The following is a 57,132-nucleotide window of genomic DNA, read 5'->3' on the forward strand; positions in this document are numbered from 1 at the left end:
CTGTCCGCCCACAGTAACGAGGCAGTATCCGAAACGCCGACGTGGTGAACACGAATCCTCGAAGGGTTCGTCTCGTGCCTGTCGGCCTGAGTAAGCCCAAAGGTAACTCCAAATCCGCTAACGCACCAGCGACCTTCTGCTGGCAAAAACAACAGGAGAGGGTCAACGGCGCCGAGGATAGGAGTAACGGCCATTTGGCATGGCCAGACAGCCACCGACCACGACGACTGGGTTAAACGAGCTCCCGTAAAGTGGCGGCGTCCATGGTTGCGAACCTGAAACTCCCACCGCTCGGGATTCCTCCGCCTTCAGGCGGAGGAGGATGTCAAAAGCGGGGTGTCGGAGATTGAGCCGGAGTCACCGAATCAGCACCAGTCATTTATCAACGGCCGGCCGCCCGTCCGACGCCGCGTACCCTCGCTTAGCAACCGATCCGAACGGCACGATCGACGTCTTAGTCGTGCGGGTGGAAGCGGTCCATCGCGCGGCGGACCGCGTCGGTGTTGCCGATGAACGTCACGTGGTCGCCGATTTCGAGGACGCTGTCCGCCGATGGGACGTGGTTCTCGCCGTCGCGGCTGACGACGGCGACGAAGGTGCCGTCGGGGATCTGTGCGTTGAGGTCGCGGATCGTCTTGCCCGCGAGCTCCTGTGAGGTCACCTCGACCTCCTGGACGTCGTGGCTGTCGCCGAGCTCATTCATCCAGTGGGTGAGCGCGGGCCGCTCGATCTCGTCGTCGATGGCGACCGCGGTCGCCGTCGAGGCGTCGATCCCCTTCACGCCGATGCTGTCGAAGGCGTCGACGTTGTCCGGATCGTTCACCCGCGAGTACACCGACGCGACGTCGAACTTGGTGATCGCGAGCTGACACGCGAGGAGGTTGATGTCGTCGTCGCTCGTCGTCGTGATGAACCGCTTGGCGTCCTCGATGTGTGCGCCGCGCAGCGTCTCCGTGTCGCTGCCGTCGCCCTCGTAGACGGTGAACCCCTCCGAGCGCGCCCGCTCGACGACGTCCGGGTCGGACTCGACTATCACGACGTACTCGCCCCTGTTCTCCAGTCGCGTGGCGAGCGCCTGGCCGACCCGACCCCCGCCGATGATTATCGTGCGCATTGGTGACACTCCGAGGAACTCTCCGATCTGCCGCGCGAGCCCCGCCTCGACGAGGACCGTCGCGAAGATGACCGCGAACACCGTGCCGACGAGCAGTTCGCCGGCGGCGACGCTCCCCGCGAGCTCCAGCTCGATGGCGAACAGCGTCGCCACGCTCGCCGGGATGATCCCGCGGGGCCCGACGCTGGCGATGAACAGCCGCTCGGGGCGGGTGAACCGCTCGACGCCGAGGGTCGCGATGAACGCCCCCAGCGGCCGGAGGACGAGCATGATGACGGCGACGATGGCGATCACGCCGAGGCCGAGCCCCGCGATCGCCTCGACGTCGATCAGCGCGGCCAGCGAGATGAACACGAACGAGAGGACGATCAGCGTCGTGTTCTGTGCGAACCGCTCGATCTCCTCGCGGTTGTCCAAATCGAGGTTGCCGAGGAGGATCCCGCTCGTCGCGGCCGCCGCGATGCCCGCCTCCGCCGCGACGGCCTCCGCGGCCGCGAACGAGCCGATCGCGGCCGCCAGCACGAGGAACTGCGACGCCTGCACGTCGCGTTCGGGAACGAGGTCGCTGTCCAGGAGTACGTAGATGCTGACGGTGGCGAGCAGCCCCGCCGCGACCCCGACGCCGAACCGCTGGAGGAACGACAGCACCGTCGCGGGGACGCCGAGGTCGTCGAGCAGCAGCGTCTCGAATATCACGACCGCGACGATCGCGGCCGTCACGTCGTTGACGATCCCCTCGGTCTCCAGCGCGGTCGCGACGTGGTCCCGCACCCGGACCACGTTGAGGATCGGCGTGATGACGGTCGGCCCCGTCGCCACCAGCAGCGCGCCGATCAGCAGCGCGATCTCCCACGTGCCGTCGGTGAACGCCCGGACCGCGGCCGCCGTCCCGATGAACATCACGACCGCGCTGACGGTTACGAGCCGGAGCGACACCGTCGACGCGCGCCGGATCCGGTCGATCTGAAGCGCGAACGCCCCCTCGAAGACGATGATCGCGACGCTGAGTCCGACGATGATCTCCAGTCCGTCGCCGAACGTCTCCAGCGTGACCAGTCCCAGCAGTTCGGGCCCCAACACCACTCCGATCGCGAGGTAGAAGATGACACTCGGTATCCGGAACCGGTGAGCGAGCAGCTGGACCGCGAGCCCCGACACGAGTATCGTCGCGATCACCGGTAGTAGGCTACTGGACACGTCTACCGTCGGTACGCGCTCCGACGTCCTTAGTGTACTGGTAGTCACGCCGGTCGGCCCGACAGCCGCGCTGACCGAACCGAGCCATTGGTTCACACACACGAACAACGATTAACTCGGTTGCGGCACTAGGTGAAGACACGCCCGGCCGGTCTCCCACCGCCGGGTCGAAACCATGACCGTCCGTGACCCCATCCCGACGTTCACCCCCCGCCGGAGCGTCCGGAAACGGGTCCGCGGACCGGTCGCCGCTCTCCTCGGCACCGTCGCCGCGTGACCCCGACGCGGAGACAGCCGACCCGTCCATCGAGACGAGCGACGGCTTCTCCCGGACGCTCTCCGACCCCGCTTCGCCGTTCGGAGACCGCACCGCGCGGTCGCCGGCGGCCGAACCGACGCCGACTGCGGCGCGACCGACTCGCGCCACGACCCAGATCCGACGATGACACCAGACCGATCCCCCTCCAGACGCACCGTCCACTCCGACCTGTACGCGAACCCCCACCGGTCGGCGACCGTCCCGTCGCTCGGCGCCGCGATCGGCTTCGCGGCGCTGCCGGTAGTGACCGTCGCGGCCCTCTCGTTCCCGACCGCCGCCGCGGTCGCGCTGGCCGCCCTCTGCGGCGCCGTCGCCGGTGCGGCGCTTCACCGGCGATACCCGACTGCGGTCGACCGAACGTTTCGCCTCCCGGGCGACGACGGCGCCGCCCGGGAGGCCTGATCCGCCCGCCGCGGGCGCTCCCGCTGCTAACGCTTCGGCCGCCTGCTCTCCGCTGACGCTTCGGCCGCCTGTTCTCCGCTGACGCTGCGACCTCCGTTTTCACGGTCGCGGAACTCGGCATTTATGAATCGTCGCCGCTGACCGCGAGGCATGACCGACCGCGACGCCGAGCAGAACCGAGACGCGCGCGACGCGCCGTCCGCCTCGGTCGCGATCACTGCCGGCGCCGCGCTGTTCAACGAGCGGCAGTTCCTCGCGGCCCGCGACGTCTGGAGAGGTGAACGGCGACCTCCGGGCGGCGCCGAGAGCGACGGCGACGGCAAGAGCAACCGCGACGAGAGCGATAGCACCGAGAGCGACGGCGACGGCGAGCGACTTCGCCGAGGGCTGGCCGCGACCGCGGCGGCGACGCACCGCGCGATCGACGGCGACCGATCCGGGGCGGCGGCGCGCGCGGACGACGCCGTCGCGGCGCTGGCGAGCGTCTCCGATCCGCGGGGGGTCGCGCTGGGTCCCGTCCGAGAGTGGGCGGACCGGCTCGCTACGCCCCCGGAAAACGCGGATTCAGCGTCTGTGCCGCGAGTCCGCATCGACGGCGAGACGCCGGCGTTCGGCGGGTTATCGCTCGCCGCGGCCGGTGTCGCGGCGCGGGCGCTCGCGGGAGCGGGGGAACCGGGCGACCCAGAGGTGCTCGCGACCGCGGCCGACCTCGCCAGCGAGGAGCGCGGAACGGGCCGGACCGAGTTCGCCGAACTGCTGTTCGCGTACCTCCGGACCCCGGACGCGCGGCCGCAGGTGGCGGCGCGGCTGGGCGATCACGTCGAGCGCGAGGAGCGGAAGCGGCGCGACGTCGACGGGCTGTTCTGAGCGCCCGCGCCGGGTGGCGGTGCCGCGCGGCGCTCAGGCGTCGTCGGGGTCGGCCGGGAAGTTGGGTTCGGCGGGCGACTCGTCGGCGGGTCGATCGGCGTCGGACGCGAACGAGTCGGCGGCGTAGCGGCCCCCGTTCGTCTCGGTGTCGCGGTCCGGCTTGGGTTTCCCTTCGAAGGTGTAATCGGCGGAGTTGTCGGCGGGGTCGTAGCCGAGCGCCTCGCGGGCGCGCTCGATGGAGTAGTAGCGGCGGTCGTTGTTCGAGATGCCGTACACGACCTCGTAGCCGTAGTCGGCTCGGAGACACCGGTCGAACAGGTGCGCGCAGTCGCGGTGGGAGAGCCACATCGCCTGCCCGCGCTCGTACTCGCGGGGCGGGTGGTCCTTCGTGAGGTTTCCGATGCGGACGCAGACGACGCTCATGCCGAACTCGTCGTGGTAGAAGCGTCCGAGCGACTCGCCCGCCGCCTTTGAAACGCCGTAGAGATTTCCGGGGCGGGGGAGTTCGCTGCCGTCGAGCCGGTAGTCGTTCTCGGGGCGGTACAGGTCCGGGGTCCGGTCTTCGGTCTCGTAGCCGCCGACGGCGTGGTTCGAGGAGGCGAACGCGAACTTCTCGACGCCGGCCTCGGCGGCGGCGCGCATCACGACCTGCGTGCCGTCGATGTTGTTCCGGAGGACGGAGTCCCACGGCGCCGTCTTCCGCGGGTCGCCGGCGAGGTGGATCACCGCGCCGACGTCGGCGACCGCCTCGCGGAGGGCGCGCTCGTCGGTGATGTCGGCGACGTACCGGTCGGCGTCGGTGACCCCGTCGGGCACCTTCGCGGCCGGGAGCGGCTCGCGGTCGAGGAGCCGCCAGTCGTAGTCGTCGCCGAGACCGCGGAGGATGGCCTGTCCCACCCGTCCGCCGGCGCCCGTCAGGAGGACCGGCTCGTCCATTCGACTCTACGTGGGCGGGAGAACGGCATATATGACACGGTTCGGCCGGTACGGCCGAATCCCGGTCGCGAAGCGGGGCTCACGGACGGAAACCGGGGCGAAAACCTCGGGACGCGGGGGTTACAGCTTCTGCCGCGAGACCTTCACACCGGTCGGGGTGACGATGATCTGGTCGTCGCCCTTCTGGACGATGTCGCCGTCGACCTCCTGGACCACCTGACGGAGTTCGTCGTAGACGTGTTCTATCGTCCGGTCCGACGTGGAGTGGCGGGTGATGTCGGCGATGACGAAGTCGCCGTCGTACACCGCGTCCTTGATCGGGATGACGTCGCTCTGGTCGCCGATCTCGGCGAAGTGTACCTGCGTGTCCGTCTCCGCGTGCGCGTCGGCGAAGTCGTCCGAATCGAGTTCGACGTAATCGTCGACGGAGCGGCTCCCACTTCCGCCGAGGATCTTGCTCATGATGCCCATACACACCACACGACGAGGTCGGACATTAGTTCTTACGTCAGACGTACCCTCGCATCCGTCCCGCAGCGCGGTCAGTCCAGCCGCTCTTGCCACTCTTGGACCCGCGAGAGCAGCTCCACCGGGGGGGTCGCCGCGACGTCGACGTCGGCCAACTCGTCGATCACGGCGCGGGTCTCGGAGTCGAGCCGGTCGGCGGGCGCGGTTTCCGGGGCCTCCGCGGCTTCGCCGGAGGGTACCGGTTTCGACTCGGTGCCCGCTCCGTTGCGACCCGCCTCTGAATCGGGGGCGTCCGCCGACGCCCCGTCGCCGCCCTCCGAGAACGACCCCGACGAGAGGTCGAAGACGACCTGCTGTGTGCGTCCTGCGCCGTCACCGCCGGGAGCCTCCCCGTCGCCGCCCCCTCCGCTCCGCGAGCCGCGGGCCTCGATGGCCTTCTCCTCGCGGAGGCGGTCGAGGACCTCGTCCGCGCGGGAGACGACGGGGTCGGGGATGCCCGCGAGGTCTGCGACGTGGACCCCGTACGAGCGGTTCGTCGGACCGTCGCGGACGGTACGGAGGAAGGTCACCTCGCCGTCGCGCTCGTCGACGGCGACGTGGACGTTCGCGACGCGCGGGAGGTGGTCCGCGAGCGTCGTCAGCTCGTGGTAGTGGGTGGCAAAGAGGGTGCGCGCGCGCACCTCGTTGTGGAGGTACTCGGTCGCGGCCCACGCGATGGAGATGCCGTCGTAGGTGGCGGTGCCGCGGCCGACCTCGTCTAAGATGACGAGCGAGTCCGCGGTCGCCGAGTGGAGGATGTTCGACAGCTCCTGCATCTCGACCATGAACGTCGACCGGCCCTGCGCCAGCTCGTCGAGCGCGCCGACGCGGGTGTAGATGCCGTCGACGAGGCCCACCTCGGCCACGCGGGCGGGGACGAACGAGCCGGCCTGCGCGAGCAGCTGGATCAGCGCGGCCTGCCGCATGTACGTCGACTTCCCGCTCATGTTCGGGCCGGTGACGATGAGGAAGCCGCGCTCCGCGTCGAGCCGGAGGTCGTTCGGGACGAAGTCGGTCGTCCCCTCGACGACGGGGTGCCGACCGGCCTCGACGTCGAGCCGACGCTCCGCGGTCAGCTCCGGGCGCGTCCAGTCGTTGCGGGCCGCGTGGGTCGCGAGCGAGGCGAGCACGTCGAGCTCGGCGACCGCCCGCCCGGCGTCCTGGAGCAGCTCGGCGCGCTCGGCGACCCGTTCGCGCAGCTCCTCGAACAGCTCGTACTCCAGCTCGCCACGGGCCTCCTCTAAGCGGAGGACCTCCCGCTCCTTCTCCGCGAGCTCGTCGGTGACGAACCGCTTCGAGTTCTTCAGCGTCTTGATCTCGCGGTAACCCTCCGGTACCTGGTCGGCGACCGACTTCCCCACCTGGATGTAGTAGCCGTCAGTCTTGTTGCGGTCGACAGTGACGTGGCTGAGCCCGTGCTTCTGTTTCTCGCGCTCGGCGAGCCCGTCGAGCCACGATTTTACCGCCTCGTGCCGCTCGATCAGCTCGTCGAGCTCGTCGTCGTACCCCTCCTTCAGCAGCCCGCCGCCCGTCTTCGCCTTCGGCGGGTCCTCGGCGAGTGCCTCGGCGAGCTCCTCGCGGAGGGCGGCCGCACCCTCGCGGTCGACTTGGTCGAGGACGGCGGCCGCGGGCGAGTCGGCGAGGGCGGTCCCCCCTATTGCGTCCGCGAGATCCGGGAGCAGCGCGAGCGTGTCGCGGACCGAGAGCAGTTCGCGCGCGCCGGCGCTCCCGCTGGTCGTGCGCGCCGCGAGCCGTTCGAGGTCGTACGCGTCGCCGAGGACCCCGCGGATCCGGTCGCGCGCGAGCGCCGCGGACGCCAGCGACTCGACCGCGTCGAGCCGGGCCGCGAGCGTCTCGCGGTCGCGACGGGGTCGGGTGAGCCACTCGCGGAGCAGCCGGCCGCCGGCGGCCGTGACGGTGTGGTCGACCGTGTCGAACAGCGAGCCGTCGGCGTCACCCCGCATCGTCTCCGTTATCTCGAGGTTGCGCTGGGTGGTCGCGTCGACGTCGACCCGGTCGTCGGCGCCGTACGCCGTCAGGCGGGTCATCGAGGCGAGCACGCCCGCGCCCGTCTCCTCGACGTACGAGAGGACCGCGCCCGCGGCGCGGACCGCGAGCTCGGAGTCGAGTCCGACGCTGTCGGTCGTCTCGCGGCCGAACTGCTCGCGCACCGCGTGTCTCGCGCGCCCGCTCGCGAAGGCCTCCGCGTCGAACGCGGTCACGCGCCCCGAGAGGTCCTCGCGGACCGCGCCGAGCAGGCCGTCGTCGTTGCGGACGTGCGGGCCGGGCAACACCTCCGCGGGGTCGAAGCGGTAGAGCTCGGCGCGCAGGTCGCCCCCGTCGTCGACCGTCGTGGCGAGGAACCGCCCCGTGGTCACGTCAGCGAAGGCGAGCCCGTAGGGGCCGTCGGCGTCGGCGTCTCCGGTTCCGCCGGTCGCCCCGGCCCCGCCGGACCCGTCCTCCTCGCGGACCACCGCGGCGAGGTACCGCGCGTCGTCGTCGCTCGTCTCCAAGACCGTGCCCGGCGTGACGACGCGGACGATCTCGCGGGCGTGGTCGCCGCCCTCCGTCTCGTACTGGTCGGCGACCGCGACGCGGTAGCCGCGCTCGACCAAGGCGTTCACGTACGGCGTCAGCTCCGAGAGCGGCACGCCCGCCATCGGGTACGACGAACCGTGGGAGGACTTCTGTGACACCGTGAGGTCGAGCTCGTCGGCGACCAGCTCGGCGTCGTCCGCGAAGAACTCGTAGAAGTCGCCGCACTGCATCGCGAGGACGTCCGCGTCCGTCTCCGCCTTGAGATCGAGGAACTCCCCGACGATCCCCGTTGCCATATGTCCGTACTCCCGCCGTGCGCGGCTAAAACCCTGCGGGTGTCCCGCGGGGGCCCCTATCCGATCCTGTTCCGACGCGTCACCGTCCGGTGTATCAGGCCGGAGACGCCGAAGAGGGCCGCGAAGAGGACCGAGTACGCGTACCCGGAGACGCTCGCGAACGGGACGGTTCCGATCGCCGCGGCCCCGCCGAGCAGCCCGCAGACGACCGCGAGCCCCACGTAGTACTCGCTCCAGAGGATCTCGTTTTCGGAAACCACTTCGAGGTACACGTCGAGTCGACGGCTCTCCTCGGTCAGCGAGACGATCCCACGGTCGGACTCGTAGTCGATGAACCCGCTCGCGGCCAGCTTCGGCAAGTGCGACTGGTGGAGGGCTGTGTAGACGCGCTTCCGCTGTTTGTATGTCACCTCGTTGACGTCGAGGTCGTTCTCCCACGCGGCCAGCTGCTCCGCGATGTCTCTCACGCGGGCGTCGTCGCCGTGCTCTTTCAGATACGTGATCACGTTCCGTCGACGTCGGTTGCTCAGCGCGGTGAACACCTCGTCGCGCGAGGGGCCGTTCTCCTCGCTCGACACCGTTTCTTCTTGAAAGTGTAGTTGGGGTGACATGGCGCGGGTGTGAAAATCTCTTCATACAGATTGGTACCAAACAACATATCACTTTCTATTATCTTACCTATCGTTCCGAATACTGATTTGTATGCCAGTAATACCTGATCCTCTGTCGTATGCCTCAAGGTTATGTAATATCGTCAAAAATAAAGCGAGGCGGTTCGTGGCCCCGTCTGGCGGCGTCGGGTGCTCCACCCCTCACGGATCTCCGGGCTCCTCCGCGCCGCGATCGCCGTCACGAGAGGCGGTATGGCGCCCATACATACGACCGATCGGCACCTCTCTGAAGGTATGACGACCTCACACGACGCCCGTCTCGGTCTGCTTTCTCGGCTTCGTCGCCCGGAGTACACCGGTGAGAACCGCTGTATCCCCTGTACCGTGGTCAACGTCGCGCTCGCGCTGGCCGGCGCCGGCACGCTCGCGGCGTTCGGTCGGCCCGGACTCGGCGCGGGGGGCCTCGCCGGCGCGCTCGGGGTGATCTGGCTGCGCGGCTACCTCGTTCCCGGCACGCCCCACCTCACGAAGCGGTACCTCCCGGAGCGCGTGCTGCGGCTGTTCGGGAAGGGCCGCGCCGCCGCGCCGCCCGCCGACATCGACGCGGAGTCGTACCTGCTGTCGGCGGACGTCCTCGTCGAGACGCCCGACGAGGCCGATCTCGCGTTCGCCCCGTGGTTCGCGTCCGCGTGGAGCGACGCCCTCGACGGGATTCGCCTCGACGCGAGCGTCGCCGACGCCGACGACGCCGACGCCCCAATAACTGAAGCCGCGGACGCCCCGACGACCCACGACGCCGACGACGCCGGTACCGCCGCCGACGTGGCGGCGCTCGCGGCGCTTACCGGGATCGACGCCGACTCGCTCTCGCTCGACTGGCGCGGCGAGACCGCCTTTGCGTTCGCCGACGGCGAGCGCATCGGCCACTGGGAGTCCCGCGCGGCGTTCCTCGCGGACGTCGCCGCCGACCGCGTGTTGACCGACCGGGTCGACGACTGGACGACGCTCTCGCTCCCGGCGCGAAGCGGCGTGCTCGGTGCGCTCCGCCTGTTCGTCGAGGACTGCCCCGCCTGCGAGGGCTCGGTAATCCTCGAGGAGCGCGTCGTCGAGTCCTGCTGTTCGAGCTACGACGTGGTCGCGGGACGCTGTACCGCCTGCAACGCGCGGCTGTTCGAGCTGGACCTGCCGCCGTCGCTCGCAACCGAATAACACGGAGTGATCGGTTGTTTCGTGGTGAATTCTGCTGAAGCTCCAGCCGCTCGTTTATAAGTGGTTGCTGATGGAGCATCGATGTATTCCTCCAAAGTCACAGCCGCTCGGCGCTAATTCGCTGCTGTGGTGAACGCCTCCAAAGCCCCAGCCGCTCATTTATAAGTGGTTGCTGATGGATCGGCGGCGAACACAGCCAAAGCCCCAGCCGCTCATTTATAAACGGTTGCTGACGGATCACCGGTGAACATCTTCAAAGCCCCAGCCGTGAGGGGCGCGCACGCTCGCTGCGCTCCTCAGTCGGTCGCTTCGCTCCCTCCTTGCGGTGCTTGCTTCGCCTCCGCGCCCCTCACGGCTGCCCCTTTGAGTCCCGCCCCGCACAGCAACCGCAGCCTCACGCCTCCCCAGCCTCGTCACCGGACTACGTCCGGTTTCAAGCGAGAGCTTCGCTCTCGCCCTGTCGGTGGTCCTCCGCGTCGCTCCGGACCACCGACTCCCTCGCACGCGCCGGCCGCAGCGTCATGTCGTCATGTTGTTTATAAATAGGGCCGGAAGGTCGCAGCACTCGGCGTTCGTCTCAGCTTCGGCGCCGCGAGCGCAGGCCGTTGCGTCCGGCCGGGAACTGCCGGAGCACGGAGAAGCGGTTGACCCACAGCTGGTACGCGCCGGTGAGGGCGAACGCGCCGAGCGAGAGGCTCGTCCAGAGGACCGGGTCGATCGCGGCGGCGATCGGGGCTTCGAGCAGGATCGCGAGCAGGATCGTCAGCGACGCGACGCCGAGCGCGCGGTACAGCTCCGACCACGTCACCCCGCCTTTCGCGACGATCTCGGTGTAGAGGGCGACGTCCCGCGCGTGTCGCGACAGCTCGATCGTCTGCGTCTCTCGGTCGTACTCGATCACGCCGACCTCCTCCAGTTTCGGTAGGTGCGTCTGGACGAGCGAGGAGTACACGCTCTCCCGGCACCGCTTCGGCGGCGGGCTCTCGCCCGTCTCGCGATCCGCCACCAGTTCGGACAACTCGTGGACCGTCACCACGCCGCCGACGCTCCCGAGCTGTTCGAGTGCGCGCCGACGGCGCTCGTTCGCGAGGATGGCGTACACCTGCTCTGCCGGAAGGATGTCGGGTCGGTATTTCATGGATGCGGGTCCGACGCTCCGCGCGATACGGAGATCGGTCGTTGACGCCACGTCTTCTTTTGAGGGTATATGTATGGGCCAGATACCCCCACCTAACCCGTGTTTCGTGGTATCTTGACCCGAGATCCGGCTCCTCGAAACCGATAGCCCGCGCCGCCGTGGGCGCCGCCGTTCGGTTCGGATCCCCCTCGATATCGCATTCGACGCGGCACGGACCCCGTACCGCCCGCCGCGTTCGAAGTACGGGGTTCATGCCGTCGTTTCGACCTCGAGTAGGGGCCCCGAACCGCCGATCGAATCCGGCGTTTGACCGCGGGAATCGTTCGTTCCACGGAATCGAACCACTCGTTCGACGGTGACGTGGCTGCGCGTAACTAGGTCGGTATCCCTCGGAGGGGAGAGTAACCGACTTCGGCTACCCGGCGCGGACGGAGGGCGAGTCGGCAACGAATCATGAACCCGGACACAAACGACACCATCGGACTCTCGCGGCGCAAGCTGCTCGCCGGCCTCGGGGCCGTCGGCGTGGCCTCCGCGGGCGCGGGACTCGGGACGACAGCGTACTTCAACGACACGGAGACGTTCGAGGGCAACACGCTCACCGCGGGCGAGCTCGATCTCAAGCTTGACTACCGCGCCACGTATGCGGGCGGGACCGGACGCATCGACGAGGTCAACGGCTGGTATCCGGACTTTGACGTCGTCGAGGAGGAAGAGGGGATCTACCTCATCGGCGAGGCCCCGAGCATCGACGAGCCTGACGCGTGGGAGGACGAAGTCCAGACGCGCGACTTCTGCCTGCCCGACGTGGGACTGGTCAACGGCGACGAGATTCCGGTCTTCGTCCTCGAAGACGTGAAGTCCGGCGACTGCGGCGAGGTGACGATCAGCCTCCACATCTGTGACAACCCCTCGTGGGTGTGGATGAACGGCGAGCTGACCGAGAACGCACAGAACGGCTACTCGGAGCCCGAGCTGGAGGCGCTCGAGGACCTGGAACTCTCCACCGATGACCCCGAGGGCGACGGGCAGCTCGCCGACGCCATCGACGTGACGATGTGGTACGACGAGAACTGCAACAACGTCCTGGACGTCGACGCCGAGGAAGCGGGAGATTCGGTGTGCGTTCAGCTCGTGATCGACACGTCCGGATCGATGGGCGGAAGCCGCATCGCAAACACGAAAAGCGGCGCGAAACAGCTTGCGGCAACCATTCTCGATGCGAACCCCGACAACCAGGTCGGCGTTACGGAGTTCAGCAGCACAGCCGACACGCCGCAACCGCTGACTGACACCTTTAGTGCCGTCGAGACCGCGATCGATGGGCTCAACGCGAGCGGTGGTACCAACGCTCAGGCCGGCGTGGACGCCGGACAGGCCGAACTCGAGAACTGCCCCCACGACAACCGCGTGATGGTCGTCTTCGGCGACGGCGACATCAACACCGACGGCAGCGAGGCGAAAGACGCCGGGACCGAGATCTTCGCGATCGGCGTCGGCGGCGCGAGCTTCGACGACCTCAGCGACCTCGCCAGCGATCCCGCCGACGAGCACGTGTTCTTCGCGAACGACGACGACGCCATCGAGCAGCTCTTCGGACAGGTCGCCGAGACGATCACCGCCGGCGAGGAAATCATCTTCGAGGGATCGCTCGCCGGGGCGATGGCGGTACTCTCGGAGGGGATCGCGCTCGACGGAAACCGGTCTGTCGACGGTCGACAGCCCTACGAGGGCGGACTCACCCAGTGTATCGGCTTCGAGTGGTGCCTGCCGGCCGAGGTCGGCAACGAGGTCCAGACCGACTCCGTGGCCTTCGATCTCGGCTTCTACGCCGAGCAGTTCCGGCACAACGACAGCCCGGACGTGTCGTTCAACGGAACGGACGTCGACAGCAACAGCACCGGAAACGTGTCCCAGTAGACACGCGACTCCGAGCGGGACACCCGCTCGCCCCCCGGGCGATACTCGCTCGGTTCCCGGTTCGGCGCCTTCGGGCGGCCGACACGGCGGTTCGCGACCGCCGACGGGAGTTCCCTTCGGGGATGATACACAATGAACGACGACACTATCGGACTATCGCGGCGCAAGATGCTGGTCGGACTCGGTGCGGTCGGCGTGGCCTCCGCGGGCGCGGGCCTCGGCACCACGGCGTACTTCAACGACACCGAGACGTTCACGAACAACGAACTGACCGCCGGCGAGCTGGACCTGTTCGTCCACGTCGACTACTCCGAGGACCAGGGTAGCTACGCGCAGTACTCCACCCCCGACGGGACCTTCATCGACGGCAACGTCGTGGGCGGCGGGGAGGGAGAACCCCTCAGTATCCAAGTCTCCGACCTGAAGCCCGGCGACTCCGGCGAGGGCGAGTTCTGCTTCTCGATCGTCGACAACCCGGCGTATATGTGGATGTGCGGCGAGCTGACCGCGAACGAGGAGAACGGACAGACCGAACCCGAGACGGACGTCGACACGACCGGCGGCGACCCCGGCGAGGGCATGGGCGAGCTCGCCGACGCGATGGAGGTTACCATCTCGTACTGCACTGAGGTGGAAGGCGAGACCGTCATCGGCGAGGAGATCATCTCCGACTCGCTGGCGAACGTGATGCTCGCGCTCCAAGCCGGCGTCCCGCTCTCCGGCGACGGTGACTCGAGCGCTCCCCTCGACGGCCGCGCGCCCTTCGAGGGCGTCGATTCGCCGTTCGTCGACGAGGTACCGAACATCGCCGAGCAGTGCGTCTGCGTCGAGTGGGAGGTCCCGGTCGAGGTCGGCAACGAGATCCAGACGGACTCGGTCGCGTTCGACTTCGAGTTCTACGCGGAGCAGTCGCGGCACAACGACGGGACGAACAACCCCTGCGTCGACGAGACCGTCGTCACCGCGTACGACAACGACCACAAGGGCCGGCCCCTGGCCAACCCGACCGACGGTAACGTCTACACCAGCGTCTCCTACGGCGAGGACCAGGTCGTCCTGAGCTTCACCTTCGTGGACGACGACGACGGCGTGGACTTCCTCGACACCGCGGACTACTCCAGCACGAATCTCCCGGTCGCCGTCGACGCGGACGCCGACGGCACCCACGACTGGCAGCTCATCTGGAACCCGAGCGCGGCGCTCCCCGACGACCCGTTCGGCTACCAGGAGAACAACGGCGGGACCTACAGCTCGTCGATGTCGCTTCCGGCCGGATTCGCGGCGGAGAAGTTCGGGAACACGATCGTGTTCGGCGTCCCGCGCAGCGAGATCGCCTCGACCTTCCGCCTGCTCGCGTTCGGCAGCACCGGCGGTGAGGGGCCGATCGCGAAGGTCAACGACGACCCCGCGTCCCTGGACTTCTACAACAGCGCCAACGCGGTGGAGTTCAGCGAGTAACGCCCGGCGACCACCTCCCACACCGGACCCGCGCGGGCGGCCGGGACGACGGTTCAACTCCGTCGGTGGGACTCCCTTAGGGGAATTACAATCATGGCAGACAACAAGAAATTCGACACGATCGGACTGTCGCGGCGTAAGATGCTGGCCGGCCTCGGCGCGGTCGGTATCGCCTCGGCGGGCGCGGGCCTCGGCACCACGGCGTACTTCAACGACACCGAGTCGTTCGAGGGCAACCAGCTAACCGCCGGCCAGCTCGACCTGCTGGTCGACTGGCAACAGACGTACGACTTCGGCGAGGGCGACACGTTCGTCAGCGCGCACCCCGACCACGACGGCGACGGCGAGCAGTCGGTCGATATCGACGGCGAGGTGTTCACCTACAGCGACTTCCCGGACGAGAGCGACGAGGACAGCAACGGGGCGAACCTCCCCGTGCTCGACTGCGACAACATCCCGCCCCTCTCGGAGGCGTACTTCAACGTCGACCCCGTCACGGGCGAGGAGATGGAGACGCTCGTCCAGTTCTCCGACGTGAAGCCCGGCGACTCCGGCGAGATCACCTTCTCGCTGCACCTCTGTGACAACCCCGGCTACATCTGGATGCAGGCGGGCAACGTCAGCGAGTCCGGCGGCGCGTTCACCGAACCCGAGTCGCTCGTGGATCCCGAAAACCTCGGCGACCTCGGCGACGCCATCGAAGCGCGGCTCTGGTACGACGAGGACTGCGACAACGTGTACGACGGCGCGGAGCCGGTCGACATCATGCTGACGCTCGACTTCTCGGGCTCGATGCTGTACGACCAGTACGGCGGCGTCGTTAACACCGACGAGATTGCGATCAACGGGGGCACCTACCCCGAGACGACGAAGATCGACCTCGTCGAGCTCGGCACCCGGCAGTTCATCGACTTCCTCCAGAACGCGAACGCGGACGTTCAGGTCGGCGTCGCGTACTTCGACGGCGACAGCGACGGGACCCCCCGGATCGGGCTACTTCAGGGTCTGACGACCGATCTGAATACTGTCGACAGTGCTCTCTCCGGCCTCCGTCAAAAGCTCGCGAACGTCGTGAGTGGTTCGACGAACGACCCAAATCCCACGGGTAGTCCGGCCGTTAACGAGGGAGATCCTGATCCGTACTCAAACGCAGATGACATCGCGACCGGCACGTACATCGGCGAGGGTGTCGACGTCGCGCAGGAAGAGCTCACCGACAACGGCCGAAGCGGCGCCGCAAAACGTAACATCGTCCTCTCGGACGGCGAATCGTTCAACGGTTCCGGCGGCTCATCGTTCGCCTCGCCGGTGGATGCTGCGGACAGCGCGCGAGCCCCACCAAGCGGAGCCATCGCCCCGTCCCCGGGCTCAGTTGAGACCGACGTCTACACGATCAACGTGAACGGCAGCGCCAGCACGCTCCTCGCGATGGCCGGCCCCGCCGGTGGGGCGGGCGGCGACCTGCTGTTCTTCAACGACCTCGACGACCCGCTGAACATCCCGACGGTGTTCGGCAATCTCGCGGCGCAGGCGACCCAGGAGAAGGTCATCATGGAGGACACGCTCGCGAACGTCCTCGCCGAGCTCGCCGACGGGAACGGGATCCCGCTCGACGGCAACCGCGCGACGCTGTACGACGAGCTCAACGACCCGGCCGACGACCCGGACCGCGACGCGTTCCGCGGCGACGGCGTGATGCACTGCATCGCGCTCTCGTGGGAGCTCCCCTCCGAAGTGGGCAACGAGGTCCAGGGCGACACGCTCGGCTTCGACCTCGGCTTCTACACCGAGCAGGAGCGTCACAACGACGGCGCCGGACCGGGACAGGCTCCCGCCTGATTCGACCGAAGCCGGGACGGGATCGGCCCGGTCGGACACTCGTTATCGACCCCGGTAGGGAACGGTGACCGCCTCTCTCGCCGGTAGACCGCGGGGACGGCCCTCGCGGACCGATCGGGTATGCGGCCCGGACCAGGGGGCGCGTCGCACGAGCGGCGCCGGTAGCTCGCGCATACATACGAGCGCGGGCAGCGTGGAGACGCACAGTTGACGAACGGCCGTTCGGAGCCGAGGACACACCATGACACAGAAAGACACACATCTCACGCGGCGGGAGGCACTCGCGGGCGTCGGAGCCGTCGGCTTCGTGACCCTCGGCGCCGCAAGCGGTCGGTCGACGGGCAGCTGGAACGAATACTCCGACTACACGTACGCGCAGTCCGACTCCACCCCCCCGTGGGACCTGCTGGTCGGCTGGCGGCGCACCGAAAACGGAACGCAAGTCGATTCGAGCCCCACCGACGCCGAAGACGACGTCGAAAGCGACGGAATCCGTCTCGTCGACCTCGAGAACGCGCTTCCCGGCGACTACGGTACCGCGAGCGTCGGGCTCCAGCTCGACGACCCCGCGGGCGCGGCCCCGGACGGTGTCCGGGTGTGGTTCCGGCTCAAGCTCCCGGACCCGCTCGACGATCCCGCGAGCGTCGCGCTCGCCGAGCGCATCCATCTCGATATCCGGTACGACACCGGCTTACTCGGGATCGGCGCCTGCGCGGGCGCCGAGAGCGATTTCGCCGGCTACGGTCGGGAGATTGCCAAGGGAACGCTCGCCGACTTAGTCGCCGGCCCGCTGGCGGACGGGATCGAACTCGACCCGACCCGGCTCGGTGACGGCTGTCTCACGACCGACGAGCGGCGCTGTCTGATCTTCACCTGGGAGTTCGACTCTACCGGCGGCAACGCCGGAAAGGGTGGGATCGTCGACTTCGACGTCGACTTCGTCGCGGATGAATGCGGGACCGAGGGGAACCCCTTCGAGGGGAACGCCGTGACGGGCGGCGACGCCACCGGAGGGAGCGCATGACCCCCGGAGACGACGGAGCGGGACGCCCGAGCGGCCTGAGCCGTCGCCAGCTGCTCGCCGGGATCGGCGGCGTCGGCGCCGTCGGGATGGCGAGCGGCCTCGGTACCGGGGCGTACCTCGCGGACCGCGAGACGTTCTCGAAAAACACGTTCGGCTCCGGCACGGTCGAGCTCCTCGTGAACGGTGCGACCACCGACGGCACCATCAACGTCAACGTATCGGGCATCAACCGCGGCGATTCGGACCGCGAACGGTTCGAAATCGGCGCCCAGACGAACCCGGTTCGGGTCTGGCTCGCGACCGAGTGCGTGCCGAGCGACGCGCTCTCCCGCGCGCTCGAAGTCGATCTCAGGGCCGATGGCGCGTCGCTGACCGGGGGGTACCGCCCCCTCGCGGACGTCCGGGCCGACCTGCTCACCGGCGAGCGGATCGACGACGGGTGCCTCGACCCCGAGGACGAGGACACGATCATGGTCGACGTGTACTGGCGGCTCCCGGCCGACGCGCCCGACGCGGCGGCAAACAGTTCGACGTCGCTCACGTTCCTGCTGTACGCCGAGCAGTGCCGTCACGTCGACGAGCCGAACGCGGTGGGACCAGCTTCCCTCGACGAGGCGAGCGCAGCGGCGTCGAACCCCTTCGCCGACCGCGTCTGCGACGAGAACCAGTGTGTCCCGTGTGCGGGCGAAAACGGCGTCAAAATCGGTGGGCTCACGCTTCGGTGCCTCAGTGCCGACCCCATCGATCTGACCGTCAGAGCCACCGGCGGCGGCGCCGGCGGGCGCGGCAACGGCGGAACCGAGATATTCGCGGCCACGGTCCAGCCGGACGAGGAGTTCGTCCTCGACGGCGCGGACTCGGGGACGAACGACGGCTCGGGCTGGATCGGTCCAGAACTCTCCCTCGACGACGGGGCCGGCCCGTCAAGCAAGGGCGACGGCGGTGTCAACATCCACACGAGCTGTTCGGATCCCCTCGGCCCCGGCGACGTCTACGGCGACTTCGAAATCGTCGCGGTGACGACGACCGACGGGAAGCTGGTCTGTGAGAGCGGCACCGGCGGTGACCGCGACGACGACACCCTCGACGACCCCGAAACCGACCCCGAGTGCGTCGTCTGTGACAGGGGGAATGACGTCTCGCTTGCGACCCTTGACGTCCGCTACCGCGGCGCCGTCGACGCGACCGTCTCGGTCGTCTCAACGAAGGGCGGCACGGGCGGCGAACTGTTCGCCGGAACCGTCTCACGGGGTGACGTCTTCACCCTCAACGGAAAAGACGTCGACCGACCCGGCAAGGGGACGGACAAGCTCGGCCCGGAGGTCGAGATCAGTATCGAGGGCGAGCAGAGACCTGTCGCGATCCACGTGAGCTGCTCGCAGCTGCTCGCGGTGGGCGACGTCTACGGCGACTTCGAGATCGACGGCGGAACGACAACGGGCGGTGAGCCGCTGTGCGGCTCGGAGGCGAACTGATGAAAAACAGACTCACATCACCACGGACGAAACGGGCGGCGAACGTACTCGGGATCGTCCTGTTGATCGCGCTCGTCGCGCCGTTCGCGGCGTTCGCGGTCCCCGAGATCGTCGGCGCCGACGAGAGCTTTGTCGTGCTCACGGCGAGCATGACGCCAGCGATCGCTCCGGGCGACGTCGTGATCGTCGCGGACCGCGACCCGGCCGCAGTCGCCGTCGGCGACGTGATCACCTTCTCCCGCGGAATGGGCGACGTGCCCGTGACGCATCGGGTGATCGACGTCGTCGACGAGGGGGGAACCCTCGCGTTCGAGACGATGGGCGACGCGAACGAGGGGCCCGACCCCGCGCTCGTGCCCGCGGCGAACCTCGTCGGCGTGGTGACGCTGACGATCCCGTACATCGGGTACGTGATCCAGTTCGCCGGCACGCGGGCCGGGTTCGTCGCGCTCGTGGTCCTCCCCTTCGGCCTGCTCGCGGCCAACGAGCTGTGGTCGTTCCTCCGCGACGCCAGCGAGAAGGAGGCGACCGAGCCGGAACCGGTGGCTGTCGCGGCGGCCGACGCCGCGGCCGACGCCGCAGCCGACGCCGAGGACGCGTCGAGGGTCGCGAACGAGCCCTCGTCAGACGAGGCTTCCGCCGTGGCCGACTCCGGCGGCGTGTCGGTCGCGACCGTCGGCGGGGCGACCGCCGTGCTGGCCGGGTTCGCGCCGTACGCCGCGTACGTCGCGTTCGAGCTCCGCACCGCTGCGGCGATCGCGATGGCGGTCGCGGTGACGACGCTGCTGCTCGGCGGACTCGCGGTCTGGGTGCCGGCGAGCGGCGTGCTCGATCGGGGCGCACCGGCCGACGACTCCCGGGCGGACGCCTCCCGTGCGCCGTCTGCCCTCCCGGAGGAGGCCGCCGCGCCGGCCGACGGCGCGGGGGAGGGAGACTGATGAGCACCGAGCGTCCGGTCGTCGCGTTGCTCGTCGCCGTGATGGTGGTGTGGGCCGTCGCCTTCGGCGGCGGTTACACCCTCGCGGTGTTCACCTCCACCGCCGAGGTGACCGTGAGCTTCGAGACGAACGAGAGCTTCGAGACGAACCTGTCGACGACCGTCACCGCCCCTGACGTACCGAGCGCGGCGGGCGACGACATCAACGGTTCGGACGGAGACCTTGAGAGTCCCGACGACATCAACGGCTCTGACGGAGACCTCGATACCCCCGAAGAGCTCAACGGTTCGGACGGGGACCTCGATAGTTCCGACGACATCAACGGTTCGGACGGAGACCTCGAGAGTCCCGACGACATCAACGGCTCTGACGGGGACCTCGATACCCCCGAAGAGCTCAACGGCTCGGACGGAGACATCGATAGTTCCGACGACATCAACGGTTCGGACGGAGACCTCGAGAGTCCCGAAGAGCTCAACGGTTCGGACGGAGACCTCGAGAGTCCCGACGACATCAACGGCTCGGACGGAGACTTCAACGACAACAAGCCGGGACTACCGGACGGCGCCGGTTCTGACTCCGGCGACGCTGAGCCCGTGGACGCCGACACCGGCGAAGCGGACGAATCGCCTGACGAGGAGGAGGGCGAAACGCCCGCCGGTGAGGGCGAAAGCGAAGGCGACGGATCGGGCGGCGAAGCGAATGGCGAGTCCGGCGAAGCGGACGAATCGCCTGACGAGGAGGAGGGCGAGACGCCCGCCGGTGAGGGCGAGAGCGAAGGCGACGGATCGGGCGGCGAATCGAATGGCGAGTCCGGCGAAGACGCAGAGGCGGACAGCGGCTCCGACGAGGGAGAGGAAGCCGAAAGGGATCCCGTCGAGGACGGCGGGGACGACGCTGATGCGACGACCGGAGGCCTCGACGACGACGCTGACGCGACGACCGGAGGCCTCGACGCCGACGCCGACGCGACGACCGGAGGCCTCGACGACGACGCCGGGGACGGTTCCGACGCCGACGACCCCGAGTCGTCGGTCGACGAGGCGTGACCCCGGCCGTGATCTCGCGTCTGCGAGGTCGTATCCGCCGCTCCGGGTCCCCTGCTCGCGACGGCAGGCACCGTCTCGGAACGAAGCTCATGGTACTGCTGTTTTCGGCCGCGCTGTTTCTGATCCTCCTCGCGGTCGGGATCGTGCGGGGAATCGGCTGAGGGGAGGCGTCGGGGGTGAGCGTCGCGCTCGACCGGGAGCCTCGCGCCCGACTGAGCGCCTCGCGCCGCGACCCGGACTCGTCGGCGCGTTCCCACGTTTCGGTCTCGCCCGTGGCAGTTATATCCGAGGTCAGCGAACGGTGTGATAAGTGATGGTCGCGTTCGACGCGTTCGCCTTCGTCTTCGTCGCCGGCCTGATCACGGCGCTGGCGACCGGGGTCGGCGCGCTGCCGTTCTTCTTTTTCGACTCGATCAGCGATCGCGGGAACGTAGCGCTGTGGGGCTTCTCGTCCGGGATCATGCTCTCGGCGTCGCTGTTCGGGCTCGTCCGAGAGGGGCTCGCCGAGGGGACGCCGGTCGAGATCGGGATCGGTCTGGCGGCGGGGGTCGTCCTCGTCGTCGTCGCGCACGAGGTGCTTCTCGACGCCGACATCGACCCGCGGGAGTACGAGGAGGCCGACTTCAAGAAGCTCGTGTTGATCCTCGGCGTGTTGACCGTCCACAGCTTCCCCGAGGGCGTCGCCGTCGGCGTCTCCTTCGCGGACCTCGGACTGGCGGGCGGCACCGCGCTGTTCGGCTTCACGGTCCCGCTCTTGGCCGTGTTCATGACCGTCGCCATCTCGATCCACAACGTCCCCGAGGGGACGGCCATCTCGATCCCGCTCCGGGCGATGGGCGTCTCGAAGTGGAAGATGGTGTGGTGGTCAGTCTTCTCCAGCCTCCCGCAGCCGATCGGGGCCGTGATCGCGTTCGCGTTCGTGCGGTACGCCCGAGAGTTCCTCCCGTACGGCTTCGGCTTCGCGGCGGGCGCGATGATCTACCTCGTCCTCACGGAGTTCATCCCCGAGGCGCTCGAAACGGGCGCCGAGCTCCCCCACGGCGGCAAACGGGTCCTCGTCGGCGGGGTCGCGCTCGGCGTCGCGCTGATGATCCCGCTCGCGTATTTATAAGCGCACGACGGCAGCGACGAGGTATTTAAATAAGCATGACCGGCTGCGACAATCATTTATAAATGAACGGTGCGGTGGCGCGTGCCTGCGAGGCCGCCTCGCGGCCGAGCAGTACGCGCGAGGGAGTCGGTGGTCCGGAGCAACGCGGAGGACCACCGACGAGGCTGGGGAGGTGTGAGGTGCGGTCGCGGTGCTGTGCGGGGCGGGACTCAAAGGGGCCGCCGCGAGGCCGCAGTAGGCGACGTAAGCACCGCAGCGAGCAACGCGAGCGAGGAGCGCAACGAGCGTACTGCGGCCTCGCGGCTGGGGCTTTGGAGCTGTCCGACGCCGATCCGCCGACAATCATTTATAAACGAGCGGCTGGGGCTTTGGAGCTGTCCGACGCCGATCCGCCGACAATCATTTATAAACGAGCGGCTGGGGCTTTGGAGCTGTCCGACGCCGATCCGCCGACAATCATTTATAAACGAGCGGCTGGGGCTTTGGAGCTGTCCGACGCCGATCCGCCGACAATCATTTATAAACGAGCGGCTGGGGCTTTGGAGCTGTCCGACGCCGATCCGTTGACGACTATTTATAAACATCCACCCAGTTTGACGGCTCACTCCTCGTCCAGCGCCGTCGGGTTGACCGCGCCCGGTCCCTCCCCCACGTCGTAGCCGCGCCGGACCGCCTCGGTCATCTCCGCGACTGCGGCGCCGACCGCATCACGAACCGACTCCCCCCGCGCGAGCCGCGCCGCGATGGCGCTCGATAACGCACAGCCGGAGCCGTGGGTCGCGTCGGTGTCGATCCGCGGCGTCTCGAAGCGGTCGACGGTCGGCTCGCCGCGCTCCGCGGTCTCTCCCCCGTCCGCGTCGCCGGCCCGGACGAGCGTGTCGACGACGACGTCCCCGTCGACCGACTCGCCGTCGAGGTGCCCCCCTTTCACCAGTGCCGCGTCCGCGCCGAGCGCGACGAGCTGCCGGCCGGCCGCCTCGGCGTCGGCCGAGGTCGCGACCGTTTCGTCGGTCAGCACCGCAGCCTCGTCGGCGTTCGGCGTGACGAGCGTCGCCTCAGCAATCAGGTCGTCGTAGGCGTCCTCCGCGGCGGGCGAGAGCAGCCGGTCGCCGGTCGCTGCGACCATCACGGGGTCGACGACGAGCGGAGCGTCCGCGTCGGCGACCAGTTCGGTCACCGTCTCGACGATCTCCGCGGTCGCCAGCATTCCCGTCTTGACCGCGCCGACGTCGAAGTCGTCGGCGACCGCCGCGTACTGGCTCGCGACGTGGTCGGCGGGGAGCGGGTGGACGTCCTCGACGCCCCGCGTGTTCTGGGCGGTCGTCGCCGTCACGACCGCGGTCCCGAAGACGCCGTGCGCGGTCATCGCCGTCAGGTCCGCCTGGATCCCCGCCCCGCCGCCGCTGTCGCTGCCGGCGATCGTCAGCGCGACGGAGGGATCGACCGGGTCGTACTCGGGCATGCGCGGTTGTACAACCAGATTGTATTAATTAGTGGTGGTTCACGGGCCGGCGACCGCGACCGCTGCGGTCGCGCTCGGCCCGACGACCGCCACGCGCTCGACCGACGACGACCCGCGGTCGATCCGGCCGAACGCCGCCTGCCGTCGCCGAACGACCTTTTCGGCTCCGCGGCGTAGTGGGGACATGACAACCGACTCCGACGCCGCGTCCGGCGCCGACGAGCCCGAGGCGATCACCGTCTACTCCGACTACGTCTGTCCGTTCTGCTTCCTCGGACGGCGGTCGCTCGCGAACTATCAGGAGACGCGCGAGGCGCCGCTCGACATCGACTGGCACCCGTTTGACCTCCGCGCGGGCCAGCGCGGGCCGGACGGCGAGATCGACGGCGACGCCGACACCGGGAAAGACGAGGAGTACTACAAGCAGGCGCGCGAGAACGTCCGCCGGCTTCAAGAGGAGTACGGCGCCGACGAGATGGAGCTCGAACTCGCGACCGACGTGGACTCGCTGCCCGCGCAGATCGCCTCGGTCCGCGTGCGCGAAACCGCGCCGGACGCGTGGCTCGCGTTCGACGAGGCCGTCTTCGACGCGCTGTGGCTGGAGGGCCGCGACATCGGCGACCGCGACGTGCTCGTTGACATCGCTGCGGAGATAGACGGGCTCGACCCCGGCGTCATCGACGAGGCGCTCGGCGACGACGACCTCCGCGAGCGCGTCACCGACATGTTCGACGCCGCGCGGCGGCAGGGCGTCACCGGCGTCCCGACGTTCGCGTACGAGGGCCACGCCGCCCGTGGCGCGGTCCCGCCGGAGCACCTCGAACGGCTCGTCGAGGGCGTCTGATCGCGGAGCGCCGAACGACGAGACAGCGGACCCCGCGAGTCAGCCGTCCGCACCGGTCCCGGGGTCGGAACGACCTTGCTCCCCGCCGTCGTCCGAACCGACCGCGTTCTCACGGGGGTCCACGAACCGGTACGCGAGGAAGACCGAGCCGAACGCGAGCGCGAACCCGGCGACGACGTCGGTGAGCCAGTGGATCCCGAGGTACATCGTCGCGACGACGACCGACAGCGAGAGCCACACCGCGACCGGCGTCCACCGCGGGTACTCCTCGCGGGTCAGCACCGCGAACGTCGCCACGGTGACCGCGAGCGAGGTGTGAAGCGACGGGAAGACGTTCGAGTTCACGTTCACCTCGCTCGTCAGCGCCATCACGTCGGGCTGGGTCGCGAAGAGCAGCGGCGTCACCATGTCGGGCATCACGTTGCGCGGGCCGTGGGCGAACACCAGCGTGTACAGCGCCAGGCCGATCGCGTAGTTGAGCGCGTAGGCGACGAGGACGCGCCTGAGCGTCACGGTGCGAGGTAAGGCGAGGTACGCGATCGCGGGGAACGAAAGCAGGAACGCGTAGCCGTACACGTACACCCACGAGAAGTAGGCGGTCAGCTCGGACGTGGCGAACGTCGCCTGAACCCACGCGACGAACCCGCCCTCCAGCCCGTAGATGAGCGCCGTCGCCTGGAACCCGAACAGCCTGGAGACGTCGAGCAACGACGGCCGGCCGACCGCGCTGGCGATCAACACGACACAGAGGACCGCGACGACCCGACGCGTGTCCCAGAGCCGGTCGCGGAGTTCGCTCCACGTCTCCCGGAGCCGGGCGGGACCGATAACCCCGAGACTCGCGGCGACCAGCATCGCTGCGACCCACGCGAGGACCGACGTGAGGACCGACAGGAACGGCGTCATTGCCCCCGCGAGAGCAGCCGCCCCTCGTCGTCGAAGCGGTACCCGACGTCTCGAAGCGCCGCTCGCGCGGCCTCGACGTCGAGCGACCCCCCGTCGTCGAAGAACGGGTGAACTGGATCGGTCCCGTCGATCCACGCCAGCGAGTCGGGGACCGCGTCGGGCGACGCCGCGAGCGGGGAGGCGGCCGCCTGCGCGTATCCCTCGAAGGCGTCGTCGACGATCGCGGGCTTGTCGATCAGCCGGGCGACGACCGCCCGAAACCGGGGGTTCGACAGCGGGCCCCGCCGCGCGTTGTACCCGACGTGATAGAACGCCGCCGACCGACCGCTCACGAGGCGGGTGTCGGCCGAGCGGCCGATCCGCGGGACCGACTCCGGGCCGAGGTTTGAGACGGTCGCGTCCGCGAGCCCCTCGGCGACCGACTCCACGGCCGAGATGTCCGACGGCAGCACCTCGATCCGGAGCCGGTCGAAGGCCGGCTTGCCGTGGTACCGGTCCGGGATCCCCGCACGCGGGCCCGTCGTCTCGTCGGACGCGTCCGCGTCGTCTTCGGACGCCGAGCGGGCGAGGAAGTGGTCGGGGTTCCGCTCGAAGACGACCGACTCCCCGGCGGTCGCCTCGACGAAGCGCAGCGGTCCGCTCCCGACCGGGTCGGCGTTGTTCGAGACGATCGCCTCCGTCGTCTCGAAGTCGAACTCGAAGCCGGCGATCGTCGCCGCGCCGGTCCGCTCCGACCAGACGTGTTCCGGCAGGATCGGCACCTGAAGCGCCCGCGCCGCGACCGTCTCGTTGACGTCGGGCACGGAGAGCCGGACCGTCGCGTCGTCGATGACCCGCTCGCCCTCGACGATGGAGCTCCGGCCGCGGAACCGCGGGGTCGGCACCGCCGTCTCGACGCTCCCCATCGAGGTGTCCCGGAGGAACTCGTAGGTGAACGCGACGTCGCCCGCCGTCACGGGTTCGCCGTCGTGCCACTGCGCGTCGCGGAGCGTGACGTCGACAGTGGTCTCGTCGACCCGCTCCCAGTCGGCAGCCAGCCACGGGACGGTCGACTCGCCGTCCGCGCGGACCAACGGGTCGTACAGCAGCCCGGTGAACGTGCCGTGTTTCCGGTACTCCGCGGCGATCGGGTTCCAGTTCTCTGTGATTCGGTCGTCGGTCGTCACGAGCCGGAGGACGGCCCCGGCCCCGCCGTCGGCGTCCGCGCCGGCCGCCGTCTCGTCGCCGTCGGTCGTGTCGCCGTCGGTCGTGTCGCCGTCGGTAGTGCCGCCGTCGGTCGTGTCACCGCCGGTCGCGTTGTCTCCGTCGGTCGATCCGTCGTCTCCCGAGCCAGCGTCTGAGGTGGCGTCGAGTTCGAGGAGCCCGGAGACCGACACCGGCTGGCGGTCCTCCGTCCACCCCGCGAACCGGTTCTCCTGAACGGCGGTGAGCGCGTCGGGGAACGCGACGACGGAGAACGGCTGGAGGTCGCACACCGTCTCCTGAAGCGCGTCGACGGCGTCGGTCCGCGCGCTCCCGGTCACCCGGCGCTGTCGCTCCAGCAGGTCGTCGACCGCGATCTCGGTGAGCCCGAAGGGGTTCTGCCACCCCGGCTCCGCGACGAACCGCGAGTGCGCCAGCCCGTACAGCGCGTCCGGGTCGAACGGCTCCGTCTCCACGAACTGCCCGACGTAGAGGTCGAAGTTCTGGTTGATCAGCACTTTTCGCCAGAGGTCGGTCTGCCCGACGGTGTTGAGCCGTACGTCGATGCCGACCGCCGTCAGGTGTTCTTCGAGCTGTCTCGCGATACGGATGCCGTTGGGGTCGCTGTCGGCTGGCGTAGCGTTGATCTCCAGCGTGAGCTGCGAGTGCGGGTCCCGTCCGGCGATGTTCTCCGCGCGACCGAGACAGCCGGCGCTGGCGGCCGCGGTACCGAGCCCGGCGAGCGCCGCTCGTCGACTGATCGGTCGCGTCATCTGTTCGTTTGCCTCTGTTTTCCGTCACCAAATATATCTCTTCTGTGCTGTCGGCGGGGTCGGAAACCGCGTCGGCGTGGCCTGCCCCCGGAGCGCTCGCGCCGGACCACTCAGATCAGGTCCGCCAGCGGCAGCGCCAGTCCGACCGCCCACGCCGCCAGTCCGACGGCGGTGACCGGTCGGTCCGCGACCGCCCGTCCGATGGCGACGACGCCGAGCGCGGCGAGGAGCGCCACCCGGTGGACGATGAGGTCGGGCGGGACCGCCACCCCGAGCGCCGCGAAGTCGGCGACGAAGCCGCCGCCGAGCCCGACGACGACGGCGACCGAGGCCGCCGCCGGGTCCGACCGCGGCGCGCGCCAGACGACTAGGGCGGGCAGCCCGAGCGCGAGGACGAGGTACAGCGGCGCCGCGATGGCCTTCGGCGACACGCCCGGCAGCGCCGTCTCCAGGGTCACGCCCGCGACGCGGACGCCGACGAGGACGACGCCGAGCGCGAGTCCGAGCGTCGCGGCCGCGGCGTGCCGTCTCGCGTCGGTACGGAGCCGGCGGACGAGGTCGACGGCCGCCTCGCGGGTGCGCCGGCGGAGCAGCGCCCCGGCGAGCGCCGCGGTCGCGGCCAGTTCGACCACGGAGAGCCAGCCGTCGCTGCGGCCCCCGTCGATGCCGCGGTACTCGCGGCGCACGTCGGTCGCGCGGTCCGACTCGATGAACTCGTCCTCCAGCCGCGTCGCGGGCGCGTCGATCTCGGGGACCGTGTGGCGGAGCCGGAACCAGTCGTAGTACTCCTCGTGGGCCTGTATCGCGGTGTAGGCGCCGTCGGGCGACTCGTACGCGCGGAGGTGGTCGCGAACGCCGAGGTACGCCCCGTCGTGGAGCTCGAACGTCTCTGTCAGCCACACGCCGCCGCTCGGCCCCTCGACGTACGAGTAGCGGAGCGAGCTGTGCGCGTCCCGCCAGTCTCGGCCGACGAACTCGCGGACCTGGTCGTCGCCGGCGGTCGCCGCCGCCTCGTCCGGGTCCGTCTCCTGCCAGTCCGCGGCCGCGTCGCCCTCGATGGCGGCCCGAGTCGCCGCCGCGTCGGCGTGAAACACCACGTTGATCGCGAGCGTTCGCCCCTCGACGGTCGTGGTCCGGCTCGTGTACGGCCAGAGCCGGTAGTCGCCGTCGACCGCGATCAGACGGTCGTCCGCGACGTCGTCGACCGTCGGCTCCTCGGCGGCCCCGGCGAAGAACCCGGAGAGCGCGAGGCCGACCGCGACGACGACGAGGAGCGCGAAAACGACGCCGACCCGTTTCATGCGCCCCACCAGAGCCTCGGGAAACAAACCTGTTCGGATGGGGGGTGGCGCTACCGCGGGCGCGCCTCGCCGCGCCGCGCGGCCGTCACCACGTCTCGACGACGCCGTCGCGGACGTCCTCGGCGCAGCCCTCGCAGTCGGGGTGACCGCCCTCGAAGCAGGCGGGACGCCCCTCGGCGTCGACCGACACGGTCCGGCGCTCCGCGTGGCGGCGACAGACGATGCGAGCGCGCCCGGACTCGTCGGTCGGGAGGTCGAACCGCGCCGCCGCGGCCGCGTTTCCCTCGGGGTCGTCGCGCCCCTCTGCGTAGGCGCGTCTGGCCTCCTCGAACTGCTTGCCCGCCTGCCGGAGCTTCTGGCGGATGACGCGTTCGAGCCGGTCGTCCATACCGCCCGTTTCGGCGCGGGAGATATAGGTCCGTTGGCGGAGCGGAGCGGGGTCGTCTCCGCCGCGGCGCCGGTCGGCGAGAACCCCCGCATCGCGGCTCGGGAAACCTTGATGAGACGCCCGAGCGATCGCTCGCGTATGTCCGACGACTGCATCTTCTGTTCGATCGTCGCCGGCGACATCCCGGCGCGCACCGTCTACGAGACCGACGCCGTGCTGGCGTTCCTCGACGCGAACCCCCTCGCGCGCGGACACACGCTCGTGATCCCCAAATCGCACGCGCAGCACGTCGGCGACCTCGACGCCGCCCTCGCGAGCGACCTGTTCGACGCGGTCGCGTCGCTCACGCCCCGGATTCAGGAGGCGGTCGACGCCGACGGCGCCAACGTCGGCGTCAACGACGGCGAGGCGGCCGGCCAAGAGATTCCGCACGTCCACGCCCACGTCGTCCCGCGGTTCGAGGGTGACGGCGGCGCGCCCATCCACGCGGTGGCGGGCGAGCGACCGGAGCTCTCGGACGACGAGCTCGACGCCGTCGCCGACGAGGTCGCGGCCGCGATAGACGCGTAGGACGCGAGCGAGCGGCGCGCTGCGCCGCCGAACCGCCGCACTGCGGCAGCGGGGCACCGCATCACCGCACCACCGCCGCACCACAACTCTGCTTCGCGGTTTTTAAGGACGACCTCCGGCGAGAGCGGCACATGCAGGCGACGACGCTCGCGCTCGTCGGGGCGACCGGCGGCGCGGGGACGACGCGGACCGCAGTCGAGCTGGCGACGATGGGCGCGCGAGACGGGAACGACGTCGCGGTCGTCGACGCCGCGTTCACGACGCAAGGGCTCTCCGAGTACGTGGCCGGACGAATCGACCCCGACCTCACCGCGCTCCTCACCGACGACGCGGACGCCGCGCTGTCAGCGGCGGCGTACCCCGTCGCCGGGACCGGGGCGAGCGCCGGGCGGTCGGGGTTCGGCGGCGGTCGCGGGAGCGGAACCGACGGCGGGAACGACGCGCCGGACCTCCCGGGACGCGTCGACGCGATACCCGCGAGAGCGCCATTCGAGCGCGTCGCGCGGGCGAAGACGGCGGAGGCCGCCCGGAAGCTGGAGCGGCGGATCGACGAGGCGGCGACGACGTACGACGCGGTGGTCGTCGACGCCGCGCCGGCCGGGTCGAACGAGGCGGTCGCGGCCGCGACGACCGCGGACCGCGCGGTCGCGGTCAGGCCGGCGACGGCCCACGGGCGCGACGCGACCCAGCGGCTCCGCGGGCGGATCGCCGACGTCGGCGGAAGCCTCGACGCGACGCTCGCGGTCGAACGGCCCGGGTCCGGAAGCAGTGACGGAGAAGGAGATCACGACGACAACACCGGCGTCGTCCGCGTGCCGGCGACGGAGCCGGCGGTGGCGGCCGCGCCGGTCGCGGCGACGGGAGACGACGCGTACGCGCGGGCGATCGCGGCCGCCTACGAGACCGCGTTCGACGCGTCGCTCGGCGTGGAGTTCCCGGAGCCGGGGCTCGTCGATCGATTCACGCCCTGAGACGAGGAGAAGGAGAGTCGCAGTTCAACGGAGGCCGTCGGTAGAGCCGAGCGCGTCGCCGAGGGGGTCGTCGGCGCCGAGTCCGTCCCCGAGCGGCGCCGAGCCCGCAACCTGCGCGTCGACCGCCTCCGCGACTGGCTCGACCGGGTCGTGCGTCTCGACGTACGTCGCCAGCGCGAAGTCCGCCTCGTCTCCGCCGGTGAGCTCGACGGCCTCGCTGCGAGCGATCCGGCCCGCGAGCCAGTCGCGGACGACGTTACGGCCGGTCGGCGAGAGGGGGCAGACGCCCGCGACGCCGCACCGGTGGAGCGTCTTCGCGGCGGTCATCGGGGAGACCCCCGCCTCGCGGGCCGCGTCGCCGACGCTCCGCCCGGCGGTGTAGGCGTCGACGAGCGTGGCGGTCGCCTCGGGCGTACACGGGAGCGACTCGGCGTGGGGCGACAGGCGGTCGACGAGCGGCGTCTCCGTGTCGTCCGCGAGCGCGACCCCGCGGTCGCGCTGGCGCGAGGTGACTTCGACCCCGGCCGCGATCTCCGACAGCGTCATGCGTGGCGATGGCTCGGGCTGAGAGTTAAAACCACCGTACTGCGGCGCCGTCGACCGCCCGATCACCGACCGATAACCGGTCGGTTCGAGCGCCGCGATCGGGGCGATCGACCGCCGATCCGCCCGGGTTTAAGTAAGGCTTCGGGCCGGAGTTCGACGTGTGATGAGTGACGCACGCTCGACCCGCGTTCGTTCGCCCCGGACCGAAACCGACGACGTCGCGACGACGGACCGCGCGGCGACCGCCCGCGACGCCGCAGCCGCGGAGCGCGACGCCGCGGCCGGGGCGTCCGAGACGACCGGCGCCGCGGAGAGCGGCGACCGCGAGACCTGTCCCGAGTGCGGCGGCCGCACGCGCGTCGAGGGCGCGGAGCGCGTCTGCGCCGACTGCGGACTCGTCGTCGAGGCCGACCGGATCGACCACGGCCCCGAGTGGCGGTCGTTCGACGACGACGACACGGACCCGAAACGCACCGGCGCGCCGCTGACGCGCTCCCGCCACGACCGCGGCCTCTCGACGGAGATCGGGCGCTCGACGAAGGTGAAGGGACGCAAGCGCCGGCGGCTCGCACGGATGCGGACCCAGCACAACCGCGCGCAGATCTCGACGAAGCGCGACCGCAACAAGGTGTACGCCTACACCGAGATCCGGCGGCTCACCGGCGTCATGGGGTTGCCCGACAGCGTCCGCGACGCCGCCTGTGCGCTGTTCGACTCCGCGCAAGACGAGAGCCTGCTCCGCGGGCGCTCGCTGGAGGGCTTTTCCGCCGCCTGCGTCTACGTCGCCTGCCGCACCGCCGACGTAGCTCGCACCGTCGGCGAGATCTGCGCCGAAGCGAAGGCGACGGAGGCCGAACACCGGGCCGCCTTCGACGCGATGAACCGCGAGCTCGGCCTCCCGATCGCGCCGAGCGGTCCCGCGGAGTACCTCCCGCGGTTCGCCAGCGACCTCGGCTGCGACCCCGCCGTCGAGCGCCGCGCCGGCGAGCTGGCCGAGCGCGCCGTCGAGGAGGGGATCGCGAACGGCCGCAACCCGGTCGGCGTCGCGGCCGCCTGCCTCTACACCGCGGCCCGCGAGCTCGACGCGGAGTGTACCCAACAGGAGGCGGCGGACGTCGCCGACGTGACGCCGGTGACCGTCCGCCGGACGTACGTGGACCTGACCGAGGAGTAAGTCGGAGAGACACCGACGGACGGTCCGTCGGCCGTGACGGTCCGGCGGGCGGCCGCAGCGGCGTCAGCGGGGGTCGCCGCCGGACGGACGCCGGCGGCGATGCCCGGTCGCCGCGGAGGGATCGGCGGCGACCGGAAGCTGATAGCGGACAGGCGGGGTGGAGGGCGGGGAGGACGCCCCGACCGCCCGGCGGGCGTCACGCATCTGAATCGAGATGCGGGGGATAATTCTACGTTAGCTATTGATAGTACGGATAGACCGAACAATATGGTTGAAGCGGAGGGATCGCGTCTTACGTATCGACAGGTCTGTTGAACTTCCCACTGGTAGACGCGTTCTGACCTGCTGTGGTCAGTATGAGGACAGCGGTGAGCGATAGCGGGAGTTGGTGAATCGACACATTTGGGTTGCTGTTTATAAGTGCGGATGCGATGTCGCGGTCGTCAATTTATGAGTAATCTCGCTCAGGTCGACGGTAATGGCCGCCAAATCCCCAGCCACTCGTTTATAAACAGTTGACAACGAATCGGGGGAGAACACCGCCAAAGCCCCAGCCGCGAGGCGGGCGCACGCTCGCTGCGCGCTTCAGTCGCTCGCGTTGCTCGCTCCTTCCAGTGCTTACGTCGCCTGCGCCCGCCTCGCGGCTGCCCCTTTGAGTCCCACCCCACACAGCACCGCAGCCTCACACCTCCCCAGCCTCGCGGTTCGCGCTCTTCGAGCGCTCACCGCGTCCCTCGCGCGTGCGGCTCGCGGCCGCCGGGGGCGGCCGCTCGTCGGCACGCGCCACCGCATCGTCCGGTTATAAGTTATCGTCGATTTATAAGCCGTCGTCGCTACCGCTCGCGGGTGTTTAAATATCGTATCAACGGCACCGAGAGGGGGTGTTGACTGGCTCCCACTCGTCGATCCCCCTACCGCTCGTCGATCTTGTGCTTAAACGCGAAGAAGACGCGGCGGCCGGTCTCGGTGAGCCGGACGGTGTCGGAGCGGCCGACGTCCTCCAGTTCGACGTAGCCGCGCTCGCGCAGCGGCGAGAGGACGTGCGTCTCTAAGGCGCGGTACTTCGCGGTCCGGCTCTCGCCCGCCTCGCGGAGGAACGTGAGATCGCGCTCGCGCGCCCACTCGATCAGATTCCACTTATCTGTGGTGTGGCTCTCGTCGGTCCGCTCGCGGAGGCGGCCGAGGACCGCGACCTGGTCGGCCGTCGGCGCGTCCATCGGGTACAGCGGGAGGTCGACGGTGCGCGCGACGCCCTCCGTGAGCGGGTCCTCGCTGCGGTCGTGGCGGTGGCGCTCGGGCTCGACGCTGTACGGGCGCGCGCCGACGATCATACAGGCCAGCGCGACGCCGACCGCGGCGATCCGCGGGCCGGTCGAGACGTTCCCGAAGAGGCGGTCGCCGTCCGCCGCGCTCGCCCGGTGGCGGGCGGCGACCGTCGTCGTCACGCCGAGCACGTCGTACACGTCCGCGAGCGCGACGGGGATCGGTCGGACCTCGGCGAACTCGGCGACCGCCGTCCAGGCGTCTCGCTGGTAGTCGGTGAGTTCGTCGGGGGCGACGCGGGTGGCTTCGGGATCGGCGGCGCCGGCCGCCTCGAAGTCCACGTCGCCGCGGGCCCCGTCGCGGTCGGGGGCGTCGACGAGGAGGTAGGTGAGGTCGGCGCGGTGGCGGCGGAGGGGCTCGACGATCCGGTCGCGCTCGTAGCCCAGCGGGACCACGTGGACGCGCCGTTCGGCGACGCTGGGGACCGAAGTGTCCATACTGGGATTCTCCGCGGCGGTCGCTTAAATAGTCCGCCGGAGCGCCCCCGAGAAGCGACGGGCGATTGCGTTACGTGGGGACGCATCGCACGAAAACCGTTAAGCCCGGCTGTCGCCTACGAGCGGCCATGAGCGCTGACCGGTCCGTCCTCCGGCGGGCCATCGAGCGCGGCGAGCGGGACGGTGGCGCCATCGAGTTCAAGGAGCGGCTGACCCGGGAGGTCCACCTGGCCGACGGGCGCATGGAGTCGCTCGTGGCCCAGCTCCGCCACCGCGTCCTCTCGGGCGACGGCGAGGCGACCTACGTCCTCGGCGTCACCGACGACGGGGGGCTCGCCGGCGTCTCCCCCGAGGCCTTCTCGGAGACGATGGACGTGCTCTCGCTTTTGGCCGACGAGGCGGACGCACACATCGCCGACGTCGAGACGTGGAGCGCCGGCTCCGGCGGCGACGGCGACGAGGCGGGGCTGGTGGGCCTCGCCACGCTCCGCGACGGCGGCGTGTTCGAGGCCGACGAGGACCACCTCGTCGTCGGCACGGCGGGCCACGTCGACCACGGGAAGTCGACGCTCGTCGGGACGCTCGTCACCGGGCGCGCCGACGACGGGCAGGGCGGCACGCGGAGGTTCCTCGACGTCCAGCCCCACGAGGTCGAGCGGGGCCTGTCGGCCGACCTCTCGTACGCGGTGTACGGCTTCGACGACGACGCCGACGAGCCGGTGCGGATGGACAATCCCCACCGCAAGGCCGACCGCGCCGGCGTCGTCGAGGCGGCCGACCGGCTCGTCTCCTTCGTCGACACCGTCGGCCACGAGCCGTGGCTCCGGACGACGATCCGCGGGCTCGTCGGCCAGAAGCTCGACTACGGGCTCTTAGTCGTCGCAGCCGACGACGGCCCGACGAAGACGACCCGCGAACACCTCGGGATCCTCCTCGCGACCGAACTGCCGACGATCGTCGCGGTCACGAAGGCGGACGCCGTGACCGACGAGCGGCTCGCGGAGGTGGAACGCGAGGTCGAGTCGATGCTCCGGGATGCGGGACAGACCCCGCTTTTAGTCGACCGCCACGGCGTCGACACCGCGGTCGCGGAGGTCGGCGACGGCGTCGTCCCCCTGCTGCGGACCAGCGCGGTGACGAAAGACGGGGTCGAGACGCTCGATCGCCTGTTCGAGCGCCTGCCGAAGCGCGCGACGCCCGACCGCGAGACGTTCCGGATGTACGTCGACCGCAGCTACAAGGTGACGGGCGTGGGCGCGGTCGCGTCCGGGACGGTGAACTCGGGGACCGTCGAGACCGGCGACGAACTCCTGCTCGGCCCCATGCCCGACGGCTCGTTCCGCGAGGTGGAGGTGCGGTCGATCGAGATGCACTACCACCGGGTCGACAAGGCGACCGCCGGTCGGATCGTGGGCATCGCGCTGAAGGGCGTCGACGAGGCGGAGATCGAGCGCGGGATGGCCCTGATTCCCCGCGAGAGCGAGCCGGAGCCCGTCCGCGAGTTCGACGCCGAGGTGATGGTGTTGAACCATCCGACCCGGATCCAGGAGGGGTACGAACCGGTTGTTCACCTCGAAACCCTCTCCGAGGCGGCCGCGTTCTTCCCGGCGGACGGGCGGCTGCTCCCGGGCGACACGGGCGAGGCGCGCGTCCGGTTCAAGTTCCGACCGTACCTAATCGAGGAGGGACAGCGGTTCGTCTTCCGCGAGGGGTCGAGCAAGGGGGTTGGAACGGTGACCGACATCGCGGAGAGGGAACCCGAGGCGGCGGACGACGAGCGCTGACCGTCGTCTCGGTCGACTGTCGCCGCCCTCGGACCCGGAGCACTCCCGCAGCCCGCTTTCGGCGCGCGCGAGCAATAGTTTAACACATCTGATTGATTTCTTTTGATAATCAGTCGAAGAATTTCGGATCGGTGTGGGATTTTTATCGATTCGGACGGCGTTTGTCGAGTAGAGATGTACAAAAAGACAGTGAGGCGAACAGAGGTGACCATACGGACAGGGCTACCCAAATACTTATAAGATAGAAACAAGAGTTCGCCTATATGCGTCGACAACACACACAACGCATTTCGCGACGGAAGATCCTCGCCAGCGGTGCGGCCGGCACTTCCCTCCTGCTCGCCGGGTGTGCCGGCGGGGGAGACGGAAGCGACGGCGGCGACGGCTCCAACGGCTCCAACGGCTCCGACGGCTCCGACGGCTCCGACGGCGGGAGCGCCCCGACCCTGTACTTCTCGCAGGTGAAGGGCCCGCTCGACCTCGACCCGGTGGTCCTGAACGACGTGCCGTCCGCCCAGATCGCGGGGCGGATATTCGACGGCATTTACGAGTACGACGACGCCCTCGGTATCCAGCCGAAGATCGCCGCCGAACAGCCCACGGTCGAACGCGAAGGCGAGCGGTACATCGTCCCGATCCGCGAGGACGCCGAGTTCCAGAACGGCGATCCCGTCACCGCGGAAGACGTCATCCACACGATGCTCGCTCCCGTCGAGGAGGAGACGGGGAACGCCTCCGAGGTCGACATGGTCGACACGGCAGAGGCGATCGACGAACACACGGTACAGTTCGATCTCTCGTACCCCTACGGGGCGTTCACCATCGCGATGATCCGCAGCGTGGTCAACGCCTCGGTGCGGCAGGAAGACACGGAGGCGTACAACCAGGAGCCGGTCACCTCCGGGCCGTTCCAGCTCGTCGAGTGGGAGCCGGAAGACTACGCGACCGTCGAGCGCTGGGACGACTACTGGGACGGCGACAACCTCCCGGAGATCGGGGGAATCGAGTTCGAGCCGATCGAGGAGCAGACCACCCGCGTGACCGAGCTCGAGACGGGGAACGTCGACATCATCGAGACGATCCCGCCGCAGCTGTACGAGACGGTCGAGGGGAACCAGAACGCCAGCGTCACCGAAGTCCCGGGGATCGGATACTTCTACCTGGCGTTTAACTGCGGCGAGGGACCGACGAGCGACCCGCTCGTCCGAGAGGCGGTCGACTACTGCGTCTCGATGGACCAGGCGGTCGAGAACTTCGTCGAACCGGCCGGCGTGCGGCAGTACAGTCCGTACCCGGCCTCGATCTCCGAGGAGTGGGACTTCCCCGTCGACGAGTGGTCCGACATCCAGCACGGCCAGGACCTCGAAGAGGCGCAGGCGCTGTTCGACGAGGCCGGCGTGCCGATGGACTACAACTGGCGGATCATCGTCCCGCCGGACGACAAGCGGGAACAGATCGGCATCTCGATCGGCGACGGCCTCCAGAACGCCGGCTTCGAGAACGTGGAGGTCCAGCGACTCGACTGGGGGACGTTCCTCGACGCGTACGTCACCGGCAGCGAGGACGACTTCAACATGTACACGCTCGGCTGGTCCGGCTCTCCGGACCCGGACACGTTCGCGTACAACCTGTTGAGCCAGGAGACGGAGGGCGTCACCAACGGGACGTTCCACGGGTACGACGAGGCCTCCGAGATGCTGACGCAGGCCCGCGAGTCCGCCGACCGAGAGGAGCGCCGCCAGCTGTACATCGACGCGACGACGACGCTGCTCGAGGGGCGCGTCCACCTTCCCGCGTACAACCTGAACAACTCCTACGGCGTCCGCAACGCCGTCGAGGGCTTCAGCGCGCACCCGATCTCCTCGGAGATCCAGATGGACGACGTCACGGTTAGCCGGTAATCCGGGTGAGAGGCGAGACGCAGCCGCCGCGTCTCGTTCGGAGCCGACAAACGAACGCAGGGAGTTCTCGGCGCGGCGGCGAACGCGGATCCTCCCGGGCGGTCGCGGCCGCGTTCGACCGTCCGTCTGCGGCCGTCGTATCCGCGCGTCGGCGGGAGCGAAACGGATAAGCGACAGCAAAAACCGAATCGAAGCAACGAGGAATCCACGACAGTGAGTCTACTTCGGTACACACTCCGGCGAATCGCACAGGCGATACCTGTGCTGATAGGTATCGTGACGATAACGTTCTTCCTGGCAAACCAGATCCCCGGCGATCCGGTCGACATTATGTTGGGACCGACCCCGGCACAGGAGCAAGTCGAGGCGATTCGCGCCCAGTACGGGCTCGACCGCCCGATACACGAGCGGTACCTCACGTATCTCGCGGGCGTCGCGACGGGCGATCTCGGACTCAGCATCTACTACGACCGCCCCGTTCTCGAAATGATCCTGCTCCGGCTCCCGGTGACGCTGCTGCTTATGCTGTCGGCGTTCGCGTTCGCGATCGTTACCGCGATTCCGCTCGGCGTTATCTCGGCGAAGCGGCGGAACGAGCCGGCCGACCACGTCTCCCGGATCGTCTCGCTCATCGGCGTCTCGACGCCGTCGTTCTGGATCGGGCTGGTGTTGATCATCGTCTTCGCGTTCCACCTCGGGTGGTTCCCCGCGCGGGGGCTCGTCCTCCCGTGGGAGAACCCGGCGGACGTTCGCGGCGCGGCGACGCAGTTCGAGGTGATACGCCAGTCGGTACACCACCTCTTCCTCCCGATGATCGGGCTCGGAACGCTCCAGATGGCGCAGATCACGCGGATAGAGCGCTCGTCGATGGTCGACTCGCTCCAGGGCGAGTACGTGAAGCTCGCCCGGGCGTACGGCGTGCCCGAGTCGACGATCGTCCGCAAACACGCGTTCCAGGTCGCACAGCTCCCGGTGATCACCATCATCGGCCTCGGGCTGTCGACCGCGCTCGGCGGCGCCGTCCTCACGGAGACCGTCTTCGAGATCCAGGGGATGGGCCGGCTGATCATCACGGCGATCAACAACCAGGACTACCAGCTGATTATGGGGACGACGCTCGTGTTCGGGTTCGTCTACGTGATCGGCGTGATCATCACGGACATCACGTACAGCTACCTCGACCCGCGGGTCACCTACGGTGACGACTGATGTCGATTAACAGCGCAACTTCGGACGACGACACGCCGGACGGCGACGACGAGAGCGGCGGCGGGCCGGGGGAGGTCGAGGCCCGCGTCGGCCTGCGGTACACGTTAAAGCAGGTCAGACAGGACACGACGGCGCGGATCGGGACCTACATCGTCGGCTTCATCACCTTCGTCGCGGCGTTCGCCGCGTTCGACTACTACGTCCTCGATTACGCGATCGCGGAGGCGCTGCTGTACAACCCCGAGGCCGACCCGCAGAACGTGCGGCGCCTCCTCCCGCCGGTCGGCTTGGAGAACCAGTTCGGCCAGGGCGTGATCGAACACCCGCTCGGCACCGACCACCGCGGGCGAGACATCCTCTCGCGGACGATCTACGGGACGCGGATCGCGATGACGGTCGGGTTCCTCGCGACCGCCATCGGCCTCGGCGGCGGCACGGTCATCGGCGCGGTCTCCGGCTACTACGGCGGCTGGATCGACGACGTGCTCCAGCGCGTCACCGAGACGATCTACGCGATCCCGTTCCTCGTCTTAGTCATCGCGTTCATGACCGCGTTCGGCCGCGACCTCACCTTCGCGATGATCGGCGTCGGGATCACGGCGGTCCCCGTGTTCAACCGGCTTATCCGGTCGCGCGTCGTCTCCATCCGCGAGGAGGACTACGTCGAGGCCGCCCGGGCCGCCGGGGTGAAAGACCGGAACATCATCTTCCGGCACATCATCCCGAACAGCTTCGCCCCGGTGTTGGTCCAGGCGACGCTCCAGGTCGGCGTGAGCATCCTCATCGTCGCCGGCCTCTCGTTCCTCGGCTTCGGCGCGCAGCCGCCGACGCCGTCGTGGGGACAGATGCTGTCCGCCTCGCGGGGGTACATGCTCCCCGCGCCGACGTTCAGCATCTTCCCCGGGATCGCCATTCTGATCACCGTCATCGGCTTCAACATCCTCGGCGACGGTCTGCAGGACGCCCTCGATCCGCGGATTAACAACTGATATGAGCGAACCACTACTCAGCGTACGCGATCTCAAGACACAGTTCTTCACGGAGGACGGCACGGTCCGCGCCGTCGACGGCATCTCCTTCGACGTTCACGAGGGAGAGATCGTCGGACTCGTCGGGGAGTCGGGCGCCGGGAAGTCCGTCGCGACCTCCAGTATCCTTCGGCTCGTCGACAGCCCCGGCGAGATCGTCGGCGGCGAGATCGAGTTCAAAGGCGAGACGATCTTCGGCCTCGAAGAGGGCGACGACGGCGAGTTGCGCCCGCGCGACCAGATGCTCACGGAGACGGAGATGCGAAAGCGGATCCGCGGCCGTGAGATCGCGATCATCTTCCAGGACCCGATGGAGTCGTTGAACCCCGTGTTCACTATCGGGGGACAGCTCCGGGAGTTCATCGAGATCAACCGCGACCTCGACGCGGGCGAGGCGAAACAAGAGGCGATAGACATGCTCAGAGAGGTCGGGATCCCCGCCCCGGAGTCGCGGTACGACGAGTACCCGCACCAGTTCTCCGGCGGGATGCGACAGCGCGTGCTCATCGCGATGGCGCTCGCCTGCCAGCCCGATCTGATTATCGCCGACGAGCCGACGACCGCGCTCGACGTCACCGTCGAGGGCGAAATCTTAGAGATGGTGAAAGATCTTCAAGAGAAGTACGACACGTCGTTCATCTGGGTCACCCACGACATGAGCGTCGTCGCGGAGATCTGCGACCGGGTGAACGTGATGTACCTCGGCGAGATCATCGAGCAGGCCGAGGTGGACGACCTGTTTTACGACACGAAACACCCGTACACGTCGGCGCTGCTCGACTCGATGCCGCGGCCGGACGAGACGCTCGACGAGCTCAGGCCGATACAGGGAGTGATGCCGGAGGCGATCGACCCGCCCGCCGGCTGTCGGTTCCACTCGCGGTGTCCCGAGGCTCGGGAGGTGTGCCGCGAGGTCCACCCCGAGCCGCGGGACCTGAGCGAGGCGGGGGAGGCGCCGCACACGGCCGCCTGCGTGAAACACGACGCGTTCGACGTCGGGTACGACGAGAGCCCGCCGATCGAGACGCGGGCCACCGGCGGGTTCTCCGCCGGGTTCACCGAGACCGGGGGTGAGGCGGAATGACCGAGGTCGGCCCGCCGGAGTCGGACCCCGAAGCGCTGTTACAGGTCCGGGACCTGTGCAAGTACTTCGACAACGAGAGCGGGCTGCTGGCCGGCGTCCAGTTCGACGACGAGTTCCCGTACGTCTCGCGGTCGACGTCGGACGTCCGCGCCGTCGACGGCGTGAGCTTCGACATCAAGGAGGGCGAGACGCTCGGGCTCGTCGGCGAGTCCGGCTGCGGGAAGTCGACGCTCGCGCGCACCGTCCTCCGGCTGCTCGAACCGACCAGCGGGAGCGTCTACTTCCAGGGGGAGGACCTCGCGTCGCTGTCCGGCGAGCCGCTGCGGCGGATGCGGAAGGACATGCAGATGATCTTCCAGGACCCGCAGTCGTCGCTCGACCCCCGGATGAAGGTCGGTCCCATCGTCGAGGAGCCGATGAAGGCCCACGACATGCTCGACGAGGAGGGGCGGGAGGCCCGCGCCAAGGAGCTGTTAGAGAAGGTCGGGCTCGACCCGCAACACTACAACCGCTACCCGCACGCGTTCTCCGGCGGGCAGCGCCAGCGCGTGAACCTCGCGCGGGCGCTGTCGGTGAACCCCGACTTCATCGTCTGCGACGAGCCCGTGTCGGCGCTCGACGTGTCGATCCAGGCGCAGGTCCTCAACACGATGGAGGAGCTACAGGAGGAGTTCGACCTCACGTACCTGTTCATCGCACACGACCTGAGCGTCATCCGCCACATCTCGGACCGCGTGGCGGTGATGTACCTCGGGAACATCGTCGAGTTAGCCGACAAGGAGGAGCTGTTCGAGAACCCGAAACACCCGTACACCCGGGCGCTGCTCGACGCCATCCCCGTTCCGGACCCGAGAAGCGGCGGGCGGACGGCGCTTCTGTCCGGCGACGTCCCGTCGCCGATCGACCCGCCCTCCGGCTGCCGGTTCCGGACGCGGTGTCCGAAGGTGATCCAGCCGGACGAGTACGACATGACGGAGGAGGCCTGGCGGAACGTCGTGACGTTCCAGCGGGCGGTCGAGCGTCGGTCGTTCGAGGAGACCGACCCGGACGCCCTCCGGAGCCGGTTCTTCGACGACGCGCTGCCGAGCGGCGACGCCGGCACCCTGCTCGACGAGGCGCTCGGCCACGTCGAGCGCGACGAGTTTGAGGACGCGGAGCGGATTCTCGTCGAGCGGTTCGCGGACCAGAGCGTCTGCGCGACGGCGACGCCCGCCTACGAGGTGCCGTCTGACCGCACCGACGGCCGTCACTACGCGGCGTGTCACCTGCGGCGCGACGAGGCGGTCGCGAGCGCCGTCGACGAGGCCGCGGTGGGCGGCGCGGTCCGCCCCGGCGCGGAAGCGCCCGAAGCCGACGACTGACCGTTCTCGCCTTGCGCGACTGACCGTTCCCGCGTTTCGCGACTGACGGCCTCGCTTTTCGCTGGAGGGTTCGGCGGAGAAATCGACCGCGGGCCGGCGACGACTATCGAACCCGGATCTGCGTGGCGTCCTCGTGGCGCTCGTCGGCGCCGGGGACCGGGACGAAGACGGAGACAGTGTGCTCCCCGCGCTCGGCCCGGACCGATCGGTCAAGCCCGTCGTCGCCGGTGCGGCGGAATCGGCCGTTCCACGTGGCCGTCGCGCGCTTCGTCTCGCCGGCCCGGAGCGACAGCGCGGACTCCTCGGCGCGCACGTAGCGCCGCTCGTCGGTGGCCTCGACGACGCCGTCGACCGCCCACCCCCACAGGCGGCGGGTCGTCGTGGGGACCTCGATCGGGACCGGCAGCCGGTTGCGGATTGAGACGGTGATCGCGACCGGCTCGTCGGCCGCGTACTCGGCGGCGTCCGTGCTGACGGTCACGTCGATCGCTCGCCGCGCGATCGCCCGCGGCACCACGCGGCCGAGGGCGTCGGAGAGGTAGTTCTTCGTCTCGTCGAAGCCGGTTCGGTCCGGCTGCCTGTCGTGACGTCTGTCGACCATGTGCGTTCTGAAAGCGGGGAATCGGGCGCTTCGGCCGCCGTTCGGGTCGCGGTAGGCGGTTCGCGGTACTAAGCGTTCGGGTCGGCACCGGGCGAGGAGTCGGCGTCGCCGGAGCCCGATCGGTCGCCGTCGACCACCTCGACGAGCTCCATCAGGGGGTACCCGTCTTTCATCGCCATCCGCGTGCGAACCGTGACGCCCTCGTAGGCGATCCGCATCCGGACGTCCATCAGCGAGCCGGTGAGCTCGGTGTAGCCGTTCTCGTGGTCGATCGCGTCGGCGACGCGGTCGTCGCGGATCGACACGTCGACCGCCTCGCAGTGCGGCTGGTTCTCGATCGACTCCGCCATCGCGGCCTCCAGGCTCCGCGTGCTGGACGGGCTGACGGGCGTGCCGGCGAACTGGTGGTACAGCGAGCCGAACTTGATCCCCGCCTCGAAACACGCCTGCTGGGCGTCGGTTGCCATGGGGATACTCCGGCGGCGGCGGGCAAAGAACGTTCGGCGGTGAGCGGCGGCGTCGTCAGAGATGGGGGCGCCGTCAGGGATAGGGAACGTCGTCATGGATAGTGGGCGTCGTCATCGAGCGGAAGGGGTTAGGTCCGCCGGCGGAAACCGGGTGGTATGAACGCACTTCGCGTGACGGGTGGGCGGGTGCTCCGGCCCGACGGCAGCGTGACCGAGTCGGACGTGACGGTGGACCGCGACACCGGGACGATCGCTTCGGTGGACGACGGGGACGGGACGCCCCCGAGCGCCGCCGAGACGCTCGACGCGTCGGGGTCGCTCGTGATCCCGGGGCTCGTCAACGCGCACACGCACGTCGCGATGACGCTGCTCCGCGGGTACGCCGACGACAAGCCGCTCGACCCCTGGCTGCGCGAGGACATCTGGCCGGCGGAGGCCGAACTGACGCCTGACGACATCGAGGCGGGCGCCGAGCTCGGCGCGCTGGAGATGATCCGGTCGGGGACGACCGCGTTCGCGGACATGTACTTCTCGATGGACCGGGTGGCGGACGTCGTCGACCGCGCGGGACTGCGCGCGCGGCTCGGCCACGGCGTCGTCACGGTCGGGAAGGACGACGCGGCCGCCCGTGCGGACGTCGAGGAGAGCCTCGCGGTCGCCCGCGAACTCGACGGCGCCGCAGACGGCCGGATCCGCACCGCGTTCATGCCGCACTCGCTGACGACGGTCGGCGAGGAGTTCCTCCGCGAGGGCGTCGCGGAGGCGCGCGAGGCCGGAATCCCGGTCCACCTCCACGCGAACGAGACGGTTGAGGAGGTCGACCCCATCGTCGACGAGCGCGGCGAGCGGCCGATCGCGTACGCCGCCGATATCGACGCGCTCGGCCCGGACGACTTCTTCGCGCACGGCGTCCACGTCGACGACACCGAGATCGAGCGCCTCGCGGCCGCCGGGACCGCGGTCGTCCACTGCCCTGCCTCGAACATGAAGCTCGCCAGCGGGATGGCGCCGGTCCAGCGGCTTCGCGAGGCGGGCGTAACGGTCGGGCTCGGCACCGACGGCGCGGCCTCGAACAACGACCTCGACGTCTTCGACGAAATGCGCGACGCCGCGATGCTGGGGAAGCTGGCCGCGGACGACGCGAGCGCGGTCCCCGCGGCGGCCGTCGTGGAGATGGCGACCGACGGCGGCGCCGACGCTCTGAACCTCCCCGGCGGCCGGATCGAGGCGGGCGCGGCCGCCGACCTCGCCGTCGTCGACCTCGACGCGCCGCACCTGACACCGGTCCACGACCCCGTCTCGCACCTCGCGTACGCGGCCCGCGGGAGCGACGTGCGCCACACCGTCTGCGACGGCGACGTCCTCATGCGCGACCGCGAGGTCCTGACGCTCGACGCCGAGGCCGTCCAACAGCGCGCCGCGGACGCCGCGCGCGACCTCGTCGACCGCGTCGAATCGGCGTAGCGGGCAGCACGAGAGCAAAGCCGACCCACGTCGGCAGTATATAAATATCGTACTCGGAGCGCACGTCCCATTTATAAATAAACGTGCGGTGGCGCGTGCCTGCGAGCGGCCGCCTTCAGCGGCCGCGAGCAGCACGCGCGAGGGACGCCGTGAGCGACGGGCGACCGAAGGGAGCCCGGAGCGAACGGCGAGGCTGGGGAGGTGTGAGGCGCTGTGCTGTGCGGGGCGGGACTCAAAGGGGCAGCCGCGAGGGCGACGTAGGCGACGCAAGCACTGGAACGAGGGAGCGAACGCAGTGAGCGACTGAGTGAAGCGCGCAGCGAGCGTACGTCGCCCTCGCGGCTGGGGCTTTGGAGGTGTTCACCGTGGGTTCTCAATCGGTTATTTATAAGCGAGCGGCTGGGGCTTCGGTAGTGGGTGCTTCGGCAGCGACCCGAACGTACACGACGTATCGCGCGCGAGCGATGTTCGACCCGAAACCGGGGGCGAACCCGGCACCGATCACGGCCGAAACCGCCGCCGAACCCGCGATCCACCAGAACAGACGCCTCAGCGCCGTTAACCCGAATACAAACCGAATTAAACCGCCTTAAGCGACTCCGCTTTTTATACGGTAACGGGGAGTGGACCCGAGTGGACATGAGCGAACGCACGACAGCCATCCTACTGGTCGCGGTCGTCGCGCTCGGCGCGATGACCGGCGTTGCGGCCGCCGACGGCCATCTCGAAGTGGCCGTCGACGACGCGGACGGCGAACCGACGGTCACGGTGACCGAGAACGACACCGCCGTCGAGAACGCCACGGTCGTCGTGAGCGTCGTCGACGCGGAGAACGAGTCGTACGCGGGGGCGGGCGAGTACGAGACGGACGCGAACGGTACAGTCGACCTCGAGGCCCCCGAAGAGGACGTGACCGTCGACGTCACGGCCGCCTCTGGTAACGACACCGCCTCGACGACGGTCGATCTCGAAGCGCCCGACGGCCTCGAACTGGCCGTCGACGACACCGACGGTGAGCCGGTCGTCACGGTGACGAACGACGACGAGCCGGTCGAGAACGCCTCGGTCAACGTCGCGATCGCGGACGAGAACGCCTCCTACGCCGGCGAGGGCGACTACGAGACCGACGAGAACGGTACCGTCGGCCTCCCCGCCGCCGAGGAGGACGTGACGGTCGACGTCACCGCCGAGTACGAGAACGAGAGCGTCTCCGAGACGGTCGGGATCGAGGCGCCCGACGGCCTCGAACTCGACGTGGAGAACACCGACGGCGAGCCGGTCGTCACGGTGACCAACGACGACAAGCCGGTGGAGAACGCCTCCGTCGTCGTCGCGCTCGCGGACGACGCGGACGAGAACGCCTCCTACGCGGGGACGGGCGAGTACGACACCGACGAGAACGGCACCGTCGAGCTCCCCGCGGCCGAGGAGAACGTCAGCGTCGAGATCACCGCGGAATACGACGGCGAGAGCGTCTCCGAGACGGTCGACCTGACCGTCGAGGGTGACGACGAGGCCGACGAGCAGGCGTTCGGCCAGTTCGTCCAGGAGTTCATCGAGAGCCTCGAGGACCGCGACGGCGGCATCGGCGCCGCGGTCTCGGACTTCGTGACGGAGAACAACCCCGGTAACGCCCCGGACCACGCGGGCGGCCCCGGCGGCGCCGACGACGGCAACGACAGCGCGCCGGGCAACGCGCCGGACCACGCCGGCGGCCCCGACGGCGAGAACGACAGCGACGAGCGCGGCCCGCCGGCCCACGCGGGCGGCCCGGGCGGCGACGACGCGGAGGATGACGCGGACGATGAGGAGACCGAGGAAAACGACGCGGAAGACGAGGCCGACGAAGACGACGACGCGGAAGACGAGGCCGACGAAGACGACGACGCGGAAGACGAGGCCGACGAAGACGACGATGCGGAAGAAGATGAGGCGGACGAAGACGACGACGCGGAGGAAGACGAGGCCGAAGAGGACGAGGCCGAGGACGAATCTGCGGAAGAAGACGACGAGGATGACGGAGAGGATGAGGACGACGAAGACGACGACGATGGCGAGAGCGGCCCGCCGGACCACGCGGGCGGCCCCGGCGGTAACTGACGACGCGGTCCGCAGTTCGGTTCAGTGACGCGAGCGACAGTCGCTGACGACCGGATCCTCGTTTTCCGTGCGCACTCCGGTGTCGGCAGGGTTTAGTGCGCCGTAAGCGAACCGGGAGGTATGAGCGAAACCGCGTATCCGCCGGTGTCGAAGCACCTCTCGGACGTCGACACGGCCCGGGAGGAGGGGCGCCGGAAGATGGACTGGGCGCTCCAGCACATGCCGATCCTGAACGCGCTCCGCGAGGAGTTCGTCGACGAGCAGCCGCTCGAAGGCGAGACGATCGCGATGGCGATGCACGTCGAGGCGAAGACGGCGAACCTCGTCGAGCTGCTCGCGGAGGGCGGCGCCGAGGTCGCGATCACCGGGTGTAACCCCCTCTCGACGCACGACGACGTGTCGGCCGCGCTCGACGCCCACGAGTCGATCACCTCCTACGCGGTTCGGGGCGTCGACGACGACGAGTACTACGACGCGATGCACGCCTGTATCGCCCACGAGCCCACCATCACCGTCGACGACGGGATGGACATGGTGAAGCTCGTCCACGAGGAGTACCCCGACCTCATCGACTCCATCGTCGGCGGCGCCGAGGAGACGACCACCGGCGTCGACCGCCTGCGCGCGATGGACGCCGACGGCGAGCTCCATTACCCCGTCTTCGCCGTGAACGACACGCCGATGAAGCAGCTGTTCGACAACGTCCACGGGACGGGCGAGTCGTCGCTCGCGACTATCGCGATGACGACGAACCTCTCGTGGGCCGGCAAGAACGTCGTCGTCGGGGGCTACGGCCAGTGCGGGAAGGGCGTCGCGAAGAAGGCGTCCGGACAGAACGCGAACGTGGTCGTCTGCGAGGTCGACCCGCGGAAGGCCTTAGAGGCCCACATGGAGGGGTACGAGGTGCTCCCCATGAAAGAGGCCGCGAAGAAGGGCGACGTGTTCATCACGACGACGGGCAACCGCGACGTGATCACCCGCAAACACTTCGAGGAGATGAACGACGGCGTCCTGCTCGCGAACGCCGGCCACTTCGACGTGGAGGTCAACCTCGACGACCTCGACGACCTCGCGGTCGACCGCTACGAGGTCCGTGACGGCGTCGAAGGGTTCGAGATGGCGGACGGTCGCGTCCTGAACGTCATCGCCGAGGGCCGGCTCGTCAACCTCGCCGCGCCCATCGCCTTAGGCCACCCGGTCGAGGTGATGGACCAGAGCTTCGGCGTCCAGGCGGTCGTCGTCCGCGAGCTCGCCTCCAACGGCGACGCGTACGACGCCGGCGTCCACGACGTGCCCGACGAGCTCGACCGCGAGGTCGCGGACATCAAGCTCGCCGCCGAGGGCGTCGAGTACGACGAGCTCAGCGACGAGCAGCGCGAGTACATGGGCAGCTGGGAACACGGGACGTAGGCGTTCAGCGGCGAACCCTGAGAAAACCCTTTGTGAGTCTGCATACAACCGTATACACATGTCGAAAAGCATCCGCCTCTCCGAGGAGGCCTACGACCGGCTCGCCGCTCACAAGCGAGATGACGAGACGTTCTCCGACGTCGTTCTCCGGCTCGCCGGCGAGCGATCGCTGCTGGAACTTGCTGGGGTTCTGAGCGACGACGAAGCCGACGCGCTCCGTGAAGCCGTCGAGGAGCGGCGTGATCGACGCGCCGCCGAGCTGGAGGACGCCGCCGACCGGCTTCGGGAGGCGTAGCGTGCTGCTGGACACGTCGTTCCTCATCGACTTGATGAACGGAGACGAGGACGCCGTCGAAAAGGCTCGGGAGCTGGAGACGGAACTGGTCCAGCAGCGCATCTCCTCGATGACGCTGTTCGAACTGTACTACGGTATCTCCCGAGCGACCGAATCAGAAAGCGAGCGTCAGAAGGTCGAAGACGTCCTCGCCTCGAAGCCGATCCATCCGGCCGACACCGCCGTCATGCGGAAGGCCGGCCGGCTCGCAGGTGAGCTACAGAACGAAGGGACGCCTGTGGGCGACGGCGACGTGATCATCGCCGCCACTGCCGAGGTCGTCGACGAACCGGTCCTGACCCGAAACGTCGAGGGTTTCGAGCGACTAGATGTCGAGATCGAAAGCTACTGAGGACGGAATTTCGACACTGAACACGTTTCACTGAACCACACGGTGTCGTGAGCGGTTGTGACGGCGTGAACGCGCGCACGAAGCGATTGGATCGACGCGATGGAAACGGGCCGACCGGCTTTTGTGCGGCGCGACAGTACCGATCCCATGAACCTGACCGCGGTGTTACACTCCGGGTTCGGCGTATCGGTTCTGGCCGGGATCCTCGTGTCGGACACGACGCTCCGAATCGCCGCCTTCGCGCTCGGCGCGGTCCTCTTCGTCGCCGGCATCGTCGTGTCGCGGCGGAGCGACTGAGCCGGGGCCGCCCCGCTCGCGCCCTTTTTCACTCGCAACCGCCTACGGAGGCCAGTGACAGTCACGAGCGTCCACGACCCGAGCCACCGCGAGGCGCTCTGGGAGCTGGAAGACGCCTTCGAACGCGGCGACCTCGTCAGCCTGTTCGGCCGCTGTACGGTCGCCTACGAGGGCCGCGCAGCCTCCGATCTCGGCGCCGGCGACCGCCTGCTCGTGTTGAAACCCGACGGCGCCGCCCTCGTCCACACCGACGAGGGGCGCCAGCCGGTCAACTGGCAGCCCCCGGGGTCGGAACACCACGCCGCGGTGCGCGAGGGGCGGCTCCGCGTGCGCTCGACCAGAAACAGCCCCGACGAGACGCTGACGGTCCGCTTCTCCGACGTCCACCAGCTCTCCGCGATGGCCGTGACGGGCGGCCGCGACCTCACCCTCCACGGGAGCGAGGAGGACCTCCGGACCCGAATCTTAGAGCGCCCCGACCTCGTCGAGCAGGGGTTCGAACCCCGCGAGACCGAACGCCCGTCCAGCGCCGGCCCGATGGACATCTTCGGCGCCGACGCCGACGGCACCCCGGTCGTCGTCGAGCTGAAGCGCCGCCGAGTCGGGCCGGACGCCGTGGGACAGCTCGCGCGCTACGTGCGGGCGCTCCGCGAAGAGCTGGGGATCGAGGACCCCGCAGAAGGCGGCGAGGCCGGCCCCAAACGAACCGACTCGCCCGACGTCCGCGGAATCCTCGTCGCGCCGTCGGTGACCGACCGGGCCGCGGAGCGGCTCGCGGACCGCGGGTTCGACCACGTCGCGCTCGACCCGACGCCTGAGGAGTGATCCGAGCGACGCGCCAACGCGGACCGAGAGCCGGCGGAACGGTGGCGCTGGCTCCCGAGGAGCCGACGAAGGCGCCTCGCTATCGAAGGGTTTATCGCCGCAGCGGGGGCTACATCGGACAAGTAGCCATGTCTGACAAACCCGCCTCTATGTATCGGACGATCGACAAGCCGTCGTACACCCGCCGCGAATACATCACGGGCATTCCCGGCTCGAAGATCGCCCAGCACAACATGGGCGACCTCTCCGCGGAGCCGGACGACTACCCCGTCCAGATCAGCCTCCGCGTCGAGGAGGAGCTTCAGGTCCGACACGGCTCCTTAGAGAGCGCGCGCCTCTCGGCGAACCGCCACCTGATCAAGGAGCTCGGCGAGGGCAACTACAAGATGACCCTCCGCAAGTTCCCCCACCAGGTCATCCGGGAGAACAAGCAGGCGACCGGCGCCGGCGCGGACCGCGTCTCCGACGGGATGCGCCAGGCGTTCGGCAAGCCGGTCGGCACCGCCGCGCGGCTCAACAAGGACGACGTCGTCTTCACCGCCTACTGCGACGTCGAGCAGGCGTCCGTCGTGAAGGAGGCGTTCCGCCGCGCGTACAACAAGCTCTCCCCGCCGTGCCGGATCACGGTCGACCGCGGCGAGAAGCTGCTCGTCTCGTAGAGCCCTCGGCCCCGACCCCGTCCGAGAGGCGGGTTCTTTTCCGCGCGTTCGCGTGACGTAGCCGCGGCGCCGCGCAGTCGACGATCGGCGCCGCGCAGTCGACGACCGGCGCCGCACGACGAGCCGAACTCCTGAAATACCTACCTCGCGTACCGACGGGCAGTGTCACAGCAGCTGGCCGAGGTCGAGACGCTGTTCCTCCACGAGGCGCGGAGCGACTACACCGTCGTCGCGAACCGCGACGGCAAGCGCGTGCTCCGCGGGCGGCTCGAACTCAAGGAGACGTCCGCGGGCCCACGCCCGGGGAAGTTCCGGGTGATCCGCGACGGCGAGGACCACCCCCGCCAGCCGGACGAGTTCGTCGACCTCGCCCGCGCGGCCGGCCGGATCCGGATCTCCGAGCAGACCTCCTCCGAGAACCGGAAACGGCTGAAGGAGATGCTGGACGGCTACCAGCTGGAGGCGACGGCGGTCCGGACCTGCCGGCGCTGCGCGAGCGACGGGCGGTACGGGCCGATCACCTCGGAGGACGCGATCGAACACAACGGCGAGCTGATCTGCCGGGACTGCGCCCGCCGGGAGTTAGAGCGGGAGCTGTCGTACAAAGGCGAGTTCACGGGCGCGGCCGAGGAGCGCCTCGAAGAGCTGCTGTACGAGTCGGGCGACTTAGATCGGATCGTGAGCCTCCTCCAAGGGGGGCTCGATCCCGACCTCACGAAGTACGACGAGGTGTCGGCGAACGTCGACGATGTCTCGCCGGTCCGAACGGAGGACCTCGATCTCCACCCGGACCTCTCTTCGCACCTCCAAGGGCGGTTCGAGGAGCTGCTCCCCGTCCAGAGTCTCTCCGTGCGGAACGGCCTCCTCGACGGCGATGACCAACTCGTCGTGAGCGCCACGGCGACCGGGAAGACGCTCGTCGGCGAGCTGACCGGGATCGACCGCGCGCTGAAAGGGGACGGGAAGCTGCTCTTCTTAGTCCCGCTCGTCGCGCTCGCCAACCAGAAGCACGAGGACTTCGAGGAGCGCTACGGCGACCTGCTCGACGTCTCCATCCGCGTCGGCTCCTCGCGGGTGAACGACGACGGCAACCGCTTCGACCCGAACGCCGACGTGATCGTCGGCACCTACGAGGGGATCGACCACGCGCTCCGGACCGGGAAGGACCTCGGGGACGTGGGGACGGTCGTCATCGACGAGGTCCACACGCTGAAAGAGGGCGAGCGCGGCCACCGGCTCGACGGGCTCATCTCGCGGCTGAAGTACTACAGCGAGAACCGGATAGAGACGCATTCGGGCTACGACGGCACGCAGTTCGTCTACCTCTCGGCGACTGTCGGGAACCCCGAGTGGCTGGCGAAGAAGCTCCGCGCGACGCTCATCGAGTACGAGGAGCGACCGGTCCCCATCGAGCGGCACGTCACCTTCGCGGACGGCCGCGAGAAGGCGCAGATCGCCGACAAGCTCGTGAAACGCGAGTTCGACACGAAATCGTCAAAGGGGTACCGCGGGCAGACGATCATCTTCACGAACTCGCGGCGGCGCTGTCACGAGATCAGCCGCAAGCTGCGGTACGACTCCGCGCCGTACCACGCCGGCCTCGACTACGGGCGCCGGAAGAAGGTCGAGCGAATGTTCGGGAACCAGGACCTCTCGGCGGTCGTCACCACCGCGGCGCTAGCGGCCGGCGTCGACTTCCCCGCCTCGCAGGTGATCTTCGACTCGCTGGCGATGGGGATCGAGTGGCTCTCAGTCCAGGAGTTCTCGCAGATGCTCGGGCGCGCGGGGCGCCCGGACTACCACGACCGCGGCCGCGTCTACCTCCTCGTCGAGCCCGACGGCGTCTACCACGGATCGATGGACCGCACCGAGGACGAGGTGGCGTTCACACTCCTGAAAGGCGAGATGGAGGACGTGGCGACCCACTACGACGAGACCGCGGCCGCCGAGGAGACGCTCGCGAACGTCGTCGTGGCCGGCAAGAAGGCCAAGCGCCTCAACGACCGCATGATCGGCGAGGTCCCCACCAAGCACGCCCTCGGGAAGCTGCTGGAGTGGAACTTCATCGACGGCTTCGAGCCCACGCCGCTCGGCCGCGGCGTCACCAGACACTTCCTCGCGCCCGATGAGGCGTTCTTCATCCTCGACGCGGTCCGGAAGGGGACCGACCCGTACGATATCGTCGCCGACCTCGAACGGCGCGACGACGAGGAGTGACCGGCGCGAAGCGCAACGAAACCCTTTAGCGGCTCTTCGGGGTACGTAGGAGTGCGGGGCCGTGGGGTAGTGGTATCCTCGCTGCCTTGGGTGCAGTGGACCTGAGTTCGACTCTCAGCGGCCCCATGTTCATTCTGCTTCGTTACAGACGGTTTCTCGCAGCTCCTCGTATAGCTCCGGATGATGCTCTCGGAGAATGTCGATATCAGTAGCCAGCTCATCATCAATGCGATTCCGGATCCGCGAAATCGCCTGATACCGTTGTGAATTGGAATTTTCCGACCGAAGATGGTTCCTCTCAGTTTCGGTGAGCAGGGCGCGGGTTCGGGCCATACATTTCATAAAAATTGGAGGAGTATCTATCTACTGTAATTCCTTCGTAGTTTGTGAATATACAAATGTTATTAAGATTGGACATGGTAAAATACAGTATCCATGGAATCGCACCGGCGGGGCGATTTAACCGAGCAAATTGTCATTACCGAATTAAAGAGACGAGAGATTAGTGTCTCAACGCCTGTTGGAGACAATGAGCGATACGATGTCGTTGTCGAGCAACCCGGAGGAGATCTGTTGAGAGCGCAAATCAAAACTGGTCGATTAAAAGACGGAACGATCCGATTCAACGGACTGAGCCAGCACACGAACGCTTCGGGTCACACGTATAAGCGATACGGAGAGGATATCGATTGTTTTGTCGTCTATTGCTATGATACAGATCAGACGTATCTAATCCCCGCTGCCGAGGTGGGTACCTCGATGTATCTGCGAGTCGATTCCCCTGACAAGGAGACGAGACAGGTCAACTGGGCCGAAGAGTATCGACTGGAAGAGCAATGGCCAGTAGATGACGCTAATTCAGATACAGTTGATTCGACAGTCATCGAGACACTTCGGCAAGAGGGCGTGTCAGTATACTCTAATACAGAAGACGAAGAACAGAAAGTTGTCTTTGTAGAGGATGCAGCGGGAGACGTTGCGAAGGTCGGTATCGAAAGAGCTTGGCAAGTTGATAATCGAATTAGATGTACCTTGGATGAGGCAGCAGACTACTACTTGATTTACTGCGAATCGCTTGATGAGGTCTGTTCTATCCACGCAGCAGAGTTTGGTGACTCAGTTTCACTCCGGACAGAGGAGGGTTGTGAGAATCCGTCGAGAGCAAAACTGGCTGACGATTATGCGTTCGAAAACAATTGGCCGCCAGTCGTGAATCCTTCTGGGACACCCACATCAGCCTCACTGGTGTCGAGAACAGTTGAGATGGTAGAATCAGATAAATACACGCCAACGGTACCAGCAGATTGTGACGATGGGCAGACGATTATCGCTAGCGGGGAAGACCGCGAGTTCCGTCTCCGCGTTGAGTCCGCCTGGCTCGAAGGCGGCTTATTGCGATTCAACGTTACGGAACCAGCTGACTTCTACGTAATTGAGCATCCCGAAGAAGCGGAGACGTATCTCATACCAGATGATGCGTTCGGGAAATCAATATCGTTGAGGGTAGAGCCACCGGAAAAGAACAGTCCCCGGATAAATTACGCAGACGACTTCTTATTCGAAGAGAGATGGCCACCACAGTAGCTGAATAACCAAGATAGATAGCCGCCGGCAACTCTCACATACAGAGGGGGATCACCCCCTCAAGCCAAGTCGGTAAGCGACTGCTGCTCGTACACGTCGGGGTCGGCGGGGGGCGCGTCGCGGATCTCTGGGAAGTACTCCCGGAGTTGGTTCGCCAGCTCCTCGCCGAGCCGGACCGGGACTGCGTTGCCGATCTGCTTCATCACGTCGGTCTTCGTCCCCTCGAACGCGAACTCGTCGGGGAACGTCTGGAGCCGGGCCATCTCGCGCGGGGTGAGGTAGCGGTCCTCGGTCGGGTGGATGAAGACGTTCGTGCTCACCGTCAGCGACGGCTCGTCGGGGTCGAGCCGGCGGAGGTAGGTGCCGTACCGCTTGACGATCTCCGGCTCGTGCGGACAGGTGTCGGTGTCCTCGCAGTCGCACTGGTACTTCTTCGTCTTCAGGCGGTCGGGGAGGTCGCGGTAGTAGCCGCCCGGGGGGACGTGGCGGATGCGTTCGAGCGTCTTCTCGCCGGTGTCCGCGTACGTCATGTTCGGGAGGTCGTCGGTCGCGTCCGCGAGCGCCTCGCCCGCAGTGCGCCAGTGCCCCTCCGGCGTCGTCGGCTCCGGGAAGCGGATCGGCACGTCGCGGTCGGTGCCCATAAAGAAGATCCGGCGGCGCTTCTGGGGGACGCCGTACTGCTCGGCCTCCAGCACGCGGTACTCGCATTTGTAGCCGTGGGCCGCGAACTCGTCGACGATGAGGTCTTTCACGTACCGGTCGTCACTGGTCTGGCGGTTGATCAGGTCGCGGACGTTCTCCATCAACACCAGCTGCGGTTCGAGGACGGAGACGACCCGGAGGAACTCCTCGAAGAGGGTGTTCCGGCGGTCCTTCTCCATCTCGTCGAGCTCGATCTGCTCGTTGTTGAGCCGGCTGAACCCCTGACAGGGCGGCCCGCCGATCACCACGTCGACGCCGTCGGGGTCGTAGCCGGCGCCCGCGACCGCCTCGCGGAGCGCCGGAGCGTCGAGCTCGCGGACGTCGCCCTCGAGGAACTCGGTATCGAAGTTGCGGCGGTACGTCTCGGCGGCCGGCTCCCACTGGTCGCTCCCGAGAGCGACGTCGAAGCCGGCCCGCTCGAAGCCTAAATCGAGGCCGCCGCAGCCGGAGAAGAAGCCGGCGACGACCGGCGCGTCGGCGTCGCCGCTCGCGGCGACCGATTCGGAGCCGGCGTCGTCGTTCGCGGCGTCGCCATCAGCGTCCACCGACACCACCTCGCCCGGTCGCGGGCGCGCGTCCTCGGTTCATTCGTGAGTCGGTTCGCCGCGGGCGCATAAAAACGTCACACCTCGGGGCGCGAGGCCTCGATGCGGCGCTCGCCGCCGTCGCAGGGCAGTCAGGCCCGCCGCTCGCTGATCTCCTCGGCGATGCGCTCGTCGGGGCGGCGGAGTTCGCCGGACTCGACCTCGTAGACGTAGCCGGAGACGGTCGTGTCGTCCGGAATGAACGCGGACTCGCGGAGGTACTCGACCTGCGCGGCGCAGGCCGCGTCGATGTCGTCGGTCATCTTCACCCAGTCAAGGAGGTCGGCGTCGCCGATGTTCAGCTCCGGCAGCGAGGGGTCGAGATCGGCCGCGTCGAGGTCGCCTGCCTGCGCTTCGAGGCCCTCGCGGACCGCCTCGTCCGGGGCGCTCATCATCCCGCAGTCGGTGTGGTTGATCACGACGATCTCGTCGGTGTCGAAGAAGTTCGTCGTGAGCGCGGCCGAGCGGATCACGTCGTCGGTCACCTTGCCGCCCGCGTTGCGGAACACCTGCGCGTCGCCGAGGTCGATGCCGAGCGCCTCCTCGATCGGGATGCGCTCGTCCATACAGGCGACGACGAGGAGGTTCTCGTCGGTCGGGATCCCCTTGCGGCGGCGGCGCGCCCAGTCGTCGCGCGCGTCAACCGCGGCGTCGAGCGTCTCGTGGTGGTCGTCGTGGTCGTGATCGTCGTGGTCGTGATCGTGCGATGGCATCAACGGATCCAGGGGCGGGAGAAACGGGGCCGTTGCGGAAACCACGATCCGCGCCGTCGACCCGGATCAGCGGCGATATCGTCCGGCGTCTGGGACGCGAACTGGACTGTGACCGAAGTGAGCGCGGCCGCGGGGGCAGGCGAGCGGACGCCGATCGGGGCGCCGCCTTTCGAAATCCTTTTGTCTCGAATCGGCGTTGGTCCGAGTGCGAGCCGCCTTAGCTCAGACTGGGAGAGCACTCGACTGAAGATCGAGCTGTCCCCCGTTCAAATCGGGGAGGCGGCATTTTCCTGCGAACTCGTGAGGGAGAAGCGACCGGACTGTGAGCAGTGAAACTGCTCCCGAGCCGATTTGAGCAGACGAGTCGCGAGCCCGAGCGGAGCGAGGGCGAGCGTCTCAGCGAGTTCAAATCGGAGAGGCGGCATTGTTTTGTGTGAACCAAGTTCGTTAGCCCCGACTGAAGATCGAGCTGTCCCCCCTCCCCGCGAGCGCAGCGAGCGGGGGCTCGGAAGGCGAGCGAAGCGAAGTCTTCCGGAGTTCAAATCGGGGAGGCGGCATTTTCTTGCGAACTGTGAGCAGTGAAACTGCTCCCGAGCCGATTTGAGCAGACGAGTCGCGAGCCCGAGCGGAG

49 protein-coding genes and 2 tRNA genes are annotated in these 57,132 nt (G+C 68.5%); 33 read left to right on the forward strand and 18 right to left on the reverse strand.

Annotation, left to right across the window (positions count from 1 at the left end; genetic code table 11):
• Positions 1-454: 454 nt before the first annotated feature.
• Positions 455-2,290: a cation:proton antiporter domain-containing protein gene (locus F3H13_RS13265; RefSeq protein ID WP_149799571.1), complete on the reverse strand. Its 1,836-nt coding sequence runs from the start codon at positions 2,288-2,290 to the stop codon at positions 455-457.
• Positions 2,291-2,753: 463 nt separating this feature from the next.
• Between F3H13_RS13265 and F3H13_RS13270 the strand changes: the two genes are divergently transcribed.
• Positions 2,754-3,032, forward strand: a complete 279-nt coding sequence (locus F3H13_RS13270; RefSeq protein WP_188128070.1) for a hypothetical protein — start codon at positions 2,754-2,756, stop codon at positions 3,030-3,032.
• A 150-nt stretch (positions 3,033-3,182) separates the two neighbouring features.
• Positions 3,183-3,899 (forward strand): hypothetical protein, encoded by a 717-nt coding sequence (locus F3H13_RS13275; protein ID WP_149799497.1) that lies wholly within the window; start codon positions 3,183-3,185, stop codon positions 3,897-3,899.
• A 33-nt stretch (positions 3,900-3,932) separates the two neighbouring features.
• Here the strand turns inward: F3H13_RS13275 and azf are convergent, their stop codons facing one another.
• The 4 genes from azf to F3H13_RS13295 all read right to left on the reverse strand — a co-directional run bounded on the left by azf (position 3,933) and on the right by F3H13_RS13295 (position 8,787).
• Entirely contained in the window at positions 3,933-4,835 is a 903-nt protein-coding gene (azf, locus tag F3H13_RS13280; RefSeq protein WP_149799498.1) for an NAD-dependent glucose-6-phosphate dehydrogenase Azf, read from the reverse strand.
• A 120-nt stretch (positions 4,836-4,955) separates the two neighbouring features.
• Entirely contained in the window at positions 4,956-5,306 is a 351-nt protein-coding gene (locus tag F3H13_RS13285) for a cell division protein SepF (RefSeq protein ID WP_149799499.1), read from the reverse strand.
• Between the two features lie 71 nt (positions 5,307-5,377).
• Positions 5,378-8,176, reverse strand: coding sequence for a DNA mismatch repair protein MutS (mutS, locus tag F3H13_RS13290; RefSeq protein WP_149799500.1), 2,799 nt, complete (start codon positions 8,174-8,176; stop codon positions 5,378-5,380).
• 56 nt (positions 8,177-8,232) lie between these two features.
• Positions 8,233-8,787 carry a DUF7344 domain-containing protein gene (locus tag F3H13_RS13295; protein WP_149799501.1) on the reverse strand — a complete coding sequence of 185 codons (555 nt, stop codon included), beginning with the start codon at positions 8,785-8,787 and terminating at the stop codon, positions 8,233-8,235.
• 294 nt (positions 8,788-9,081) lie between these two features.
• On the opposite strand from F3H13_RS13295, the gene F3H13_RS13300 reads away from it, so the two are divergent.
• Positions 9,082-9,996: a hypothetical protein gene (locus F3H13_RS13300; protein ID WP_149799502.1), complete on the forward strand. Its 915-nt coding sequence runs from the start codon at positions 9,082-9,084 to the stop codon at positions 9,994-9,996.
• A gap of 577 nt (positions 9,997-10,573) precedes the next feature.
• Here F3H13_RS13300 and F3H13_RS13305 read toward each other — a convergent pair.
• Positions 10,574-11,134, reverse strand: a complete 561-nt coding sequence (locus tag F3H13_RS13305; protein ID WP_149799503.1) for a DUF7344 domain-containing protein — start codon at positions 11,132-11,134, stop codon at positions 10,574-10,576.
• Between the two features lie 453 nt (positions 11,135-11,587).
• On the opposite strand from F3H13_RS13305, the gene F3H13_RS13310 reads away from it, so the two are divergent.
• The 8 genes from F3H13_RS13310 to F3H13_RS13345 all read left to right on the forward strand — a co-directional run bounded on the left by F3H13_RS13310 (position 11,588) and on the right by F3H13_RS13345 (position 21,948).
• Positions 11,588-13,054 carry a vWA domain-containing protein gene (locus F3H13_RS13310; RefSeq protein ID WP_149799504.1) on the forward strand — a complete coding sequence of 489 codons (1,467 nt, stop codon included), beginning with the start codon at positions 11,588-11,590 and terminating at the stop codon, positions 13,052-13,054.
• A gap of 132 nt (positions 13,055-13,186) precedes the next feature.
• Complete coding sequence (locus F3H13_RS13315; RefSeq protein ID WP_149799505.1) at positions 13,187-14,512, forward strand: SipW-dependent-type signal peptide-containing protein; 1,326 nt, start codon at positions 13,187-13,189, stop codon at positions 14,510-14,512.
• Between the two features lie 93 nt (positions 14,513-14,605).
• Positions 14,606-16,351: a SipW-dependent-type signal peptide and vWA domain-containing protein gene (locus F3H13_RS13320; protein ID WP_149799506.1), complete on the forward strand. Its 1,746-nt coding sequence runs from the start codon at positions 14,606-14,608 to the stop codon at positions 16,349-16,351.
• Between the two features lie 241 nt (positions 16,352-16,592).
• The gene (locus tag F3H13_RS13325) at positions 16,593-17,375 is read left to right on the forward strand and encodes a hypothetical protein (protein ID WP_149799507.1); all 783 of its coding nucleotides are present in this window, start codon (positions 16,593-16,595) and stop codon (positions 17,373-17,375) included.
• Positions 17,372-18,850: a DUF7467 domain-containing protein gene (locus tag F3H13_RS16605; RefSeq protein WP_149799508.1), complete on the forward strand. Its 1,479-nt coding sequence runs from the start codon at positions 17,372-17,374 to the stop codon at positions 18,848-18,850. Before F3H13_RS13325 ends, F3H13_RS16605 begins: the two co-directional genes overlap by 4 nt.
• Positions 18,850-19,788 (forward strand): signal peptidase I, encoded by a 939-nt coding sequence (locus F3H13_RS13335; RefSeq protein WP_149799509.1) that lies wholly within the window; start codon positions 18,850-18,852, stop codon positions 19,786-19,788. Before F3H13_RS16605 ends, F3H13_RS13335 begins: the two co-directional genes overlap by 1 nt.
• Positions 19,788-20,837, forward strand: a complete 1,050-nt coding sequence (locus F3H13_RS13340) for a hypothetical protein (protein ID WP_149799510.1) — start codon at positions 19,788-19,790, stop codon at positions 20,835-20,837. The genes F3H13_RS13335 and F3H13_RS13340 overlap by 1 nt, the downstream gene beginning before the upstream one ends.
• A gap of 313 nt (positions 20,838-21,150) precedes the next feature.
• Positions 21,151-21,948, forward strand: coding sequence for a ZIP family metal transporter (locus F3H13_RS13345; RefSeq protein WP_149799511.1), 798 nt, complete (start codon positions 21,151-21,153; stop codon positions 21,946-21,948).
• Positions 21,949-22,549: 601 nt separating this feature from the next.
• Here the strand turns inward: F3H13_RS13345 and thiD are convergent.
• The gene (gene thiD, locus F3H13_RS13355) at positions 22,550-23,410 is read right to left on the reverse strand and encodes a bifunctional hydroxymethylpyrimidine kinase/phosphomethylpyrimidine kinase (RefSeq protein ID WP_149799513.1); all 861 of its coding nucleotides are present in this window, start codon (positions 23,408-23,410) and stop codon (positions 22,550-22,552) included.
• A gap of 39 nt (positions 23,411-23,449) precedes the next feature.
• Positions 23,450-23,596 carry a hypothetical protein gene (locus F3H13_RS16280; protein ID WP_188128071.1) on the reverse strand — a complete coding sequence of 49 codons (147 nt, stop codon included), beginning with the start codon at positions 23,594-23,596 and terminating at the stop codon, positions 23,450-23,452.
• Between F3H13_RS16280 and F3H13_RS13360 the strand changes: the two genes are divergently transcribed.
• Entirely contained in the window at positions 23,595-24,254 is a 660-nt protein-coding gene (locus tag F3H13_RS13360) for a DsbA family oxidoreductase (RefSeq protein ID WP_149799514.1), read from the forward strand. The two genes, F3H13_RS16280 and F3H13_RS13360, sit on opposite strands and share 2 nt — an antisense overlap.
• Positions 24,255-24,293: 39 nt before the next feature.
• Here the strand turns inward: F3H13_RS13360 and F3H13_RS13365 are convergent, their stop codons facing one another.
• The 4 genes from F3H13_RS13365 to F3H13_RS13380 form a co-directional block, all read right to left on the reverse strand.
• Positions 24,294-25,160 (reverse strand): phosphatase PAP2 family protein, encoded by an 867-nt coding sequence (locus F3H13_RS13365; protein ID WP_149799515.1) that lies wholly within the window; start codon positions 25,158-25,160, stop codon positions 24,294-24,296.
• Positions 25,157-27,115 (reverse strand): ABC transporter substrate-binding protein, encoded by a 1,959-nt coding sequence (locus F3H13_RS13370; protein WP_149799516.1) that lies wholly within the window; start codon positions 27,113-27,115, stop codon positions 25,157-25,159. The genes F3H13_RS13365 and F3H13_RS13370 overlap by 4 nt, the downstream gene beginning before the upstream one ends.
• 110 nt (positions 27,116-27,225) lie before the next feature.
• Entirely contained in the window at positions 27,226-28,416 is a 1,191-nt protein-coding gene (locus F3H13_RS13375) for a hypothetical protein (protein WP_149799517.1), read from the reverse strand.
• Positions 28,417-28,501: 85 nt separating this feature from the next.
• Positions 28,502-28,804: a DUF7091 family protein gene (locus tag F3H13_RS13380; protein ID WP_149799518.1), complete on the reverse strand. Its 303-nt coding sequence runs from the start codon at positions 28,802-28,804 to the stop codon at positions 28,502-28,504.
• A gap of 138 nt (positions 28,805-28,942) precedes the next feature.
• On the opposite strand from F3H13_RS13380, the gene F3H13_RS13385 reads away from it, so the two are divergent.
• Both F3H13_RS13385 and F3H13_RS13390 read left to right on the forward strand, forming a co-directional pair.
• A complete protein-coding gene (locus tag F3H13_RS13385; RefSeq protein WP_149799519.1) occupies positions 28,943-29,374 on the forward strand; it encodes an HIT family protein in 432 nt (143 codons plus the stop codon).
• Positions 29,375-29,505: 131 nt separating this feature from the next.
• Entirely contained in the window at positions 29,506-30,345 is an 840-nt protein-coding gene (locus F3H13_RS13390; RefSeq protein ID WP_149799520.1) for a P-loop NTPase family protein, read from the forward strand.
• 24 nt (positions 30,346-30,369) lie between these two features.
• Here the strand turns inward: F3H13_RS13390 and F3H13_RS13395 are convergent, their stop codons facing one another.
• Complete coding sequence (locus F3H13_RS13395; protein ID WP_149799521.1) at positions 30,370-30,891, reverse strand: DUF7858 family protein; 522 nt, start codon at positions 30,889-30,891, stop codon at positions 30,370-30,372.
• Positions 30,892-31,054: 163 nt separating this feature from the next.
• Between F3H13_RS13395 and F3H13_RS13400 the strand changes: the two genes are divergently transcribed.
• Positions 31,055-32,065, forward strand: a complete 1,011-nt coding sequence (locus F3H13_RS13400; RefSeq protein WP_149799522.1) for a transcription initiation factor IIB — start codon at positions 31,055-31,057, stop codon at positions 32,063-32,065.
• Positions 32,066-32,976: 911 nt separating this feature from the next.
• Here F3H13_RS13400 and F3H13_RS13405 read toward each other — a convergent pair.
• Complete coding sequence (locus tag F3H13_RS13405; RefSeq protein WP_149799523.1) at positions 32,977-33,825, reverse strand: HFX_2341 family transcriptional regulator domain-containing protein; 849 nt, start codon at positions 33,823-33,825, stop codon at positions 32,977-32,979.
• Positions 33,826-33,953: 128 nt separating this feature from the next.
• Here F3H13_RS13405 and F3H13_RS13410 point away from each other — a divergent pair, with 128 nt between their 5' ends.
• The 6 genes from F3H13_RS13410 to F3H13_RS13435 all read left to right on the forward strand — a co-directional run bounded on the left by F3H13_RS13410 (position 33,954) and on the right by F3H13_RS13435 (position 42,192).
• A complete protein-coding gene (locus F3H13_RS13410) occupies positions 33,954-35,609 on the forward strand; it encodes a GTPBP1 family GTP-binding protein (protein WP_149799524.1) in 1,656 nt (551 codons plus the stop codon).
• A gap of 263 nt (positions 35,610-35,872) precedes the next feature.
• The gene (locus tag F3H13_RS13415; protein WP_149799525.1) at positions 35,873-37,510 is read left to right on the forward strand and encodes an ABC transporter substrate-binding protein; all 1,638 of its coding nucleotides are present in this window, start codon (positions 35,873-35,875) and stop codon (positions 37,508-37,510) included.
• Positions 37,511-37,723: 213 nt separating this feature from the next.
• Complete coding sequence (locus F3H13_RS13420; protein WP_223174425.1) at positions 37,724-38,719, forward strand: ABC transporter permease; 996 nt, start codon at positions 37,724-37,726, stop codon at positions 38,717-38,719.
• Complete coding sequence (locus tag F3H13_RS13425) at positions 38,719-39,708, forward strand: ABC transporter permease (protein ID WP_149799527.1); 990 nt, start codon at positions 38,719-38,721, stop codon at positions 39,706-39,708. Before F3H13_RS13420 ends, F3H13_RS13425 begins: the two co-directional genes overlap by 1 nt.
• A gap of 1 nt (position 39,709) precedes the next feature.
• Positions 39,710-40,831 (forward strand): ABC transporter ATP-binding protein, encoded by a 1,122-nt coding sequence (locus tag F3H13_RS13430; protein WP_149799528.1) that lies wholly within the window; start codon positions 39,710-39,712, stop codon positions 40,829-40,831.
• Entirely contained in the window at positions 40,828-42,192 is a 1,365-nt protein-coding gene (locus F3H13_RS13435) for an ABC transporter ATP-binding protein (protein ID WP_149799529.1), read from the forward strand. The genes F3H13_RS13430 and F3H13_RS13435 overlap by 4 nt, the downstream gene beginning before the upstream one ends.
• 103 nt (positions 42,193-42,295) lie before the next feature.
• Here the strand turns inward: F3H13_RS13435 and F3H13_RS13440 are convergent, their stop codons facing one another.
• Both F3H13_RS13440 and F3H13_RS13445 read right to left on the reverse strand, forming a co-directional pair.
• Positions 42,296-42,793: a hypothetical protein gene (locus F3H13_RS13440; protein WP_149799530.1), complete on the reverse strand. Its 498-nt coding sequence runs from the start codon at positions 42,791-42,793 to the stop codon at positions 42,296-42,298.
• A 68-nt stretch (positions 42,794-42,861) separates the two neighbouring features.
• Positions 42,862-43,260 (reverse strand): dihydroneopterin aldolase family protein, encoded by a 399-nt coding sequence (locus F3H13_RS13445; RefSeq protein WP_149799531.1) that lies wholly within the window; start codon positions 43,258-43,260, stop codon positions 42,862-42,864.
• Positions 43,261-43,416: 156 nt separating this feature from the next.
• Here F3H13_RS13445 and F3H13_RS13450 point away from each other — a divergent pair, with 156 nt between their 5' ends.
• The 11 genes from F3H13_RS13450 (at position 43,417) to F3H13_RS13500 (ending at position 54,502) form a co-directional block, all read left to right on the forward strand.
• A complete protein-coding gene (locus F3H13_RS13450; RefSeq protein ID WP_149799532.1) occupies positions 43,417-44,724 on the forward strand; it encodes an amidohydrolase in 1,308 nt (435 codons plus the stop codon).
• Between the two features lie 639 nt (positions 44,725-45,363).
• Positions 45,364-46,824, forward strand: coding sequence for a DNA primase (locus F3H13_RS13455; protein WP_149799533.1), 1,461 nt, complete (start codon positions 45,364-45,366; stop codon positions 46,822-46,824).
• A gap of 120 nt (positions 46,825-46,944) precedes the next feature.
• Positions 46,945-48,234, forward strand: coding sequence for an adenosylhomocysteinase (locus tag F3H13_RS13460; protein ID WP_149799534.1), 1,290 nt, complete (start codon positions 46,945-46,947; stop codon positions 48,232-48,234).
• A gap of 58 nt (positions 48,235-48,292) precedes the next feature.
• Positions 48,293-48,529: an antitoxin VapB family protein gene (locus tag F3H13_RS13465; protein WP_149799535.1), complete on the forward strand. Its 237-nt coding sequence runs from the start codon at positions 48,293-48,295 to the stop codon at positions 48,527-48,529.
• Positions 48,474-48,920: a type II toxin-antitoxin system VapC family toxin gene (locus F3H13_RS13470; RefSeq protein ID WP_223174426.1), complete on the forward strand. Its 447-nt coding sequence runs from the start codon at positions 48,474-48,476 to the stop codon at positions 48,918-48,920. Before F3H13_RS13465 ends, F3H13_RS13470 begins: the two co-directional genes overlap by 56 nt.
• 147 nt (positions 48,921-49,067) lie before the next feature.
• Entirely contained in the window at positions 49,068-49,217 is a 150-nt protein-coding gene (locus F3H13_RS16285; protein ID WP_188128072.1) for a hypothetical protein, read from the forward strand.
• 54 nt (positions 49,218-49,271) lie between these two features.
• The gene (gene nucS / locus F3H13_RS13475) at positions 49,272-50,042 is read left to right on the forward strand and encodes an endonuclease NucS (RefSeq protein WP_149799536.1); all 771 of its coding nucleotides are present in this window, start codon (positions 49,272-49,274) and stop codon (positions 50,040-50,042) included.
• A gap of 128 nt (positions 50,043-50,170) precedes the next feature.
• The gene (locus tag F3H13_RS13480) at positions 50,171-50,701 is read left to right on the forward strand and encodes a 50S ribosomal protein L16 (RefSeq protein ID WP_004599151.1); all 531 of its coding nucleotides are present in this window, start codon (positions 50,171-50,173) and stop codon (positions 50,699-50,701) included.
• Positions 50,702-50,863: 162 nt separating this feature from the next.
• Positions 50,864-52,918, forward strand: a complete 2,055-nt coding sequence (locus F3H13_RS13485) for a DEAD/DEAH box helicase (RefSeq protein WP_149799537.1) — start codon at positions 50,864-50,866, stop codon at positions 52,916-52,918.
• Positions 52,919-52,973: 55 nt separating this feature from the next.
• Positions 52,974-53,044: transfer RNA gene (locus F3H13_RS13490), tRNA-Pro, on the forward strand.
• A gap of 309 nt (positions 53,045-53,353) precedes the next feature.
• Positions 53,354-54,502 carry a group I intron-associated PD-(D/E)XK endonuclease gene (locus tag F3H13_RS13500; protein ID WP_149799539.1) on the forward strand — a complete coding sequence of 383 codons (1,149 nt, stop codon included), beginning with the start codon at positions 53,354-53,356 and terminating at the stop codon, positions 54,500-54,502.
• A gap of 59 nt (positions 54,503-54,561) precedes the next feature.
• Here the strand turns inward: F3H13_RS13500 and F3H13_RS13505 are convergent, their stop codons facing one another.
• Complete coding sequence (locus F3H13_RS13505; RefSeq protein WP_149799540.1) at positions 54,562-55,749, reverse strand: DNA cytosine methyltransferase; 1,188 nt, start codon at positions 55,747-55,749, stop codon at positions 54,562-54,564.
• Between the two features lie 131 nt (positions 55,750-55,880).
• Positions 55,881-56,501 carry a beta-class carbonic anhydrase gene (locus F3H13_RS13510; protein WP_149799541.1) on the reverse strand — a complete coding sequence of 207 codons (621 nt, stop codon included), beginning with the start codon at positions 56,499-56,501 and terminating at the stop codon, positions 55,881-55,883.
• Between the two features lie 211 nt (positions 56,502-56,712).
• Between F3H13_RS13510 and F3H13_RS13515 the strand changes: the two genes are divergently transcribed.
• Positions 56,713-56,786 (forward strand) — tRNA-Phe (locus F3H13_RS13515).
• Positions 56,787-57,132: the final 346 nt, after the last annotated feature.

Origin of the sequence: Halorubrum xinjiangense, assembly GCF_900102375.1 — an archaeon.
In the GTDB taxonomy this organism is placed as follows: Archaea; Halobacteriota; Halobacteria; order Halobacteriales; family Haloferacaceae; genus Halorubrum; species Halorubrum xinjiangense.

Excerpts from the sequence above, each read along its gene's own strand:
- F3H13_RS13370 (WP_149799516.1), bottom strand. The coding sequence starts at position 27,115 with ATGACGCGACCGATCAGTCGACGAGCGGCGCTCGCCGGGCTCGGTACC.
- thiD (WP_149799513.1), bottom strand. The coding sequence starts at position 23,410 with ATGCCCGAGTACGACCCGGTCGATCCCTCCGTCGCGCTGACGATCGCC.
- F3H13_RS13455 (WP_149799533.1), top strand. The coding sequence starts at position 45,364 with ATGAGCGAACGCACGACAGCCATCCTACTGGTCGCGGTCGTCGCGCTC.
- mutS (WP_149799500.1), bottom strand. The coding sequence starts at position 8,176 with ATGGCAACGGGGATCGTCGGGGAGTTCCTCGATCTCAAGGCGGAGACG.
- F3H13_RS13275 (WP_149799497.1), top strand. The coding sequence starts at position 3,183 with ATGACCGACCGCGACGCCGAGCAGAACCGAGACGCGCGCGACGCGCCG.
- F3H13_RS13445 (WP_149799531.1), bottom strand. The coding sequence starts at position 43,260 with ATGGCAACCGACGCCCAGCAGGCGTGTTTCGAGGCGGGGATCAAGTTC.
- F3H13_RS13310 (WP_149799504.1), top strand. The coding sequence starts at position 11,588 with ATGAACCCGGACACAAACGACACCATCGGACTCTCGCGGCGCAAGCTG.
- F3H13_RS13440 (WP_149799530.1), bottom strand. The coding sequence starts at position 42,793 with ATGGTCGACAGACGTCACGACAGGCAGCCGGACCGAACCGGCTTCGAC.
- F3H13_RS13450 (WP_149799532.1), top strand. The coding sequence starts at position 43,417 with ATGAACGCACTTCGCGTGACGGGTGGGCGGGTGCTCCGGCCCGACGGC.
- F3H13_RS13360 (WP_149799514.1), top strand. The coding sequence starts at position 23,595 with ATGACAACCGACTCCGACGCCGCGTCCGGCGCCGACGAGCCCGAGGCG.
- F3H13_RS13340 (WP_149799510.1), top strand. The coding sequence starts at position 19,788 with ATGAGCACCGAGCGTCCGGTCGTCGCGTTGCTCGTCGCCGTGATGGTG.
- F3H13_RS13465 (WP_149799535.1), top strand. The coding sequence starts at position 48,293 with ATGTCGAAAAGCATCCGCCTCTCCGAGGAGGCCTACGACCGGCTCGCC.
- F3H13_RS13270 (WP_188128070.1), top strand. The coding sequence starts at position 2,754 with ATGACACCAGACCGATCCCCCTCCAGACGCACCGTCCACTCCGACCTG.
- F3H13_RS13410 (WP_149799524.1), top strand. The coding sequence starts at position 33,954 with ATGAGCGCTGACCGGTCCGTCCTCCGGCGGGCCATCGAGCGCGGCGAG.
- F3H13_RS13405 (WP_149799523.1), bottom strand. The coding sequence starts at position 33,825 with ATGGACACTTCGGTCCCCAGCGTCGCCGAACGGCGCGTCCACGTGGTC.
- F3H13_RS16285 (WP_188128072.1), top strand. The coding sequence starts at position 49,068 with ATGAACCTGACCGCGGTGTTACACTCCGGGTTCGGCGTATCGGTTCTG.
- F3H13_RS13430 (WP_149799528.1), top strand. The coding sequence starts at position 39,710 with ATGAGCGAACCACTACTCAGCGTACGCGATCTCAAGACACAGTTCTTC.
- F3H13_RS13315 (WP_149799505.1), top strand. The coding sequence starts at position 13,187 with ATGAACGACGACACTATCGGACTATCGCGGCGCAAGATGCTGGTCGGA.
- F3H13_RS13480 (WP_004599151.1), top strand. The coding sequence starts at position 50,171 with ATGTCTGACAAACCCGCCTCTATGTATCGGACGATCGACAAGCCGTCG.
- F3H13_RS16280 (WP_188128071.1), bottom strand. The coding sequence starts at position 23,596 with ATGTCCCCACTACGCCGCGGAGCCGAAAAGGTCGTTCGGCGACGGCAG.
- F3H13_RS13500 (WP_149799539.1), top strand. The coding sequence starts at position 53,354 with ATGGAATCGCACCGGCGGGGCGATTTAACCGAGCAAATTGTCATTACC.
- F3H13_RS13325 (WP_149799507.1), top strand. The coding sequence starts at position 16,593 with ATGACACAGAAAGACACACATCTCACGCGGCGGGAGGCACTCGCGGGC.
- F3H13_RS13385 (WP_149799519.1), top strand. The coding sequence starts at position 28,943 with ATGTCCGACGACTGCATCTTCTGTTCGATCGTCGCCGGCGACATCCCG.
- F3H13_RS13320 (WP_149799506.1), top strand. The coding sequence starts at position 14,606 with ATGGCAGACAACAAGAAATTCGACACGATCGGACTGTCGCGGCGTAAG.
- F3H13_RS13415 (WP_149799525.1), top strand. The coding sequence starts at position 35,873 with ATGCGTCGACAACACACACAACGCATTTCGCGACGGAAGATCCTCGCC.
- F3H13_RS13395 (WP_149799521.1), bottom strand. The coding sequence starts at position 30,891 with ATGACGCTGTCGGAGATCGCGGCCGGGGTCGAAGTCACCTCGCGCCAG.
- F3H13_RS13510 (WP_149799541.1), bottom strand. The coding sequence starts at position 56,501 with ATGCCATCGCACGATCACGACCACGACGATCACGACCACGACGACCAC.
- F3H13_RS13380 (WP_149799518.1), bottom strand. The coding sequence starts at position 28,804 with ATGGACGACCGGCTCGAACGCGTCATCCGCCAGAAGCTCCGGCAGGCG.
- F3H13_RS13375 (WP_149799517.1), bottom strand. The coding sequence starts at position 28,416 with ATGAAACGGGTCGGCGTCGTTTTCGCGCTCCTCGTCGTCGTCGCGGTC.
- F3H13_RS13345 (WP_149799511.1), top strand. The coding sequence starts at position 21,151 with ATGGTCGCGTTCGACGCGTTCGCCTTCGTCTTCGTCGCCGGCCTGATC.
- F3H13_RS13390 (WP_149799520.1), top strand. The coding sequence starts at position 29,506 with ATGCAGGCGACGACGCTCGCGCTCGTCGGGGCGACCGGCGGCGCGGGG.
- F3H13_RS13425 (WP_149799527.1), top strand. The coding sequence starts at position 38,719 with ATGTCGATTAACAGCGCAACTTCGGACGACGACACGCCGGACGGCGAC.
- F3H13_RS13305 (WP_149799503.1), bottom strand. The coding sequence starts at position 11,134 with ATGAAATACCGACCCGACATCCTTCCGGCAGAGCAGGTGTACGCCATC.
- F3H13_RS13460 (WP_149799534.1), top strand. The coding sequence starts at position 46,945 with ATGAGCGAAACCGCGTATCCGCCGGTGTCGAAGCACCTCTCGGACGTC.
- F3H13_RS13400 (WP_149799522.1), top strand. The coding sequence starts at position 31,055 with ATGAGTGACGCACGCTCGACCCGCGTTCGTTCGCCCCGGACCGAAACC.
- F3H13_RS16605 (WP_149799508.1), top strand. The coding sequence starts at position 17,372 with ATGACCCCCGGAGACGACGGAGCGGGACGCCCGAGCGGCCTGAGCCGT.
- F3H13_RS13285 (WP_149799499.1), bottom strand. The coding sequence starts at position 5,306 with ATGGGCATCATGAGCAAGATCCTCGGCGGAAGTGGGAGCCGCTCCGTC.
- F3H13_RS13300 (WP_149799502.1), top strand. The coding sequence starts at position 9,082 with ATGACGACCTCACACGACGCCCGTCTCGGTCTGCTTTCTCGGCTTCGT.
- F3H13_RS13295 (WP_149799501.1), bottom strand. The coding sequence starts at position 8,787 with ATGTCACCCCAACTACACTTTCAAGAAGAAACGGTGTCGAGCGAGGAG.
- F3H13_RS13365 (WP_149799515.1), bottom strand. The coding sequence starts at position 25,160 with ATGACGCCGTTCCTGTCGGTCCTCACGTCGGTCCTCGCGTGGGTCGCA.
- azf (WP_149799498.1), bottom strand. The coding sequence starts at position 4,835 with ATGGACGAGCCGGTCCTCCTGACGGGCGCCGGCGGACGGGTGGGACAG.
- F3H13_RS13335 (WP_149799509.1), top strand. The coding sequence starts at position 18,850 with ATGAAAAACAGACTCACATCACCACGGACGAAACGGGCGGCGAACGTA.
- F3H13_RS13435 (WP_149799529.1), top strand. The coding sequence starts at position 40,828 with ATGACCGAGGTCGGCCCGCCGGAGTCGGACCCCGAAGCGCTGTTACAG.